The organism is Pseudomonas sp. ABa2 (assembly GCF_056676075.1).
Genome location: NZ_CM155239.1, coordinates 3006705 through 3064022, shown reverse-complemented (window position 1 = coordinate 3064022; position 57318 = coordinate 3006705). Strand labels below are relative to the sequence as shown.

Below are 57318 nucleotides of genomic sequence, written 5' to 3'. Positions count from 1 at the left end.
ACCTCCAGCACTGTGTCGAACAGCTGACGGTAATGCCCCCAGCCGGCGAAATCCTCGGCCAGCTGCGCCTGCACGGCGGCCGTGCGGCGGGCACCGGGGCTGTCGGCGCGGGGCTCGCAGGGGTTGAGCTCGGCCAGCAGCATGCGCATGGCCAGGCGCGCGTCGCCCTGGATCGCCAGGTGCGGGGCGAAGTTGCGTTGCAGCTGCTGGGCGTCGATATCCACGCGGATCAGCGCGCCGCCCAGTTTGAAGTTGCCGTCGAACACCACGTCGTAGTCGGTCTCGCCCAGCTCGGTGCCGATGGCCAGCACCACGTCGGCCTCCAGCGCCAGCTGGCGCACCGGCAGCAGCGACTGGTTGCTGCCCAGCAGCAGCGGATGATTCGGCGGCAGCAGACCCTTGGCGTTGATGGTCAGCGCGGTCGGCGCGTCCAGGCTGGCGGCCAGGGCGCGGGCCTCGGCCTGGGCGGCCACGCAGCCGCCGCCAAGCAGTAGCAGCGGGCGCTGGGCGTTCTTCAGCAGGGCGGCGGCGTCGCGGATCAGCGTGCGATTCGGTGCCGGGCGCTCGACCCGCGGGCTGGCCGCCAGGCGCATATGGCTGGCGTCGGCGGTGATGATGTCCAGCGGCAGCTCGATATGCACCGGCCGCGGACGCTCGCCCTCGAACACGGCGAAGGCGCGGGCCAGGACGCCGGGCAGCTCCTCGACGCTCATCAGGGTATGGCTGAAGGCGGTGACTCCGGCGCTCATGGCGCGCTGGTTGGGCAGCTCGTGCAGGTAGCCCTTGCCCAGGCCGAGGCGCGCGCGCTCGTTGACGCTGGAGATCACCAGCATGGGGATCGAATCGGCATAGGCCTGGCCCATGGCGGTGAGGATATTGGTCATCCCCGGGCCGGTGATGATGAAGCACACCCCCGGCTTGCCGGACACCCGCGCATAGCCGTCGGCCATAAAGCCGGCGCCTTGTTCGTGACGCGGGGTGATATGGCGAATGCCGCTGTGCGGCAGGCCCCGATAGAGCTCGACGGTGTGCACGCCGGGGATGCCGAACACGGTGTCGACGCCCCAGGCTTCCAGTTGCTTGACGAGAAATTCGCCGCAGGTGGTCATGTTGAGAATCCTTCAATGGCGCTGATCGCGCTATGCAGGGTGGACAGGGCGCGGCCTGGTCCACCGTCACTCGCCCAGAGGCGGACAAGCCGTTGGCATGTCCGCCCTGCGGGACTGTTAACCGACTATCCAGTGCGCCATCAGCGCGATGATCGGCAGGGTGATCAGGGTACGGATGATGAAGATCATGAACAGCTCGAGGATGTTCAGCGGCAGCTTGGCCTTGATGATCAGCACGCCGACTTCGGACATGTAGATCAGCTGGGTCAGCGACACGCAGGCCACCACGAAGCGGGTCAGTTCGCTCTCGATGCCCTTGCCCAGTACCGCCGGCAGGAACATGTCGGCGAAACCCACCAGCATGGCCGGCGCGGCCTTGGCGGCTTCCGGCAGTTGCAGCAGCTCGAGCAGCGGCACGATGGGCGCGGACAGCCAGTTGAAGATCGGGGTGAACTCGGCAATCGCCAGGGATACCGTGCCGATGGCCATCACCAGCGGCAGCAGGCCGAGCCAGATGTCCACCACGTTGTGCACGCCGACTTTGATCATCTGCGCCGGCGAGGGGTTGGCGTTGGCGCGTTTGACCGCCTGAACCAGGCCCCAGCGCAGCAGCGAGGTGCCGGCTGGCACGTCTTCCTTGATCTGCTTGCCGACGCCTGGCATGTACTCGTCCTTCTTCCACGACAGCGGCGGGATGCGCGGGGTGATGATGGCGGCGGCCAGGCCGGCGACCACCACGGTGAGGTAGAAGGGCACGAACAGGTGGTCGAGCTTCATGAAGCTGGTGATCAGCAGGCTGAAGGCGATCGAGGCGATGGAGAAGTTGGTGGCGATCACCGCCGCTTCCCGCGCGCTATAGAAGCCCTTCTGGTACTGCTGGGCGGTGATCAGCACGCCGACCGTGCCGGAGCCGAGCCAGCTGGCGATGGCGTCGATGGCCGAGCGCCCGGGCAGGCCGAAGATCTTGCGGAACACATTGCGCACCAGGGTGCCGCAGAACTCCATCAGGCCGTAGTCGGTGAGCAGCGGCAGGATCAAGCCGGCCACCAGGAAGAAGGTGATCAGTACCGGGGCCAGGTCCTTGAGCACCACGCCGCCGGTGTTGGCGTTCCAGATCCATTCCGGGCCGAACTGCCAGAAGGTCATGGCCGCGAACAGCGCGCCGAGCACGCGCAGGCCGAGCCATAGCGGGCTGAGGTTGAACATCTCGTTGAAGGCGTGGCGCTCGGTGAGCCACTTGGGCTTGAGCAGGCTGGCGAACAGGCCGACGGCGGCGGAGAACAGCAGCAGGCCGGTGGCGATGGCCGGCAGCCAGTCGCTCAAGCCGGCCTTCAGCGCATCGGCCATCACGCCCAGGCCGATGGTGACCTTTTCCTCGTAAACGATGGGCGTGAGGAACAGCAGCACGCCGAGCAGCGAGGGGATCAGGAAGATCAGCAGCTGGCGCAGGTTGTAGGAGGTATCGGCCGGTGGCTGGTCGTCCAGCAGTGGCATGGCGTCTTCACGATTCATCTGGGCACCCTAGTTGTTGTTGTATGGATGTACCGGGCGCCTCGCGGGGCACCCGGACGGAGCAATAAAAGCCGGCGGTCAGCGGCGCTGAACCCCCGGAAGCACACACAGCATTTCGTAGAGCAGGTTGGCGCCGAGCAGCGAGGTGTTGCCGGTGGTGTCGTAGGGTGGGGAGACCTCCACCAGATCGCCGCCGACCAGGTCCAGACCCTGGCAGCCGCGGATGATCTCCATCGCCTGGATGGTGGTCAGCCCGCCGATTTCCGGGGTGCCGGTGCCGGGCGCCCAGGCCGGGTCGATGCCATCGATGTCGAAACTCAGGTACACCGGGCCGCCGCCGACCTTCTCGCGCACCTCGGCCATCAAGGGCTCCAGCGACTGGTGCCAGCACTCCTCGGCCTGCACCACGCGAAAGCCCTGCTTGCGGCTCCAGTTGAAGTCCTCGGCGGTGTAGCCCTGGGCGCGCAGGCCGATCTGCACCACGCGGTCGCAGTCCAGCAGGCCTTCCTCGACGGCGCGGCGGAAGGTGGTGCCGTGGGCGATCTTCTCGCCGAACATCTCATCGTTCACATCGGCGTGGGCGTCGATATGCACCAGGCCGACCTTGCCGTGCTTCTTGTGGATGGCGCGCAGGATCGGCAGGGTGATGGTGTGGTCGCCGCCCAGGGTCAGCGGCTTGATGCCGTATTCGAGGATCTCGTCGTAGGACTCCTCGATGATGCGCACGGCTTCGGCCATGTTGAAGGTGTTGATCGCCACGTCGCCGATATCGGCCACGTTCAGCGAATCGAAGGGGGCGGCACCGGTGGCCATGTTGTAGGGGCGGATCATCACCGACTGGGCGCGAATCTCGCGGGGGCCGAAGCGGGTGCCGGAGCGCAGCGAGGTGCCGATATCCAGCGGCACGCCGACGAAGGCGACGTCGAGCGCACGTTTCTCTTCGATCTTCTGGATATGCGGCAGGCGCATCATGGTGGCGATGCCGCCGAAACGGGGCATTTCGTTGCCGCCCAGGGGCTGATGAAAAACCTTGTCCATGGGAAGGCCTCACGGTTGTTGTGGTTGTAGGAATCGTTGGTCGGATTCTTGGTCAGCGCCGCTCCGGGAAAAATCGGCAGGGGCAAAAACTTAGTTCAGAGATTTCTAAACTAATCGCTCGGCACTAGACTGTTCCACCTGCGCTCAGGCGCGTCGTTGACAGCTGCTAGGCTGAGTGCAACGGCGCGTCGGCCATATGGCGTATCGCGCTTATTTTGGAGCTCGCGGCGAGGAGGCCTGGATGCCGTTAACCGCTTACCGCACCCATCGTTCCCGATTGCGACTGTGCGCCTCTCTCGCCGTGGGGATGCTGCCGGTTGTGCTCGGCCTGATGTTTCTGTACGCGCAGGCCGGAATCGTGCTGCGCGACATCAGCCGCACCAGCGCCGCCGACGCCGTGCGCCAGATCGACCTGATGCTCGACAATGCCAGCCAGGCCGCCGGCGAGGTATTGCCGCAGGTCGGCAGACCCTGCGCGGAGGTCGAGCTGGTGCTGCGCGAGCAGGTCGCCACCGTGCCCTTCGTGCGCTCGGTCAACCTGCTGGATGGGGGACGGCTGTACTGCTCATCGCTGTTCGGCGCGTTCGAGGAGCCAGTCGATTCTGCCGCCTACGTGGCCGGTCGGCTGCGGCTGCTGGCGGGCAACCCGGTCACCCCGAATCATTCGTTGCTGGTTTATCGCGATGTCGCGGACGAGCGCGGCGCGCTGGTGGCGATCGACGGACGTTATCTGGCCAACGTGCTGCAGTCGGTGGATCGCGGCGCCTTCATGCAATTGCTGGTGGGTGAGCAGTGGATGCCGCGCAGCGGACTGGTGCGAGCGGGACGCCTGCCGGAATACCCCGTGGCTCGGATCGCGCTGAGCTCGACGCGCTATCCCTATCAGGTACGTGCGGCGTTTCCCGGAGGTGCGCGGCTGAGCTACATGGGCGAGCAATATCCGGTGCTGTACCTGCTGCTGGGGCTGCTCGGCGCGCTGGCCGGCGTGGGCAGCCACTGGCTGCTGGCACGCTCCAGCTCCCCCAGCATCGAGTTGCGTCGTGCGCTGCAGGCCGGAGAATTCATTCCCTATTTCCAGCCGCTGGTGCGCAGCGGTTCGCAGCAGTGGATAGGCGCCGAGGTGCTGATGCGCTGGCAGCACCCGCGCGAGGGGCTGGTGCGCCCGGATCTGTTCATTCCCTTGGCGGAAAGCTCCGGCCTGATCGTGCCGATGACTCGGGAACTGATGCGGCAGACGGCGGAGCTGCTGGCGCCGGTGGCGGATCGACTCGGCGGCGGGTTTCACATCGGCATCAACATCGCAGCCGCACATTGCCGTAGCCGCGAGCTGGTCGAGGACTGCCGCAACTTTCTCCAAGCCTTCGTACCGGGGCAGGTGGTACTGACCCTGGAGCTGACCGAGCGCGGATGCCTTCACCGATCAGCTGTTCGCCGACCTGCACGAGATGGGCGTGAAGATCGCACTGGATGACTTCGGCACCGGCCATTCCAGCCTGAGTTACCTGCACAAGCTCAAGGTGGACTACCTGAAGATCGACCAGAGTTTCGTCGCCATGATCGGCAAGGATGCCCTGTCGCTGCACATTCTCGACAGCGTGATCGACCTGTGCGCCAAGCTGCAGCTGGAGGTGATCGCCGAAGGGGTGGAGGACGAGCAGCAGCTGCGCTACCTGGGCAATCGTCGGGTGGACTATCTGCAGGGCTACCTGTTCGGTCGGCCCTTGCCGGCGGCCGAATTCCTCGCCTGCGCGCTGGACGATCCGGCTGCTTCCGTGCAGCTGCCAGGGTAGACTGCCTGGCATGACTCCTCTCACCTCGCTACCCGATCTCAAGCTGCTGCGCATCTTCGCCTGCGTGGTACGCCACCAGGGCTTCGCCGCCGCGCAGCAGGAGCTGAACCTGTCCACCTCGGCCATCAGCACCTATATGAGCCAGCTGGAGACGCAACTCGGCCTGGTGCTCTGTCATCGCGGTCGCGGCGGTTTCAGCCTGACCAGCAAGGGCGAGCTGTTCCACCAGGAGACCCTGCGCCTGCTCGGCGAACTGGAGGGGTTCGAACGCTACTCCGCCGCGCTCAAGGGCGAGCTGCGCGGCACCCTCAACCTCGGCGTGCTGGATTCCACGGTGAGCGATCCGGCGCTGCCGTTGGCCGAGGTGATCGGCGCCTACAGCCAGGAGCATCCCGGCGTACACCTGCACCTGTCTGTGATGAGCCCCTACGAGCTGCAGCTGGCGGTGCTCGACAACCGCCTGGATCTGGCCATCGGCGCCTTCTCCACGCGGATGAACGGCCTGGTCTATCAGCCGCTGTACCGCGAGCAGCACTGGCTGTACTGCAGCGAGCGGCATTCGCTGTACGAGCAGCGGCGCATCCCCGCCGAGGTGATCACCCAGCAGCGCATGGTCGGCCGCGGCTACTGGAGCCAGGCGGAGCTGGCGCGGCACGGCTTCAAACACAGCGCGGCGACGGTGGAGTCGATGGAGGCGCAGCTGATCCTGGTGCTGTCCGGCGCCTATATCGGCTACCTGCCGGAGCATTACGCGCAGCCCTGGGTCGAGCAACAGCGGCTCAAGGTGCTGCTGCCCACCACCTTCGGCTACCAGGCGCCGTTCTCGCTGATCCTGCGCCGCGGCCGCTCGCGCGAGCCGCTGATCCAGACCTTTCGCGACCTGCTCAAGACACAACTGAATCAGACCTGAAACAGGGTCGCCTGATTATCTTCATCGTGCTCAATGGTGGCGCCTGGCGCCGTGATTGCCCTGTGCTAGTACTTAATCACAGTTCTGTAACACCTCCACGACTCGAACAGGGATGCCTCGATGCGCCAGAATCTGCCGATCACCCAGCGGGAAAGGACCTTTCCCGCCGACGAACGCCTGATCTCCACCACCGACCTCAACAGCAAGATCACCTACTGCAACGATGCCTTCGTCGAGATCAGCGGCTTCACCCGCGAGGAACTGATCGGCCAGCCGCACAACCTGGTGCGTCACCCGGACATGCCGCCGGGGGTGTTCGGCCATATGTGGGACACCATCAAGCAGGGCAAGCCCTGGATGGGCATCGTCAAGAACCGCGCGAAAAACGGCGATTTCTACTGGGTCAGCGCCTATGTCACGCCAATCTACGAGAACGGCCGCATGGCCGGCTACGAGTCGGTGCGCTCGCTGCCGAGCGAGGCGCAGAAGCGCCGTGCCGAGGCGCTCTACGCGAGACTGCGCGCCGGCAAGCCGCCGGTGCCCAAGCTGGAATCCTGGACCTACGACCTGCTGCGCTCCTGGCCGCTGATCCTCGCCGGTCTGGTGATTCTCGGCGCGCACTGGCTGCTCAGCGGGCCCTGGCTGCTGGGCTTTATCTTCGCCGCCCTGTTCGCCCTGGGCTCCTACCAGCTGTACCGCACCCGCCAGCTGATCCGCCGCACCCTGGACGAACACCCCAAGGCCTTCACCAGCGCTCTGGTGGCGCTGACCTACAGCGACAACCGCGGTGCCCAGGCGTTGCTGGACATGGCCATGATCAGCGAGGAGGCGCGCCTGCAGACCGCCTTGACGCGCCTGGAGGATGCCGGGGTCAACGTCAAGAAGCGCGCCGCGCAGTCCGCCGAACTGTCGCGCTCCGGCGCCGCGCTGCTCGACCAGCAGCGCGCCGAGACGGACCAGTCGGCCACCGCCATCAACCAGATGGCGGCGACCATCCAGGAGGTGACGCACAACGTGCAGAGCACCTCGCACGCCGCCGAGGAGGCCGACCGTCTGGCCAAGGAAGGGCGCCAACTGGCGGTCGGCAGCCTGGACTCCATGCGCCACATGGCCCAGGCGGTGACCGATATCGGCCAGGCGGTCAACGAGCTGGCCAACTCCACCCAGTCCATCGGCAGCGTCGCCGACGTGATCACCTCGATCGCCGAGCAGACCAACCTGCTGGCGCTCAACGCCGCCATCGAGGCGGCGCGCGCCGGCGAGCAGGGCAGGGGCTTCGCGGTGGTGGCCGACGAGGTGCGCTCGCTGGCCTCGCGCACCCGCCAGTCCACCGAGCAGATCCACCAGATCATCGCCGACCTGCGTGCCGGCGCCGAGCGCGCGGTGGTCACCGCCGGCAAGGGCGAGGACATCTCGCGCGGCAGCATGCAGAGCGTGGAGTCGGTGCGCGATGCGCTGGAAGGCATCAGCGCGGCGGTGACGCGCATCACCGGCATGAGCCAGCAGATGGCGGCGGCGTCCGAGCAGCAGAGCCATGTCGCCGAGGACATCAGCCGGCAGATCACCCGCATCGCCCAGCTCTCCGACCACAGCGCCGGGCAGGCGCACCAGGGCGCGGAAATCAGCCGCGAGCTGGAGCAGATGGCCGACTACCTGCACAGCCTGGCGGAGCGTTTCAACCGCTGAAGCGGGATTGGGCGATGCCCTGGGGTGGAAAACCGCGAAGCGCTGTCCACCCCGGGCCCGCTTGCCGGAGTCGGCGTCTGGTAGCCTGGGTGCAACCCGCCGACTCTTCCCCGAATTGCATCCGGGCTACGCGCCTGTGCTGCCTGGCGCCGCGCTTGTGGCACACTGCGCGGCATGCCTCGTCCGACCTGCCCCCGCTGCCTGCGCCCGCTCGGCCATTGCCTGTGTGCGCTGATCCCCGCACTCGATAGCCGCACCCGCCTGCTGATCCTGCAGCACCCCAGCGAAACCGCGCACGCCCTGAATACTGCGCGGCTGGCCACCCTGGGCCTGCGCAACGCCGAGCTGCGGGTGGGCGAGACCTTCGAAGAATTGCCGCAGCTCCTGGCGCAACCGGGCTACCGCGCCTGCCTGCTGTTCCCTGGCGAGGAGGCCGTCGAACTGACCGCCCAAACGCAGGGCGAGCTGCCGCTGTTGCTGGTGGTGCCCGACGGTACCTGGCGCAAGGCGCGCAAGCTGCTGCACCTGAACCCGGCGCTGGCGAGCTTGCCGCGGGTCGCCCTGCCGGCCGGGGCGCAATCGCGCTACCGCCTGCGCAAGGCGCCGGCCGAGGGGGCGCTGTCGACCATCGAGGCGATCGCCACGGCGCTGGATGTGCTGGAGGCCCCGTGCAGCTTCGCGGCGCTGCTGCGGCCGTTCGAAGCGCTGATCGAGGGGCAGATCGCGGCGATGGGCGAGGAGACCTTTCGCCGCAATCACGGGCAGGGCGGCCGCCAGCCGTAGGCGCTGCGTGGCGGGAACCCAGCAGGCACTCGCTGCCTGCAGGAGCGGGCTTGCCAGCCATACGTCACGACCCCGGAAATCGCAAGGCATCGCCGGCAAGGACTGGGCGGGCTCTACGGGGTTCCGGGCGTAGCTGTGATCAACGCTCGCGCATGGCCTCGGAGCGGGCCTTGAGCACCGGCTTGAGCAGGTAGGCCAGCACGCTCTTCTCGCCGGTGATGATGTCCACCGTGGCGACCATGCCGGGGATGATCAGCAGCGGATTGTCCTCGCTGCCCAGGTGGCTCTTGTCGGTGCGCACCTGGATCAGGTAGAAGCTGTTGCCTTCCTCGTCGGTGATGGTGTCGGCGCTGATCAGCTCCAGGTTGGCCTTGAGCCCGCCGTAGATGGTGTAGTCGTAGGCGCTGAACTTGACCATGGCCTTCTGCCCGGGATGCAGGAAGGCCACGTCCTGCGGGCGCACCTTGGCCTCGATCAGCAGGCTGTCGTCCAGTGGCACGATCTCCAGCATGTCGTTGCCCGGCTGCACCACGCCGCCGATGGTGTTGACCTTGAGCTGCTTGATCACCCCGCGTACCGGCGACACGACGGTAGTGCGAGTGACCTTGTCCTGGATGGCGACGCTGGTGGCGGTGATCTTCTGCAGTTCGGTGCGCAGCTCGTTGAGCTCCTTGAACGCCTCGGCGCGAAAGCTCAGCTCGGACTCCTCCATCTTGCTCCTGATCTCGCTCATAGCCGCCTCGGCGCGGGGAATGGCCAGGTTGGTCGCCTCCAGCGAGCCGCGCACCTCGACCACGCTGCGGCGCAGGCGCAGCACCTCGACCTCGGAAATCGCCCCGGAGGCCACCAGCGGCTGCGACATGTTCAGCTCCTGCTGCAACAGGCCGAGGCTGGAGCGGTACTGTTGGGCCTTGGAGCGGAACTCGGCCAGCTCCTGCTCCTTCTGCCGCAGCTGTTCGCCGAGGGTGCGCTGCTCGCTTTTCAGGCGCTGCTGGCGCGAGTGATACAGCGCCAGCTGGTCTTCGGCCAGCTGCGGTGCATCGCGGGTGATCTCCTCGGGCAGCTGCGGTTCGCGGCCCTCGGCCTCGGCGCTGAGGCGTTCGAGGCGGGCGATCAGCGCCAGGCGGTCGGCTTCCGTCTCGCCGCGGTTGGAGAGGAAGCGGGTGTCGTCCAGGCGCAGCAGCACGTCGCCCTTGTTCACCACCTGGCCTTCGCGCACGAAGATCTCGCTGACGATACCGCCTTCGAGGTTCTGGATCACTTGCACCTTGCTCGAGGGAATCGCCTTGCCCTCGCCGGTGGTGACCTCCTCGAGCACCGCGAAATGCGCCCAGAGCAGCGCGGTGAGCAGGCAGGCGCTGACTGCCCAGACGGTGGCGCGGGTCAGCCAGGGCGAATCCTCGAGGATGGCGCCTTCCACCTCGGGCATGAACTCGGTGTCCTGGCGCCGCTGGCGCAGGCTGCCGAAATAGTCGCGCAGGCTGTGTTCCATGCTCGCCTCCTAGCTCGGCGAGGGGCCGACGCGGCCCTTGCGCAGTGCTTCGATCACCGCGTCCTTCGGTCCGTCGGCGACCACGTGGCCGTTGTCCAGCACGGCCAGGCGGTCGACCAGGCTGAGCATCGAAGCGCGGTGGGTGATGAGGATCAGGGTCTTGCCCTGCACCCATTTGTGCAGACGCTGGCGCAGCAGGTCCTCGCTGGTGTTGTCCATGGCGCTGGTGGGTTCGTCGAGCACCAGGATCGGCGGGTCGAGCAGCAGCGCGCGGGCCAGCAGCACGGCCTGGCGCTGTCCGCCGGAGAGCAGCTGGCCGCGCTCGCCCACCGGGCGGTCGAAGCCTTGCGGGTGCTGCCGGGCCAGGTCGATCACCCCGGTCAGTTCGGCCACTTCGAGCATGCGCGCGTCACTGACGTAGCGTGCACCGAGGGTCAGGTTGTCGCGCAGGCTGCCGGCCAGCAGCGGCAGGTCGTGGGCGACGTAGCCGATCTGGTGGCGCAGGTCGGCGACGTCGAGCTGGCGCAGGTCGAGGTTGTCCAGCAGGATCTGCCCCTCGTCGGCGCTGTAGAAGGCCATGATCAGGCGCGCCAGGGTGCTCTTGCCCGAGCCGCTGCGGCCGATGATGCCGAGGTGTTCGCCGGCGGCCAGGTGCAGGCTGACGTTGCTCAACGCCGGGGCGCTCTGCCCCGGGTAGCGGAAGCTGACCTGGCGGATGTCCAGCGCGCCCTTGAGCTGGGTGCGCTCCAGCGGCCGCTGCTTGTCCTGGCGCTCCTGCGGCAGGGCCATCAGCGCGTCGGTGCTGGTCATGGTCAGGCGCGCCTGCTGGTAGCGGGTGATCAGCCCGGCGATCTGCCCCAGCGGGGCGAGGATGCGGCTGCCGAGCATGTAGCAGGCGACCAGGGCGCCGACGCTGAGGTTGCCGGCGATGATCGCGTAGACCCCGGCGACTATGGTGGCCATGCCGGCGAACTGCTGGAGGAACAGGGTGCCGTTGGTGGCTAGCGCCGAGAGAAAGCGCGCGTGGCTGTCCAGGCGGGTGAGGGCGCCGTGGGTCTTCTCCCACTGGTGCTGGCGTTCGCTCTCGGCGCCGCAGGCCTTGAGGGTTTCCAGGCCGCCGAGGGTCTCGATCAGCAACGCCTGGCGCTGCGAGGCCAGTTGCAGGCTCTTCTCCACGGTGTCGCGCAGGCGCATCTGGATGATGAAGGCGAACAGCGCGGTGAGCGGGAAGGCCAGCAGCGGGATCAGCACCAGCCAGTCGCCGATCAGCCAGATCACCAGGATCATCAGGAAGGAGAAGGGCAGGTCGATCAGGCTGGTCAGGGTCACCGCGGTGAGAAAGTCGCGCAGGCCCTGGAAGTCGTGGATGCTCTGGGCGAAGCCGCCGACGCTGGCCGGGCGGGCCTTCATCGCCATGCCGGTGATGCGCTCGAACAGGGTGGCCGAGAGCACCACGTCGGTCTTCTTGCCGGCGGTATCGAGCAGGTGCGCGCGCAGCACCTTGAGCAGCAACTCGAAGCCGGTGCCGATGAGCAGGCCGACGGCCAGCACCCAGAGCGTGGCGGTGGCCTGGTTGGGCACCACGCGGTCGTAGGTCTGCATGACGAACAGCGGCACCATCAGGCCCAGCAGGTTGATCAGCAGGCTGGCCAGCAGCGCATCGGCGTAGAGCCAGCGCGACAGCTTGAGGGTGTCGCGGAACCAGGCTTCGAGGCGCGGCACCAGCGGCGTGCGTGCTTCCTCCAGCTCGTGCCGCGGGCGGGCGAAGAAGGCCTGGCCGCTGTACTCGGCGGCCAGTTGCTCGCGTGCGACCCACTGTTCGCCGCCATCGGCCTCGCACGGCAGGATCTGCGCCTGGCCGTTCGCTCCCCATTGGCGCAGCACGGCGCTGCGGCCATCCTTGAGCAGCAGCAGCACCGGCAGGTTGAGTGCGGAGATGCTGGCCAGGTCGCGAAACAGCAGGCGCCCCTGCAGCCCGGCACGCGCGGCGGCGCGCGGCAGCAGATCGGCGGTCAGGCGCTGCTCGGGCAGGGGCAGGCCGGCGCTCAGGCTGCCGCGACTGACCGAGCAGCCGTGCAGCCGGCAGAGGATCAACAGGCCGTCGAGCAGCGGGTCGTCGTGGCTGAGCCGCGGATCGCTGGCAGGCCCTGGCCGTTCCATGGTGGTCAAGTTCTACTACTCCTGCGCCGGGACTACTTCATTTCCGGCAGACGCGCCTCGCTCTTCACCTCGGTGAGGGCTACAGCTTCTGCCGGGACTACGACCTGTTGCTGACGCAGCAGATCACCCATTGCGGCAATCACCCGGTACATTGAGAACTCCTCGCCGAAGCGCACCTCGCTGTAGCGGCGGTTGGCGGTGAACAGTTCGTTCTCGCTGTCGAGCAGGTCGAGCAGGGTGCGTTGGCCCAGGCTGAACTGCTGCTGGTAGGCCTCGCGCACCCGCGCCGTGTAGTCCGCGTAGTCGCGGGCCTTGGGCGTTTGCAGGCGGGCGTTTTCCATGGCGTTCCAGGCCAGCGAGAGGTTCTCGTTGAGCACCCGCAAGGCGTTGTTGCGGATGTCCATGGACTCGTTGATCTGGTGCGCGGCCGATTGCAGGCGGGCCTTGTCGCGCATGCCGTTGAATAGGTTGTAGTTCATCACCACGGCGGCGCGCCAGGTGTTGTAGTGTCCTTCGTCGCCTTGCACGTTGTCGTCGGCGGTGGTCGCCAGCTCCAGGTCTAGACGCGGGTAGAAGGGCGCCTTGGCCACTTCATACTGCTTCTCGGCGGCGTTCACGTCGGCTTGCGCCGACTTCAGGAAGGGGTTGTTGTCCATCACCGTCTGCCGCGCGGCCAGCAGGTCGGCCGGCATGTTGCCGCGGATGGTGGCGGGCGATTCGAGCTGATCGGGCAGGCGGCCGACGGCGCTGAAAAAGTTGGCTTCGGCGTCGGCCAGGTTGACCTGCTCGGTGTAGAGGTTGTTCTGCGCCAGGGCCAGACGGGCCTCGGACTGATCGAGGTCGGCGGTGCTGCCGACGCCCTGCTGGCTGCGCAGGCCGATCTGGTCGTGGATGCGCTGGTGGGCCTGCAGGTTGTTGCGGGCCAGTTCGACCATCTCGCGGCGCATCAGCACATCCAGGTACACCTCCACCGTGCGCAGGGCCAGGCTCTCGGACGTGCCGAGCAGGCGATAGGCGCGGGAGTTGACCACCGCCTCGGTGCGGGCCACCTCGTTGGGCGTGTTGAAACCGTCGAACAGCATCTGCCGCAGGCGCAGCTCGGCATCGCGGTAATTCAGGGTTTCCTTGTTGTGATCGCCCAGCGCGCGGGTGCTGGGGCTGTCGGTCTGTTCGCGGCCGTAGCCGACCAGCAGGTCGACGGTCGGCAGATAGCCGCCCTTGGCGAACTTCACATCCTCATCCGACGAAAGGCGACTGTTGGCAGCCGCATGAATTTCCGGGTGGTTGTCCAGGGTGCTCTGGATCGCTTCCGACAGATTCATGGCTTGCGCCTGGCTGCAGGCAACCGCCAATAGCATGGCGCTCCATAGGGGGTTGAGTGTGCGCATTGGCGTATCTCCTTAAGAATGTTCTTATCCTGTCGCCAGAAAAATGGCTTTTTTGCCTGATAAACCGTTTCAGGCTTGTAACATCACAGCTAAGAACAACTTTTGGAGAAGCTAAGAAGAATTTTTCACAAGCCTTATGCGGAAAAAGTCTTATGTTCTCTGTGAAAAGCAGCACATTGTTTGACCCTAGAAGCTGCGTATTTCGTGCCTTTCTATGGCTTGCGTGGCTAAAACAGACGGTCAAGCACCGACAGGGCGGGGATTCATCTGATGGAGTAGTTCGACGCGGGCTGTAGTGACATTTTTTTGTCAGTAGCGTTTTAGGGTTTTGCGCCGTTCCATTTCAGTCAGCTGATTTGATCTCACCTCACGCTCGAAAAGGTGTCCTGGCCCCTTTGGCAATACGTGTCGACGGTGGTCGGCAGCTGTAGTGAGGATGGAATCATGGCTACTCTAATTGGTGTCGTCAGTCAGGTTGTCGGCGAGGTTTTTGCGGTAGCGAGCGATGGATCGCGCCGGCCACTCAGTGAAGGCGATCGGGTCTATGCGGGCGAGCAGCTCCTGACCGGCGCCTCTGGCGCCATCGCGGTAGCCCTGAGCAACGGTCAGCAACTGACCCTGGGGCGCGACAGCAGTTTGACGCTCGACGAGCAGATGCTCGCCTCCAGTCCTACCTCGCAGGCTCCCACGGCCGATGCAGCGCCTCCCGCTCCCAGCGACAGCGACCTGACCGACGTCGAGCAACTGCAGGCGGCGATCGAGGCCGGCGTCGACCCGACCCTCGAAGGCGAAGCCACCGCCGCCGGCCCTGGTGCGGGTGGCGGTGCAGGCGGCGCCGGTGGCGGTCACTCCTTCGTGCTGCTCAGTGAAGTCGGCGGCGCGCTCGACCCGGTAATAGGTTTCCCCACCGAAGGGCTCAGCACCGGCCCCGAATTCCCCGATGGCGAGCCGATTGTCGATCCGGATATCGCGCCTCAACTGGTCGAGGGGCTGCCCGTGGCCGGTGAGGCCAGCAATGCGGTTGACGAGGAGGGGCTACCGGGTGGGATTGCCGGTGGCCCGAACGATCTGGCCGGCGAAGACACGGTGGTCACCGGCACCCTGGGCTACAGCTTCGGCCCCAATGGCATCGGCAGCTTCGCCTGGAGCAGCGAAGGGCTGGCGGCGCTGGGGATCAGCTCGCAGGGTGTTTCGCTGACTTACAGCGTCAGCGCCGATGGCCTGACCCTCAGCGCCTTTGCCGGCGAAACCCTGGTATTCACCCTGCAGCTCACCGACCTGGCGGCCGGCACCTACCAGTTCAGCCTGTTCGCTCCGCTCGACCATGCCGCACCGGAACCCGGCGGCAGCGACGAGAACGACCTGTTCTTCCTGTTCGGCTACAGCATCACCGATGGTGCCGGCAACACGGCGGTGGGCAGCCTGACGCTGGGCGTCGACGACGACACCCCGGAACTGCAGGGCGTACCGGGCGAACGCCCGAGCGTTGGCGGCCTGGTGCACGAAGACGCGCTGAGCAACGGCAACCCGGAAGGTGGCGGCCAGACCCTTACGCTCAGCGGCGGGCCCGGCGCTCTGGATGCGCTGGTCAATTTCGGTGCCGATGGCCGCGGCAGTTTCTCCCTCAACGGCAGCGCCGAAGCGCTCGACAGCCTGATCGCCCTGGGCCTGACCTCGGGCGGCGTGGCGCTGACCTATTCGGTTTCCGCCGACGGCACGACTCTGGTTGCCACGGCGGGCGGTAATCCGGTTTTCACCCTGGTAGTGAACCCGGACGGCAGCTACCTGTTCACCCTGCAGGGGCCGCTGGATCATCCGGAGGCCGACGGCGTCGACTCGGAAACCCTGGGTGACAACAGCCTGGCGCTGGATTTCTCCGGAATTCTGCAAGCGACCGATTTTGATGGCGACGCCGTGGCGGGTGGTTTCGACGCCGGCAGCTTCGTCATCGACGTCGAAGACGACGTGCCGGTACTGGTCGGCGCACCGGGCGAACGGCCCACCGTGGGCGGTCTGGTGCATGAAGATGCGCTGAGCAACGGCAACTCCGAAGGCGGCGGCCAGACCCTGACGCTCAGCGGCGGGCCCGGCGCTCTGGATGCGCTGGTCAACTTCGGTGCCGATGGCCCTGGCGGCTTCCAGCTGAGCACCGACCCGGGTGCGCTGATCGGCCTGCAGGACCTGAACCTGACCTCAGGCGGCGTCGAGCTGTTCTACGCCGTCTCGGCCGACGGCAGCACCCTGACCGCGACCGCCGGCGAGGGCGGCGCCCCGGTGTTTACCCTGCTGGTCAATCCGGACGGCAGCTACCTGTTCACCCTGCAGGGCCCGCTGGATCATCCGGAGGCCGATGGCGTCGACTCGGAAACCCTGGGTGACAACAGCCTGGCGCTGGACTTCTCCGGCCTGCTGGTGGCCACCGACGGCGATGGCGACCCGCTGGCTGCCGGTTTCGACGCTGGCAGCTTCGTCATCGACGTCGAAGACGACGTGCCGACCCTCAATGAGCCCAACCCGCAGCAACCGGCGGTGGGCGGCACCGTTCACGAGGATCTGCTGAGCAATCCGCATACCGGCAATGCCGAAGGCGGCAGCCAGACACTGAGCATCAGCACCGCGGGCGGTGCGGGCAGCCTGGCCGCTTTGGTGGCCTTCGGCGCCGACGGCCCGGGTAGTTTCGGTCTGGTGAATGAGGTGACGGCCGAAGCCCTGTTGGGCGCCGGTGGCCAGAACCTGACCTCGGGCGGCGAGCCGCTGGTGTACGAGGTGACCGAGGCCTACGACCTCGATGGCAACCTGCTCAGCACCACCCTGACGGCGACCGCAGCCGGCGGCTACCCGGTATTCACCCTGGTGGTGCAGGCCAACGGTGATTTCAGCTTCGAGCTGCAAGGCCCCATCGATCATCCCGAGGCGGATGGTGACGACGGCGAATTGTTCGTCTCGGCTGTCGGTATGGGTATCGACTTTACCCAGTTGATCACCGCGACCGATGGCGACGGCGACCCGCTGAACGGACTGGCCGAGGCGCAAGGGTTGTTCGTCATCAATATCGAAGACGACGTGCCGACCCTCAATGAGCCCAACCCGCAGCAACCGGCGGTGGGCGGAACCGTTCACGAGGATCTGCTGAGCAATCCGCATACCGGCAATGCCGAAGGCGGCAGCCAGACACTGAGCATCAGCACCGCGGGCGGTGCGGGCAGCCTGGCCGCTTTGGTGGCCTTCGGCGCCGACGGCCCGGGTAGTTTCGGTCTGGTGAATGAGGTGACGGCCGAAGCCCTGTTGGGTGCCAGTGGCCAGAACCTGACCTCGGGCGGCGAGCCGCTGGTGTACGAGGTGACCGAGGCCTACGACCCCGATGGCAACCTGCTCAGCACCACCCTGACGGCAACCGCAGCCGGCGGCTACCCGGTATTCACCCTGGTGGTGCAGGCCAATGGCGATTTCAGCTTCGAGCTGCAAGGGCCCATCGATCACCCGGTTCAGGATGGCGATGATGACGAGTTGTGGACGTCTGCAGAGGGCTTTGGCATCGACTTTACCCAGTTGATCACCGCCACCGATGGTGATGGCGACCCGCTGCAGATGCCGGCAGGGGCTGGTGGGCTGTTCGTCGTCAATGTCGAGGACGATGTGCCTGCGCTGGTGGAAGGCGGCCTCGATCACTGCCTGACCCTGACATACAAGGGCGGCGATGCCAGCTTCCTCAACAGCTACGGCTACTACATCAAGGGGGCCGACGGCACGCCCGTCAGCGGCGTGCTGGTGTGGGGCAACACCACCTTCCTGGAGATCGGCGCCTCCATTAGCCTGCACGGGCTGGACCCCGACTCCATCGGCTTCTTCATCATTCCCAACGGCGCCTTCAACGGTGTGCCCGACGGCACCGAGGTCAGCTTCCAGTTCGTCGATGGCCAGTGGCAGACCGTTGCCGACGGCCTGCCACTCAATGGCGCTGGCGGCGCCCAGGTGCTGTTCGACAACCCTGCGCTCAACCCGGCGAGCAAGACCCATGTGCAGGACAATGTCGCGCCCGGCAACCAGAACTGGGAGGACGTCAACAACGGCGACAGCGACAACGACTACAACGACGTGAATATCCAGGCCACTTGGACGATCAAGACCCCGGCGCCGGTGGGCGGCACGGTGCATGAGGACAAGTTGACCAACCCCCATCAGGGCAACCCCGATGCGGGCAGCCAGACACTGGTGGTCAGCACCGCGCTGGGCGCGACCAGCCTGGCTGCGCTGGTGGCCTTCGGCGCCGATGGTCCTGGCGACTTCAGCCTGGTCGATTCGGGCGCTGCCGCGGACTTGTTGAACGCCCAGGGCCTGACCTCCGGTGGCGAGCCACTGATTTACCTGGTGACCGAGCAGTTCGACGGCGCCGGCAACCTGGTCAGCACCACGCTGACGGCTACGGCAGCGGGCGGCTATCCGGTGTTCAGCCTGGTGGTGGAGGCCGACGGCGACTTCACCTTCACCCTGCAGGGGCCGATCGACCATCCGTTGCAAAATGGTGACGACAACGAGCTGTGGTCGTCGGGCGGGGCCTTTGGCATCGACTTTACCCAGTTGCTGAAAATCACCGATGGCGACGGTGACCCCCTGGAGATTCCGCAGGGTGCCGGCGGCCTGTTCGTGATCAACGTGCAGGACGATGTGCCCACGCTGAACATTGACCTCGTAGGCCCCGATGCCGCCAGGCAGTTGTCGATGAATCTGGACGAAACCGTCGGTGCCGAGCGTGCCGCTCCGGGCGAGACGGCCGATGGCAACACCGACGATCCGGTCGCGCCTGACGATTACCTGGGGCGTGTCACCACCAACGTCGGCAATGGCGGGTTGGTAAGCCTGTTCAGCGTCACCGGCAGTGCTGGCGCCGATGGCGAATCCAGCTTGAGCGGCAGCCTGAGCTTTGTCGGCATCGCCTCGGGTGCTTCGCTGACGACCAACCTGTTTTCCACCAGCGGCAGCGCCATCCACCTGGAAATGGATGGTGCGGATGTGATCGGCGTCGACGCCGACGGCGATGTAGTGTTCCGTTTGGCAATCGTCGATACCGGCAGTGGTGCGCAACTGCAGACCACGCTGTATGAGTCCATCAGGCATGGGGACAATACGGCGTTCGACGAGCAGCTGGATCTGTTGCTGACCGGCCAGGGCGCGAGCCTGGGGCTGCAGTACAGCGTGACCCGGGTCGATGGCGATGGTGACTCGGTCACAGCGACGAAAAAGATAGTGTTGGCCGATGGCCAGGGCTCGATCCTGGGCTTTGACGACGACGGTCCAATCGCCAAGCTCGCCCTGAACGGCCAGGTCAAACTGACCCTGGACGAGTCGCTCGGCGTCGATCCGCTGGATGGTAATGCGGCGACGGACGATGACGTGTCCGGCAACCCGTTCCCGGGGGGCTACGGCACGCCGATTGGCTTGACCAGCGGCAACCTGGTCAACGTGGTCACCGCCGATGTCGGCTCCGACGACGAAGGCGCGACGGTACAACTGAGCCTGAGCGTGGTGGATGCCAACTCCGGGCTGATGACCACCAGCGGCCAGCCGATCACCCTGCACCAGGAAAGCGACGGCAGCATCACCGGCCGGGTAGGCGGTGCCAGCGGCACCGTGATCTTCGCGGTGAGCATCGATGCGGCCGGCAAGGTCACGGTGGCGCAGTACGACTCGCTGAAACACCCGACCTCACCGAACGACTATGACGAATCGGTCGACCTGGCTGGCAAGATCGAGGCGGTGTTGAAGGTCACCGATGGCGACAACGACGTGGCCACCTCCAAGGTGGGCATCGGCGGGAAGATCGTCTTCGAGGACGACGGCCCCAGCGCCAAACTCGCCCTGAACGGCCAGGTCAAACTGACCCTGGACGAGTCGCTCGGTGTCGACCCGCTGGACGGCAATGCAGCGACGGACGATGACGTGTCCGGCAACCCGTTCCCGGGGGCTACGGCACGCCGATTGGCTTGACCAGCGGCAACCTGGTCAACGTGGTCACCGCCGATGTCGGCTCCGATGACGAAGGCGCGACGGTACAACTGAGCCTGAGCGTGGTGGATGCCAACTCCGGGCTGATGACCACCAGCGGCCAGCCGATCACCCTGCACCAGGAAAGCGACGGCAGCATCACCGGCCGGGTAGGCGGTGCCAGCGGCACCGTGATCTTCGCGGTGAGCATCGATGCGGCCGGTAAGGTCACGGTGGCGCAGTACGACTCGCTGAAACACCCGACCTCACCGAACGACTATGACGAATCGGTCGACCTGGCTGGCAAGATCGAGGCGGTGTTGAAGGTCACCGATGGCGACAACGACGTGGCCACCTCCAAGGTGGGCATCGGCGGGAAGATCGTCTTCGAGGACGACGGCCCCAGCGCCAAACTCGCCCTGAACGGCCAGGTCAAACTGACCCTGGACGAGTCGCTCGGTGTCGACCCGCTGGACGGCAATGCGGCGACGGACGATGACGTGTCCGGCAACCCGTTCCCGGGGGCTACGGCACGCCGATTGGCTTGACCAGCGGCAACCTGGTCAATGTGGTCACCGCCGATGTCGGCTCCGATGACGAAGGCGCGACGGTGCAACTGAGCCTGAGCGTGGTGGATGCCAACTCCGGGCTGATGACCACCAGCGGCCAGCCGATCACCCTGCACCAGGAAAGCGACGGCAGCATCACCGGCCGGGTAGGCGGTGCCAGCGGCACCGTGATCTTCGCGGTGAGCATCGATGCGGCCGGCAAGGTCACGGTGGCGCAGTACGACTCGCTGAAACACCCGACCTCACCGAACGACTATGACGAATCGGTCGACCTGGCTGGCAAGATCGAGGCGGTGTTGAAGGTCACCGATGGCGACAACGACGTGGCCACCTCCAAGGTGGGCATCGGCGGGAAGATCGTCTTCGAGGACGACGGCCCCAGCGCCAAACTCGCCCTGAACGGCCAGGTCAAACTGACCCTGGACGAGTCGCTCGGTGTCGACCCGCTGGACGGCAATGCAGCGACGGACGATGACGTGTCCGGCAACCCGTTCCCGGGGGCTACGGCACGCCGATTGGCTTGACCAGCGGCAACCTGGTCAACGTGGTCACCGCCGATGTCGGCTCCGATGACGAAGGCGCGACGGTACAACTGAGCCTGAGCGTGGTGGATGCCAACTCCGGGCTGATGACCACCAGCGGCCAGCCGATCACCCTGCACCAGGAAAGCGACGGCAGCATCACCGGCCGGGTAGGCGGTGCCAGCGGCACCGTGATCTTCGCGGTGAGCATCGATGCGGCCGGTAAGGTCACGGTGGCGCAGTACGACTCGCTGAAACACCCGACCTCACCGAACGACTATGACGAATCGGTCGGCCTGGCTGGCAAGATCGAGGCGGTGTTGAAGGTCACCGATGGCGACAACGACGTGGCCACCTCCAAGGTGGGCATCGGCGGGAAGATCGTCTTCGAGGACGACGGCCCCAGCGCCAAACTCGCCCTGAACGGCCAGGTCAAACTGACCCTGGACGAGTCGCTCGGTGTCGACCCGCTGGACGGCAATGCGGCGACGGACGATGACGTGTCCGGCAACCCGTTCCCGGGGGGCTACGGCACGCCGATTGGCTTGACCAGCGGCAACCTGGTCAATGTGGTCACCGCCGATGTCGGCTCCGACGACGAAGGCGCGACGGTGCAACTGAGCCTGAGCGTGGTGGATGCCAACTCCGGGCTGATGACCACCAGCGGCCAGCCGATCACCCTGCACCAGGAAAGCGACGGCAGCATCACCGGTCGGGTAGGCGGTGCCAGCGGCACCGTGATCTTCGCGGTGAGCATCGATGCGGCAGGCAAGGTCACGGTGGCGCAGTACGACTCGCTGAAACACCCGACCTCGCCGAACGACTATGACGAATCGGTCGACCTGGCTGGCAAGATCGAAGCGGTGCTGAAGGTCACCGATGGCGACAACGACGTGGCCACCTCCAAGGTGGGCATCGGCGGGAAGATCGTCTTCGAGGACGACGGCCCCAGCGTCACGCCGCCGGACTGCGCCGAAATCGAGGAGGTCGATGGGTTTAGCACCCAGGGCGTCATCCAGGCCGACTATGGCAGCGACGGCGGTGGTTTCGATCTCTCCGCCAATGCCGGCCCGACCGCTGACGGGCTGTTCTACACCGTGGTCAAGCAGGGCGGGGTATCCACGCTGACCGCTACGGTCGGCGATGCCAGTGGCGAGGTGTTCTTCGTCCTCACCGTCTACGACGACCCCAATGCGCTTGGCAATGGCAACAACTACGAGCTGACCATCGTCAATGCGCGCCCGGTGACCACCGCGGACTTCGATCTGCAGGCCATCGAGGCCGGCCAGCCGCAGCCGTCTTTCTTGGTACAGAGCGGCGAGGGCTTGTCGGTCACGCTAACCGGCAACGGCCTGGTCAATCCCTCCAATCAGGGCGTCGGCGTCGGCGGCAACAACCTGATCGACGTGGGCGAACAGTTGCACATGGCCTTCAGTGCCACGGTCTACTCGGCCGTGGTGGATGTGCAGAAGTTGTCGTCCGGCGATCAGTTGTACTGGCAGGCCTACGACGGCAGCAACAACCTGGTGGCCGCCGGTACGTACAACGGCCAGGGTTCGGAGAGTTCGCAGTTCGGCTTCAATCTGGCCGATTCGGTGTTTACCACCGGCACTGCGGCCGCGCTGTCCGGCGGCTTCATCAAGCTGACCTTCGGCTCCAACGCTGGCGACTATCGCATCCAGGAAATCACGCTGGAACAGCAGTTCCTGCCGCCTGATCTGGATCTTTCGTTCCAGGTCGATGTCGTCGATGGCGATAACGACGTGGTCAGCACCCAGCTGGACGTCTGCTTTGTCGACGACGTGCCCTCCGGCGGCTATGTCTTCGACCTGGTCGACGAAGAGGGCCTGGCCGGCGGCATCATCGGCGGCGTCGAGGACGACGACGGCGCCGCGACAACGGCCAGCGGCAGCCTCGGCTACGACTACGGCAACGATGGTTTCGGCAGCTTCACCTGGCTGCCCGACGGGCTGCCCACCATCACCTCCGGCGGCCAGGCCGTCGAATACCAGGTCAGCCCCAATGGTCAGGTGCTGACCGCGCAGATCGTGGGTGGCGGGCAGCCGGTCTTTACCGTCACGCTCACCAACCCGGCCACCGGGGCCTTCCAGTTCCAGCTGTTCAAGCCGCTGGATCATGCTGCGCCTGTCTCCGGAAGCGTGGAGAACAACCTGAACTTCCAGTTCGACTACGAGATGGTCGATGGCAATGGTTCGACGGCGCAGGGCGTCTTGGAAATTTCCGTGGACGACGATTCGCCGCTGGCGCAGGACCTCAGTCAGAGCCGCGAGGCATCGGGCGACGTCAACACCAACCTGCTGATCGTGCTGGATGTGTCCGGCAGCATGAATGACCCGGCTGACTTTGGTGGGCTGTCGCGCCTGGAGGCCTCGAAGTTGGCGGTGCTCGAGCTGCTTGAGCAGTACGAGGCAATGGGCGAGGTGAAGGTGCGGTTGGTGACGTTCGCCAATTCCGCCTCCGCCTTCGGCACCCTGTGGCTGACGGTGGATCAGGCCAAGGCCGCGGTGATCGGTTTCCCGGAATCGCCCGACAGTGCTACGACCAACTACGATGCGGCGCTGAGCACTGCGATTTCCGCTTGGGCTTCGGCAGGCAAACTGACGCTGCTCGATAATCCGGGCGAGCCATTGCAGAACGTCTCGTACTTCCTCTCCGACGGTATCCCCAATCAGCCGAGCGGCAGTGCGGGTATCAATGCCAGCGAGGAAGCCACCTGGGTCAACTTCCTCAATACCAACAAGGTCAAGTCCTATGCCCTGGGCATGGGGCCGGCGGCAGAGGTCAACGACAACCCGCCCGGCAATTTCAGCAACAACGACCAGCTTGACCCGATTGCCTACGACGGCACGAGCGCCAGCAACGCCAACGCCATTGCCGTGAACGATTTCGCCGATCTGGAGAGCGTGCTGGTGCAGACCGCGCAGTCGACGCCGATCAGCGGTAGCCTCACCGATGGCGTCAATGGCTTCGGCGCCGATGGCGGGCGGGTCAAGTCGGTGGTGGTCAATGGCGTGACCTACACCTTCAATGTCGGTCCCAACCCCACTATAACCGGCTCGGACGGCAGCACGGTCAATGGCATGATGCTGAGCCTGGCGCTGGCTGCCGGTGCCATGTTGACGGTCAACATGGCCAGCGGCGAATACACCTATGTCTCCGCGGCGAATGTCGGCAGTGGCATGAGCCAGCAGGTCGGCTTTGTTCTGGTCGACAAAGATGGCGACCTCAGCAGCCTGGCGACCTTGACCATCACGGTCGATCCGGCCGATGGCCCGATGGTGGCGCGCGATGACTTCGTGGTTTCGCGCAGCGGCAGTTTCGATATCCCGGACTGGGCCTTGCTGGCCAACGACAGCGGCCCCAACAGCTCGATCCAGGCCATCACCAGCATCGTCTCGGCGGCAGGCCTGACGGCAACGCGGGCCAGTGCCTCGACCTCGATTTCGGGGGCGAACGACGGCGAGTCCTTCGTCTACCAAAGCCAGGCCGGCGGCCAGAGTGCCAATGCCAAGGTCACGGTCGTCGATGTGGACGGCAGCGGCCCGCTGAACGGGGGCTTCCTCGACGAGATACTCATCGACGGCAACAGCGGCAGTACCCTCAATGGCAACAGCGGCGACGATATCCTCATCGGCAATGGCGGTGATGACACGCTCAATGGCGGCGAGGGTAACGACATCCTGGTCGGCGGTGCCGGCGGTGACGAGCTGAATGGCGGGAGCGGCAACGACACCGCCAGCTACATCGATGCATCCAGCGGGGTCAGCGTCACGCTCAACAACTCGGGCAATGCCAGTGGCGGCAGTAACGTCGGCGGGGGCGCCGCGGGAGATGTGCTGAGCAGCATCGAGAACCTCATCGGTTCCCAGCATGGCGACATGCTGGCTGGGGGTGGGCAGAACAACGTCCTCAGCGGGTTGCTGGGCAATGACGGCCTTTATGGTGGCGGTGGCAACGATGTGCTGATCGGCGGCCGCGGCAATGACACCATGAGCGGCGGCTCGGCAAGCAACAGCGATGGCAAGGACACCTTCCTCTGGCTCAACGGCGATGCCGATGGTGGCACCGATACCCTGCTCAACTTCACCCGCAACTTCAACGGTGCGAGCAATGGCGATCGGCTGGATCTTTCCGACCTGCTGATCGGGGAGCACGGCACTGTCGGCGATATCGGCAACCTGTTGAACTATCTGGAGATCACCTCCAGCGCCCTTGGCGGGGTCGGTGGCGCTGCTCTGGATACCACGATCAAGGTCAGCACCAGCGGAACCGGCGACTTCACCAATCCGGACCAGACCATCGTGCTGCAGGACGTCAATCTGCTCGGCGCGAGCGGCGTCGGCGGCTACGGTGCCGGTGGCGACACCGGTAGCGTGATCCTGGCCATGCTTAACGACGGCACGTTAAATGTAGATACCGTCTGACCTTCGCTTATATGATCGACCCGCTACCTTTGCAGGTAGCGGGTTTTTTTTGGCCAGGAGAGAGCAGGCATGGTCTATGTACAGCGCGACGCCGCGGGGCGGTTGCTGCGGGTCGAATACGAGCCCTTCGAGGGAATGACGGAAAACCTGGCGGTCGAGAGCGACGAGCTGCAGACCTGGTTGGCGGCCAAGGAAGAGGTCAAGGCGCGTCTGGACAGCCTCAAACAGTCCGACCTGGAGCTGGTGCGCGTGCTGGAAGACGTGGTCAGCGTGCTGGTCGAGCGCGGCGTGATCCGCTACACCGACCTGCCCGAAGCGGCGCGGCAGAAGCTCGACCAGCGTGCCATCGCGCGAGCCGAGATCGAGGGCCTGAGCGGCCTGCTCGGCGACGACGAACACAATCTGGTGTGAGTCTGGCCCGGATGCAGCCCGAGAATATCGGGGAGCCCCGCTGACCTCCCCGGATTGCGTCCGGGCCGTGAGTCCCTACCTTCGCCACCCGGCGCTGACGGATAGCCTGGGCGCCTATTGCCAGGGCGCCGGCGCACCGATCAGGCGGCCCATGGCGCCATGCACGCCGAGCTCCTCGAGCACGCGCAATTCCCCCTCGGTTTCCACCATCTCGGCGATCAGCGGCAAATCGATGCTGTTGGTGGCGCGGAAGATCGCCTCGATGAACAGGCGCTTGTCGCTTTCCTGGTCGATGGCGCGGATGTAGGTGCCGTCGATCTTCAGGTAGGCCAGGCCGAGGTGGGTGAGGTTGCCGATCAGGCTGAAGCGGCCGCCGAAGTGCTGCAGGCCCAGGCTGAAGCCGGCCTCGCGCACGCTCTGGCTCAGGGCTTCCAGCTCTGCCGGCGGTGGCAGGTGACGCTCGTCCACCTCCAGGGTCATCAGCTGCGCCGCCTCGGGGTGGCTCTTGAGCATGGCCAGCAGCTTGGCCTTGCTCGGCGCATCGCGCAGGGTCGCGGCGGACAGGCTCAGGGCCAGCGGCTCGGGGTGTAGCGCCAGGTGGGCGAAGCTGTGTTCGAGCATCGCCAGGTCGAAGCGCGCGGCCCAGCCCAGGCGCTCGATCCAGGGCAGGAAGCGCCCGGCGGCGATGGCCTCGCCCTGCGGGTCGAGCAGGCGCGCCAGCACCTTGCGTTGCAGCAGGCGCTCGCGCGCGGCGCACTCGACCACCGGCTGGAAATATAGCTGCAGCTTGCCCTTGTTCAGCGCATCGTCGATCCAGCTGCGCCAGTCGTGCAGGCCCTGGCCGCTCTGCGCGGTGAAGTCGTCGAGGCGTTCCCAGCATTTGTCCGCATTGCTCTGCGCCTGGGCCAGCGCCTGGTCGGCGCGGCCGAGCACCGTGCCGGGTTCCTCGCCCGGGCGAAACGCGGCGATACCGATATGCGCGACCGGATCGCAATCGCTGGCACCGGTCTGGCGCAGGTTTTCCAGGCCCTGGCTGAGTTCGATGGCCAACTGGTCGGCGTCCTCGCCGCTCAGACCTGGGGCGAGCAGGGTGAATTCGCCGCCCCGGCTGCGCGCGGCCAGCCACTCGCTGCGCCCCGGAGCCTCCAGCAGGCGCTTGAGCAGCTCGCCGAGGGCGCCGATCAGGGCGTCGGTGCGCTGGCCGCCGAGACGCTGGTTGAGGCCGCCGAGGTCGTTGACTCGCAGCAGCAGCAGGTAGCCGTCGGCGTGCTGCTCGCTGACCACCAGCTGATTGCTCAGGCGGATGTCGAACTGGCGGCGGTTGGCCAGGCCGGTGAGGCTGTCCTGGTAGGCCTCCTCGCGCAGCTTCTCGCTGCGCGCGGCTTCTTCGGCGAACAGCGTCTTGAGCTTGTCGACCATCTGGTTCATCGCCAGCACCACCCGCTTGAGTTCCGGGGTGCGCGGCACGCGGGGCAGGGTGAGGAACTCGCGGCGGGTGATGGCCTGCGCCTGCTGCACCATGTTGTCCAGCGGGCGCAGCTGGGTGCGCAGCAGCCAGCCGCCGAGCACCGCGCTGACCAGGCCGCACAGCAGCAGCCAGAGCAGGCTGCCCAGCGCGCTGTCCCACAGCTTGGCCAGGGCGAACTGCGGATGGCTGAGCACCTCGACCCGCGCGGCCTGCTCCCAGCCGCGCATGATCAGCGCATCGCCGCCCTGCGGGCGCAGGTCGACCAGCTCGACGAACCAGCGCGGCACGTTCTCCGGGGTGACGGTGGTGCGCCGTTCCACCACCAGGCTGTCGTCGGCGATGCGCACCACGCGGATGCTGGCGAAGTAGCCGCTGTCGAAGATCGAGCTGACCATCAGCTCGATCATCGCCGGGTCGTCCACGTGCGGCGTCATCGACAGGCCCAGCGCCGTGGCGGCGTCCTGGGCGTGCGAGCGCAGCTGGCTGATCAGCTGTTCGCGCGAGCTCTCCACCCCGGCGATGAAGCTGCCGGTGAAGGCCACCACCAGGAACAGGCAGATGGCGAGAAACAGCTGCTTGAGTAGGGACATGGATCTTTCCTCCTAGCCATCGCCGATGGCGAAGCCCTCCGCACGCATTTTTTTCAGGATGTCCTGCCAGCGCGAGAGCTTCTTGGTGTCGCTCTTGCGGGTATTGGAACCGGCGAGGTAGAGGCCTTCGGCGTTGAAGGCGTAGACCGGCAGCAGGTCCTTGCGCTGCGAGGCAGGGCGGATGTCGTTGATCAGGTTGTCCAGCACTAGCGGCTCGGCGGTGGGGCTGGCGTAGTAGGTCAGCACCATGTGCGCCTGGTTGTAGTTCAGTGCCTTGACGTAGGTGATGCGCAGCTTCTCGCTGGGAATGCCGAGGCGACGCAGGGTGAAGTACTTGGCGATGGAGTAGTCCTCGCAATCGCCGGCGCCCTTGACCAGCATCTCGACAGGGGTGGCCCAGTAGTCGTTCTGCTGCCACAGGCGGATGTCGTCGGTGAAGCGGATGGTGCGGTTGAAGAAGCGGTTGACCTCGCCGAGCTTGTCCGCCTCGGACAGTGCGGCGCTGCTCTTGATCAGCGCGTCCCAGTCGAGGATGCGCTGCTTGGCGGCGCCGAGGCTGCCGTAGCGGTTCTCGGCGTTGCGCAGAACCAGGGCGAAGTCCCAGTTGGCCAGGGCCAGGCCGGCCAACAGCCCGCCGCCGACCCAGAGGATCAGCAGACGCCGTTGCCATCCCTGAATGCGCTGCCGTGGCCGCATGGGGCTGCATCTCCGCTTCGATCGGCTGAAGTCTAGGCGACGCGCTGGCGATTTGCCCCGTGGCCGGGACGAAATTCAGACTGCAGCCCGGATGCAATCCGGGGGAACGGCCTCCCGGATTGCATCCGGGCTACGCCGGGGCGCAGGGGCGTGAGAACAGCCTGGCGTCAGGGATTGGGCAGGGTTTTCTGCTTGAGGATATACAGGCTGACCAGCACCGCGCTGGTGAGCATGAAGGTGCGTGCCCAGGGCAGGGGCACCAGGTAGCAGGACAGGGCGATGCTCGCCCACATCAGCACCAGCGCGTAGACCTTGCCCTTGAGCGGAATGCCCTGGCCGTCGAGGTAGTCGCGAATCCAGGGCCCCAGACGCGGGTGGGTGACCAGCCAGATGTAGAAACGCCGCGAGCTGCGCACGAAGCAGGCGGCGGCCAGCAGCAGGAAGGGGGTGGTCGGCAGCACCGGCAGGAAGATGCCGATCACCCCCAGCGCCACGCACAGCCAGCCCAGTGCCAGCAGCAGGTAGCGAAGACCGCGGTGACGGCTTTCCTGGATTTCGCGAGGCATCTTCGGGCCCGGACGGACGCCGGCCGGGGCGCCTGGCCCCGGCCCGCGGGATCAGTGCTGGCGGGGCTTGAGCAGCGCGGGTTTTTCCTCCGGCGCCTGGCACAGCAGGAAGAGTGCGGTGAGCAGCTCGGGAATCTGGTCGATCATGCTGTCGACCAGGTCGCGGTCGCGGGCGATCTCGGCGAACTCCGCTTGCTCGTCGAACAGACCGGAACCGACCATGATCGGCAGCAGCAGCTCGCTGACCTCGTCTTCGGCGTCCTCGAACCACACCGCCTCGCGCAGGAACACGCCTTCCATGAAGCCGATGCACCAGCCGCGCAGGTCGGAGTCGTCCGGGTCCTCGCCCAGGTCCAGCTCGCAGGGCAGCTCCGGCTCTTCCTCGCCGGCCAGTTGGCGGGCGATATGCGCCTTGAGGTGAATCAGGGTGTTCTCGATCTCCTCGCGCTCGGCCTCGCTGCGGTAGTGCGGCGGTTCGGCGAACAGGGCGTCGATCCACTCGCGCTCGGGCACCTGGTCCGGGCAGATCGCCAGGGCGGTCAGGTAGCCATGAGCGGCCACGTAGTCCAACGCCTCTTCGTGCAGCTCATCGGCATCGAGAAAGGCTTGCAGGCGGGACAGTTGCTCGGCGAAGGACATCGTGGGGCTACCTTGAAGGAGTAAACGAGGCTGGATTCTAGTCCACCGCCGCCCCAGCGGCCATAGCGGCGGGCCTGGCGAGGGCAAAAGCCCGGCTTCGGACAGGCTGGCGCCCTGTTGCCGGCAATCCTGCGGCATAATGCGCGGCTCGATTCGGAGGCCTTCATGCTCGACCACGCCCAGCGCATCCTCAAAGACGTATTCGGTTACGACGCCTTCCGCGGCAATCAGGCCGCGATCATCGAGCGCGTGGCCGGCGGCGGCGATGCCCTGGTGCTGATGCCCACCGGCGGCGGCAAGTCGCTGTGCTACCAGGTGCCGGGGCTGTTGCGCGACGGCCTGGCGGTGATCGTCTCGCCGCTGATCGCGCTGATGGACGATCAGGTCGCCACCCTCGACGAGCTGGGCGTGGCCGCGGTGGCGCTGAACTCCACGCTGAGCAATGACGAGCAGCGCGAGATCGCCGAGCGCATCCGCCGCGGCGAGATCAAGATGCTCTACCTGGCGCCCGAGCGCCTGGTGCAGCCGCGCATGCTGAGCTTCCTGCAGGGCCTGGAGATCGCCCTGTTCGCCATCGACGAGGCGCACTGCGTGTCGCAATGGGGCCACGATTTCCGCCCCGAGTACCTGCAGCTCGGCCAGCTCGCCGAGCTGTTCCCGCAGGTGCCGCGCATCGCCCTGACCGCCACCGCGGACAAGCGCACCCGCGAGGAAATCGTCCAGCGCCTGCACCTGCAGAACGCCGAGCGCTTTCTGTCGAGCTTCGACCGGCCGAACATCTTCTACCGCATCCTGCCCAAGGATCAGCCGCGCAAGCAGCTGCTGGGCTTTCTCGCCGCGCGCAAGGGCGATGCCGGCATCGTCTACTGCCTGTCGCGCAAGAAGGTCGAGGAGGTCGCCGACTTTCTCAGCAGCCAGGGCTTTCCGGCGCTGCCCTATCACGCCGGCCTGCCCAACGAGTTGCGCGCCTATCACCAGAAGCGCTTTCTCAACGAGGAAGGCTTGATCATGGTGGCGACCATCGCCTTCGGCATGGGCATCGACAAGCCCAACGTGCGCTTCGTCTGCCACCTCGACCTGCCCAAGTCGCTGGAGGCCTACTACCAGGAAACCGGCCGCGCCGGCCGCGACGGTCTGCCCGCCGATGCCTGGATGGCCTACGGCCTGCAGGACGTGATCTTCCTCAAGCAGATGCTCAACAACTCCGAGGGCGACGATCGCCACAAGCGCATCGAGCAGCACAAGCTCGACGCCATGCTCGCCCTGTGCGAGGAAACCCGCTGCCGTCGCCAGGTGCTGCTGGGCTATTTCGACGAGGAACTGGCGCAGCCCTGCGGCCATTGCGACAACTGCATCGACGGCGTCGAGACCTGGGACGCCACCGAGCCGGCGCGCCAGGCGCTGTCGGCCATCTACCGCAGCGGTCAGCGTTACGGCGTCGGTCATCTGGTGGACATCCTGCTCGGCCGCGATAACGACAAGATCCGCGCCGTCGGCCACCAGCACCTGACGGTATTCGGCGTCGGCAAGGCGCTCTCCGAGGTCGAGTGGCGCACCCTGTTCCGCCAGCTGGTCGCCCGCGGCCTGGCCGACGTCGACCTGGAGGGCTTCGGCGGCCTGCGTCTGAGCGAGGCCTGCAGGCCGCTGTTGCGCGGCGAGGTCGGTTTGCAGCTGCGCCGCGAACCCAAGCCGGCGCAGACCGCCAAGGCCTCCAGCAGCGCCGCCAGCCAGTTGGTGCGCAGTCACGAACGGGAGATGTGGGAGGCGCTGCGCAGCTTGCGGCGCAAACTGGCCGAGGAGCACAGCGTGCCGCCCTACGTGATCTTCCCCGATGCCACCTTGCTGGAGATGCTGCGCAGCCAGCCCGGCTCGCTGAGCGAGATGGCCCAGGTCAGCGGCGTCGGCGCACGCAAGCTGGAGCGCTATGGCCAGGCCTTCCTCGAAGTGCTGGGCGGCGCCGCGCAGGAGGCGCCGGTGGCCGACCTGCGTTATGAGTTGGTCAGCCTGGCCCGCGCCGGCATGACCCCGACGCAGATCGCCGGCCAACTCGGCTGCAGCGAGAAGAACGTCTACAGCCTGCTGGCCGAGGCCATCGGCCAGCAGCAGCTGTCGCTGGAGCAGGCGCTGGATCTGCCGGAAGAGCTGCTCGGCGAGATCCAGGAGGCCTTCCTCGACGGCGAGGGCGAGCTGCCGGCGGTGAGCGAGATCGCCCCGCTGTTCGCCGGGCGGGTCGAGGAGACGGTGCTCTACTGCGTACGCGCCGCGCTGCAGGCCGAGTTCGAGGTCTGACGCACGATTGTCGTGATTCTGGCGGCAACTCGATGACACGGCTAAGGTGTGGGGCAAGCCGCCAACAGACGAGGTAACGGTGCCCAGCTATCACGCCTGGCTCGACGACGTCCGCCCCAGCCCCTATGCCGACCAGCTCAGCCTGGGGTTCCGCTGGCTGCGTTTTTCCCGCGTACTGGAGCGCGAATACCGCAGCCATTTGCTGGACGAGAGCTTCGAGCTCAAGCGCATCGCGCTGAGCACGGCGATGGTCATCTGGCTGGCGCTCAGCGTGCTGGACCTGATGCTGGTGCAGCCGCCCCATTTGGGTTGGATTCTGGCCGTGCGCGTGCTGGTGCTGGTCATTCTGGTGGCCTGCGCCGCCCTGATCCTTCAGCGCCGCCACATCCGTCTGCTATTACCGCTGAGCATGACCTGCATCCTCGCCCTGGGCATTGGTGCTGCGGTAATCGTTGGCATCGCCCACCACGCCGACCCCAGCTACCCGTACGAGGGGCTGCTGCTGGTGAGCATGGCGGCGTATTTTCTGGTCGGCCTGCGTCTGAGCGAGGCGCTCGGTTGTGCCCTGGCGGTACTGCTGGTCTACATCGGCGCCGAGTGGCTGGCCGGCCTGCCGCTACCGCGGTTGATCAACAACGTGCTGTTCCTGCTGTTCGGCAACCTGATCGGGGCGGTGGGCTGCTATCTGCTCGAATACAAGTCGCGCGAGTACTTTCTCATCAGCCGGCTGATGCGTCTGCTGGCCGACCGCGACAGTCTCACCGGCCTGCACAACCGGCGCAGCTTCAATCGCCAGTTCGAGCGCCTGTGGCGTCAGGCGCAGCGCGATGGGCAGTCGCTGGCACTGCTGCTGTGCGATATCGACCACTTCAAGGCCTACAACGACCACTACGGCCACCAGGCCGGCGACACCGCGCTGCAGCGCGTCGGCGCCCTGATCGAGCAGGCCGCGCGGCGTCCGCTGGACATGGGCGTGCGCCTGGGCGGCGAGGAATTCGCCCTGCTGTTGTTCGACATCGGTGCCGAGGAGGCCAAGCGCCGTGCCGAGGCGCTGCGCCTGGCGCTGGTGGAGCTGAATATCGCCCATCAGGGTTCGGGCAGCGCCAGCATGCTGAGCATGTCCATCGGCGTCGCCTGCCTCAGTCCCAGCGTCGGCGGCGAGCTGAACCAGCTCTACGAGCATGCCGACCGCGCGCTCTACGAGGCCAAGGCCTTCGGCCGCAATCAGGTGGTGGCCTGATCCGCGGCCGAGACTCGTGGCCGCATTTCAGTCGCATCCTGAAACGCTCGGCCACAATCCGGGCTTGCCCTGCGCTCGCGGTTATGGCTAGCTAGCTAATAATTAGTTTTTGACCTTTGTACGAGCCCGCTCCCCCATGTCTTACCCCGATCAACACCGTTTCGCCATGCAAGTCGCTCAATTGTCCCGCGCCTGGCGCTCCGAACTCGACCGTCGTCTGGTCGGCCTCGGCCTGTCCCAGGCGCGCTGGCTGGTGCTGTTGCACCTGGCCCGTTTCACCGAGATGCCGACCCAGCGCGAGTTGGCGCAGAGCGTCGGCGTGGAAGGGCCGACCCTGGCGCGCCTGCTCGACAGCCTGGAGGCCCAGGGGCTGGTGACCCGCGTCGCGGTGCCCGAGGATCGCCGGGCCAAGAAGATCGCCCTGCAGCCCAAGGCGCAGCCGCTGATCGAGAAGATCGAGGCGATTTCCACCCAGCTGCGCCAGGAGGTCTTCGCCGGCATCGACGAAGAGGACCTGCGCCGCTGCCAGCAGGTGCATGCCCGAGTGCTGGGCAACCTGCTGAAGTAGTGCTCCTGCAGTGTCAATTTTTCGGCCGCATTGCGGTCGATTGTCGCTGCTTGCCTGGTTTTTGACTTTCTGTCCTTGATGGCAATGTGCTTCGTCGGCAAACTGGCGCCCAAGCCGCTACTTTGTGAATTAGTAGCCATACTGCAACACGAGCCGGGTTCGACAGGGACAGTGTCGCCCCGACCTCGGCCTACCGTTCAGGGCGCCAGCCTCCCGGCCATCGGGACGCTCATACAGGAAGTGGAGGAGGCGGCGTTCGAGCCTGCATAACCCTGGAGGTCACATGGCTCGGGTGCGTCAGTTGATGTTGGGTTTGGCGTCGGGTTCCGCCCTTTATTCGGGCATGGCGCCGGCGCTGGGACTGGGCGAGATCACCCTGCACTCGGCGCTCAATCAGCCGCTGGAGGCGGAGATCGAGCTGCTGGCGGTCGGCGATCTCGGCGCCGAGGATCTGCGCGTCGCCCTGGCGCCGGACGAGGTGTTCAGTCGCTCGGGCGTCGAGCGTTTCTACTTTCTCAACGACCTGCGTTTCACCCCGCTGTTGCGCGGCTCGCGCAGCGTGATCCGGGTGGTGTCGAGTCGGCCGGTGCGCGAACCCTATCTGAATTTCATCGTCGAGGTGGCCCGTCCTGGCGGGCAGCTGCTGCGCGAGTACACCGTGCTGCTCGATCCGCCGGGCTCTGCCGCCTACACCGCGCAGGCTGCCCCCAGCCCAGCCACTGCCGCGCCAGCACCCAGTGCGGCGCAGCCGGCGGCCGCTCCAGTGCGGCGCAGCGAACCGCCCAGCGCCGCCCGGGGCCATCGCCAGGCGGTGGTGCGCGGCGACAGCCTGTGGTCGATCGCCGCGCGTCTGCGCGAGCAGGGCAGCCCGCTGTCGCAGCAGGCGCTGATGGACGGCATCCACGCGCTCAACCCGAGCGCCTTCGCCGGCGGCGATGCCAACCGGCTGCTGGCCGGCGTCGAACTGCTGCTGCCCGATGCCGCGCGCCCGAGCACGACCGCCGCCGCTGCAGCACCGGTCGAGCCCCCGGCAATGGCCGTCGAGGCTTCCGCCGCTGCGCCGCTGGCTGCCGCGCCGACCGAGAGCCTGCAGCAAGTGCTGGAAAAGCAGCGTCAGGTCGACCAGGAACTGGCCAGTCAGGCCGCGGAGAACCTGCAGTTGCAGCAGGGCCTGGCGCAACTGCAGCTGCAGTTGCAGCAGCTGCAGGAGCAGTTGGCGCTCAAGGATGCGCAGCTGGCCGAGTTGATCGAGCAGGACGCTGCCGTCGCGCCCGCTGCAGAGCCGGGCGCCGTGCTCGCCAGCGCACCGCCGCAGGCGGCGCAGGAGCCGCCGCTGGCCGCCGAACGTGGCTGGTTCGCCACCCTGCTGGCTGGCGGTGCGGTGCTGCTGTTACTGCTCGGCGCCCTGGTCTGGGCCGCGCGGCGGCGCGACAAGGCTGCGCCGGTGGTGCAGGTCGAGCCGCCGGCACAGCACCCTGTGGCGCCGCTGCAGCCGGCGCCGGTCGCAGTCGCCAGGCCGGCCGTGGCGCCTACTCCGGCGCCGACTCCGCAGCAGCGCCCGGCGGCACCGGTCGACCCGCTGGAGGCAGCCAACGTCTATATCGCCTACGGCCGTTTCAGCGAGGCCCGTGGCGAGCTGAGCAAGGCCCTGGCGCAGGCGCCGCAACGCAGCGACTTGCGTTTGCGCCTGCTGGAGGTGCTGGCCGAGCTGGGCGACGGCGCCGCCTTCGAACGCGAGGAAGCGGTGCTGCGTGCCGAGGGCTTTGATGCGGCGCGGCTGGATGCGCTCAAGGCTCGCCACCCGGCCCTGCAGCAGGCGCCGCAGCCTGCCCGTAGCCAGCCCCTGGTGGTGCCGCCGGCCGCCGAACCCGACTTCCAGCTCAATCTCGACGACCTGCCGCTGGATGCCGACTGGGACATGGTCAGCCCCTTCGAGGCCGCCCGCGGCAAGACCAAGGCGGCCGCCGCGGCGGAGTTCGATGCGGGGTTCTCCAGCAATCTGCAGGAACTGCCGGAGGTGTTCGAGCTGGACGAGGAGGTGCATAACGTCAGCGCCTTCGGCGAGATGGAGATGGTGGTGGGCGGCGAGGACGAGTTGCTCGACGAGCATTTCCTCGATGCCTTCGCCGGCGAGGCCGATGCCACCGCGGCGCTGCAGGGCGATATCGAGCAGCTGGCCGGCAACCCCGAGCACATGGCCAAGCTCAACCAGGCGCTGGCCTATATCGAGCAGGGCAACCTGAGCAGCGCCTGCGACATTCTCAACGAGGTTATCGACCAGGGCGACGACCGGCAGAAACAGGCCGCGCGCCAGTTGTTGGCGGAAATCGCCTGATCCGCTCGACTCGCTGCGCCGACAGGGCCGCGCTTGCTGCGCGGCCCTGTCTTTTATGGGGGTGGTCGTCGAGGCTCGGATGCAATCCGGGACAGCCCAGCTCGGGTGCCTGGTTACCCCGGGCGAGGAGAACGGCCCCGTAGGAGCCGACTGGCTCCTGCCGTCAGAAGCTCTTGCCCAGGTTCAGGTACAGCGCCTTTTCCCGCTCGTCGTTGAAACCGTAACTGAAGTTCACCGGGCCCAGCGGCGTATCCAGGCCGAGGAAGATGCTGGCGGCGTTGATATAGCCGCTGTCGAAGGCGTTGTCGTTGTTCCAGGCGCGGCCGCGCTCCAGTGACATGCCCAGGTACAGGGGCAGATCCAGCGGCAGCAGCGAGCGCTGGGTCAGGCGGCGGTAGTAGATCAGCCGCGCCAGCGCCACGTTCTGCCCGCTCAGGGCGTCCTGGCGGAAGCCGGACAGCTCCTGGGCGCCGCCGAGGATAAAGCCGGAGGTGACCACGTCGGCCTCCTCCAGGGTGCGCCCGTAGCGCCCGCCGAGCACCCAGGTATTGGCCTCGACGCTGAATACCTTGTTCAGCTCCAGCTGCCACTGACGGTACTCCTCGTCCGAGCCCAGGCCGCTGTCGTACTGGCGCAGCAGCAGGCCGATGTCTTCGCCGGTGGTCGGGAAATCGACGTTGTCCAGGGTGTCGAAGGAGTACATCAGTTCGTAGTAGCCCTCGCTGAAGCTGAAGCTGGGCAGGTCGCGCTCGCCGACGCGCACGTCGGCCTCGCCCCAGGCCTGGCCGAGGCCGAAGCGGATCTCGCCGTTGTTGGCGATCTGCCGGCCGAGGTTGAGGCCGTAGCCGTAGCGCTCCAGGCGGTATTCGGCGATGGGGTCGTTGTCCAGGATCGCCTCGATATTGCGCGCCTCGCCGAACAGGTAGGGGGCGACGAAGTAGCGCGAGCCGGCGTCCAGCGGCTGGTAGAACTCGCTGTACAGTTCCTGGCGGTCGCCCAGTTGCACGCGGGTCAGCCACTCGGCGCCCAGCTGGTTGATGCCGTTGACGCGGTAGCTGGCGCCGATGTTGAAGGCGCTGTCGCCGCGCATGTCGTCGGACAGGTTCAGGCCCAGGCGCAGGTAGTCGGTGCCGCTGCGCTTGCCGCGCGCGTCGATCACCAGCGCGCTGCCGCGTTCGTCCAGCGGCGTCACGCGGTACTGCACGCGCTCGAAGTAGTCCAGGCCGTACAGGGTGCCCATGTCCTTCTGCAGGCGGTCCATGTCCAGCGGCTCGCCCAGCGGCTGGCGGATGTGCCGGCGGATCACCGCGTCGCCGACCTTGGAATCGTTCTCCACGCGGATCTCGCGGATCACCGGGGTGCGCTGCTCGCGCGAGCGCGCCATGGCCAGCGCCGGGTTGCCGCCGCCGCTCTGCTGCAGGCGGGCCAGGCGCTCGGCCTGGATCTGCGTGGCGCGGTAGCCGGCGTCGATCATCTGCTCGGCGCGGGCGAAGTCGGTGACGCCGAAGCCGGCCAGCGGCGGCTGGATCAGCACGTCGTCGGCCGCCAGGGTGGCCAGCTGCGCCTCGGAGTTCTTGCGCGTCATCAGGGTGATCGACTGGTTCATCACGTCGACCACGGTGGTCAGCTGCTCCACGGGTTTGAGCGGGGTGCCGAGGTCGACCACTATCACCCGCTCGACGCCCATCTGCCGCGCCACGTCCACCGGGATGTTGTTGACCATGCCGCCGTCCACCAGCAGGCGGCCGTCCAGCTCCACCGGGGCGAACACCGCCGGGATCGACATGCTGGCGCGCATCGCCTGGGGCAGGTGGCCGCGGCGCAGGATCACCTGTTCGCCGTTGGCGATATCGGTGGCCACGGCATGGAAGGGGATCGGCAGGCGGTCGAAGTCGCGGGTGTCGCTGCGGTGCACCAGCAGGCTCTCCAGCAGCAGCGCCAGGTTCTGCCCCTGGATCACCCCCAGCGGCAGGCCCAGGCTGCCGTCGTCGCGGAAACTGAGTTTCTGCTTGATCAGGAAATCGCGGTCGTCCTGCTTGCGGCGAAAGGGCACGTCCTCGCGCGGCGGCGAGTCGGACAGCGCCTGCTGCCAGTCCAGTTCCAGCGCCAGGCGCTGCAGTTCCTCCACCGAGTAGCCGGCGGCGTACAGCCCGCCGACTATGGCGCCCATGCTGGTGCCGGCGATGGCGTCGACGCGGATGTTCTGCTCCTCCAGTGCCTTGAGCACGCCGATATGTGCCAGGCCGCGGGCGGCGCCGCCGGACAGCACCAGGCCGACGCGTTCGGCGGCGAGGGCGGGCAGGCTGGACAGGGCGAGCAGGCAGAGCAGCGAACGGAGCAGGCGGCGCATGGCGGTTTCCGGCGAGGGCAGGGCGAAAGGCCGCTATTATAGGCGCCAAGCCCTATCCCAGAGCCGCTGCCATGTCCGATCGCAAGCCCGAAATCGTCATCACTTATTGCACCCAGTGCCAATGGTTGCTGCGCGCCGCCTGGCTGGCCCAGGAGCTGCTCAGCACCTTCGCCGACGAGCTGGGCAAGGTCAGCCTGGAGCCAGGCAGCGGCGGGGTGTTTCGCATCAGCTGCGATGGCGTGCAGATCTGGGAGCGCAAGGCCGACGGCGGCTTTCCCGAGGCCAAGGTGCTCAAGCAGCGGGTGCGCGACCAGATCGACCCGGGCCGCGACCTGGGGCATAACGACCGGTAACCCTAGGGGGCGCCGTGCGCACCATGACTCCTGGGGCGTGTAGGTCGGGAGGCGCCCGTCACCCTCAACGCGCCATACGCGCCGAAACGAAAATGGCGCTGACGATCAGCGCGCCGCCGGCCAGCATACGCAGGGTCGGCTGCTCGCTGAACAGCCACCAGGCGAAGAGGATGCCGTAGACCGGCTCCAGGGCGAAGATCACCGCCGTGGTGCGTGCCTTGAGTACGCGCAGGCTGGCGACGAACAGGCTGTGCGCCAGGCCGGTGCAGAAGATGCCGAGCATCGCCAGCCACAGCCAGTCCATCGGCCGCACGCTGGGCAGCAGCGGCCAGGCCAGCGGCATGAAGCAGACGAACACCGTGATGTTCTGGTACAGCGCCGCCTGCACCGGGTCGAGGCCGCGGGTGCTGGCGCGGTTGAGCAGCGACAGCAAAGCGAACAGGAAGCCGGACAGCACCGCCCACAGCAGACCGCCGGTGGCGCTGCTGGCGAGGCTGAATTCCGGGGTCACCAGGACCAGCCCGAGGCAGACCACGGCGACCATGGCGAACTCGATGGGGCGGGTGCGCTCGCGAAACAGCAGCCCCTCCAGCAGCACGGTGAAGGCCGGGAAACTGGCGAAGCCGAGCGTGGCGATGGCCACCCCGGAGACCTTCACCGCCTCGAAGAAGGTCACCCAGTGCCCGCCCAGCAGCAGGCCGCCGAGGCCCAGCAGGGCGAACTGGCGCAGGCTCGGGCGTACCGCGCTGCGGCTGCGCCAGAGCAGGGCGGCCAGGCCCAGGGCGAGGATGGCGAAGATTGCCCGGCCGCCGGCGATCATGTTCGGCGTGGTCGCCGCCAGTTTGCCGAAGATGCCCGACAGGCCGAACAGCAGGGCACCGAGGTGAATCGCCAGCAGGGCGTTACGTTCCTTCATGCCAGGCGCGCGCCGTTGGGCAGCGGCTTGTCGAAGCCGGCCAGGACCACGCGGTTGTCGCTGTCATAGACCCCGGTCACTAGCACCTCGGAGCGCACCCCGGCGATGCGCTTGGGGGCGAAATTGCACACGCACAGCACCTGGCGGCCGAGCAGTTCGGCGCAACTGTAATGCGCGGTGAGTTGGGCGCTGGACGTCTTGATGCCCAGTTCGCCGAGATCCACCTCCAGCACATAGGCGGGTTTCACGGCTTTGTCGTTGGGGTGCGCCGAACGGATGGTGCCGACGCGCAGCTCCACCTTCTCGAAATCCTGCCAGTCGATATGTTGCATGGGTCACTCCTGGTTACTGACGCGCAGTCTAGGCGCCTCGCGCAGGGCTGTCTGTCGCAGGAATTGCGGGTTTTGTCGTCGGACTCTCGTAGGTTGGCGTTGAGCGCAGCGAGGCCCAACAGGGAGCGCCTGGCGCTGCGCTCGGCGCTCGCATGGCGTTCTGCGCGGCGATCGCCGTTGGGCTTCGGCGCTGCGCCCTCAACCCAACCTACGCGCTGCGCGCCTCAACCCAACCTACGCGTTGCGGCGCAATTGCCGCGGGGTCATGCCCAGGTGGCGGGAGAGCGCGGCGGTAAAGGCGCTCTGCGAGGCGTAGCCGACCCGCGCGGCCACCTCGCCGACGGCCAGGTCGCTGCCGCGCAGCAGGCGTTCGGCCAGTTGCAGGCGCTTGTCACGGATATGTTCCATCGGCGTGCGCCCGGTTTCGGCCAGGAAGCGGGCGTGGAAGCGTGCCACCGACAGCCCGGCCAGGCGCGCCAGGTCGGCGACCTGCAGCGGGTGCGCGGCGTGCTGCTCGATATGCCGGTCCAGCGCCGCCAGCGGCAGGCCGCCCGGGCGCGCCTCAGGGCTGGCGCAGGCCAGGCTGCCGAGCAGCAGGGCGGCGCCCTGATTGGCGATCACCACATCGTTGATCGGGCTGCTGGCGAGCCAGCCGAGCAACTGGCCCTGAACCGGATCGAGCTGTAGCGCTCGCGGACTGTCCAGCAGGCGCTGGATGTCGCTCGCATGGTGGCCGAGCTGGCGTTCGAGCCAGTCGTTGGCCGGCAGGTCCAGCACCAGGCACTGGCTGCCCTGCGGGCTGCCGCAGGCGTGGCGGGCGCCGGCTGGCACCACCGCCAGTTGGTGGCGCCGTACCCGGCTGCCCTGGCCGTCCACCTCGAACTGCAGCTCGCCGGCCAGGCCGAACACCAGCTGGGCATGGTCGTGGCTATGGCACAGCAGTTCATGGCTGTAGTGACGCAGGGACAGGATCGGGGGCATGGCGGCTTCCTCGGCAACGCCGGCAGTGTACCGCCTGTCCGGGGCTGGCGCCTCGTCATCGAACGGTCTTTTGCCTGTCACAAGCCTTTCACCGCCAGCGCTCAAGCTCGTCGAAACCCAGCCGGAGCCCGCCCATGACCAGCGCCCAGCTCGCCAAGCCCAGCCGCAAGCAACGTGTCCGCACCCTGTGGATCTCCGACGTGCACCTCGGCACCCGCGACTGCCAGGCCGAGCACCTGGCGGCCTTCCTCAAGCGTTATTCGGCCGACCGCATCTACCTGGTCGGCGACATCATCGACGGCTGGAAGCTGCGCGGCGGTATCTACTGGCCGCAGGCGCACACCAACGTGATCCGCCGCCTGCTGACCATGAGCAAGCGCGGCACCGAGGTGATCTACGTCACCGGCAACCACGACGAATTCCTGCGCCGCTACTCCAGCCTGATGCTGGGCAATATCCAGCTGGTCGACGAGGCCGAGCACGTCACCGTCGACGGCCGTCGTCTGCTGGTGATCCACGGCGACCAGTTCGACGTGATCACCCGCTACCACCGCTGGCTGGCCTTTCTCGGCGACTCGGCCTACGAGTTCACCCTGACCCTCAACCGCTGGCTCAACCATTGGCGCAGCCGCTGGGGCTACGGCTACTGGTCGCTGTCGGCCTACCTCAAGCACAAGGTCAAGACCGCGGTGAACTTCATCAGCGACTTCGAGGAGGCCATCGCCCACGAATGCGTCAAGCGCGGCCTGCAGGGCGTGGTCTGCGGCCATATCCACCACGCCGAGATTCGCCAGGTCGGTGGCGTGGAGTACATGAACTGCGGCGACTGGGTGGAGTCCTGCACCGCGCTGATCGAGCACTGGGACGGACAGATCGAGCTGTACCGCCTGGCCGAGGCGCAGGCGCGTCTGGCCGGCGAGGAGCAGGCCGCCGCCGTGCTCGAGAGCGGCGCATGAGGATACTGATCGTCTCCGACGCCTGGGCGCCGCAGGTCAACGGCGTGGTCACCAGCCTGCAGGCCCTGGTGCGCGAGCTGCGCGGCCTGGGCCATCAGGTCAAGCTGCTGTCGCCGGCGGACTTTCGCGCCGTGCCCTGTCCGACCTACCCGGAGATTCCGCTGGTGTGGAACCTGTGGCGGGTCGGCGCGGCGATCCGCGACTTCCGTCCGGACTGCGTCCACCTGGCCACCGAGGGGCCGCTGGGGTGGACGGCGCGGCGCTGGCTGGTCAGGCGTGGCCTGGCCTTTTCCACGGCCATCCACACCCGTTTTCCCGAATACGTCAGCACCCGCTGGCCGTGGATCGCGCCGCGCTGGGGCTATGCCTTCCTGCGCGCCTTCCATCGCCCCAGCCAGGCGGTGCTGGTGACCACCGAGCGGCTGCGCGAGGAGTTCACCGGCTGGCGCCTGCAGCGTCTGCAGCTGTGGCGCAAGGGCGTCGATAGCGAACTGTTTCGCGTCGACGGCGAGCGCCCGCGGCCGCCGCGGCCGATCTTTCTCTACGTCGGGCGCATCGCCCCGGAGAAGAACCTCGAGGCCTTTCTCGATCTGGACCTGCCCGGCGAGAAGCGCGTGGTCGGCGACGGCCCGCAGCGCGAGGCGTTGCAGGCGCGCTATCCGCAGGTGCGCTTTCTCGGCTATCGCCATGGCCGGCAACTGGCCGAGGCCTACCAGGATGCGGCGGTGCTGGTGTTCCCGTCGCGCACCGATACCTACGGCCTGGTGATGCTGGAGGCGCTGGCCTGCGGCACGCCGGTGGCTGCCTATCCGGTGGCCGGGCCGCTGGATGTACTGCTGCAAGGGCAGAGCGGGGTGATGGACGAGGATTTGCGCAGCGCCTGCCTGGCGGCGCTGGAGCTGCACCGAGGGCGTTGCGCGGAGCTGGCTGCGGCGCAGTCCTGGCGGGCCTCGGCGCTGGAGTTTCTGGCGTTGCAGCCTTCTGTCGACGGCGAACCGGTGTTGGGTGAGGTACTGGCGGACGGCCGTTAGCCGGCTCGCTCGGTGCGCACGGCGCCCCCTGCACGAGCGTGCGCCAAGCTACAGAATGACCTTGTCGCGCAGCTTCTCGGCGGCCTGGTTGAGCGCCTGGATCACCCGCTCCTTGTCGAAGTTCTGGATGCCGTTGGTGTCCAGGTACATGGAGAAGCCCGGCAGTTCGTGCTCGACGTAGCTGGAGGTGGCGCCCAGGTCGCGGCGGAAGTCCACCACCTGGTAGATCTGCACCGGGCGGGTGAAGCCCTTGACCGCGATCTGGCCCTTGTCGCGGCACATGATCACGTCCTTGACCAGCGAATAGGTCTCGTGGGAGATGAGGATCTCGCCGGATTCGGCGGCACTTTCCAGGCGGCTGGCGAGGTTCACGTCGCGGCCGATGATGGTGTAGTCCATGCGCGTGTCGGCGCCGAAGTTGCCCACCGTGCAGTAGCCGGTATTGAGCCCCATGCGGATTTCCAGCGGCTTGGTGATGCCCTGGGCGCGCCATTGCTGACGCAGCACCTTCATGTGCTTGCGCATGGCGATGGCCATGGACACCGCCGCCACCGCGTCCTTCTTGGCGCCCTGGCTGCTGGGGTCGCCGAAGAAGATCATCACCGCATCGCCGATGAACTTGTCGATGGTGCCGCCGTACTTCAGGCAGATCTTCGACATCTCGTTGAGGTAGGTGTTGAGCAGGTCGGTCAGCGCCTCGGCTTCCAGCTCCTCGGACAGCTCGGTGAAGCCCTTGATATCGGAGAAGAACACCGTGAGCTTCTTGCGCTGGGTCTCCAGGCGCACGCTCTTCTTGCCGGTGAAGATCGACTCCCACACCTGCGGCGACAGGTATTTGGCCAGATTGCGCGCCAGTCTCGCGGCCTTTTCCTGCTCGCGCTTGATCTCGCTGCGCACCTGGGCCAGGCGCAGGCCCTGCTGGTTGACGAAGTAGGCGGTGATGCAGATGTACAGGGTGGCGAAGAGGATGCTGACCAGCGCCACCAGGGTCGGGGTGTCGGTATTGAGATGAACTTCCACCAGCGCGGCGCACAGCGCCAGGCTGCTGCCGGCCACCAGCAGGGCCAGGCCCAGGTAGCGCAGGCCGCCGATGACCAGGGCGCTGAAGCTCAGGGTGAGCAGGAACATCAGGCTGGGCACGCTGGAAAAACCCAGCAGCACCGCGGCCGCGCCGGCATGCAGGGCGTCGATGAACAGCAGGGCGAGGTCGGTCTGCCCGGGGTGGTCGCGTTTGAAGCGGCGGCTGAGGTTGTGCGCCAGGTGCGGGTAGAGCAGGGCGTAGGGCACCATCCACAGGATGTCGTAGGCGAAGTGGCCGACGACGGTGCCGGCGGCGATGCTGGCGGCCGTGGCGATATAGGCCAGTACGCGCGAATAGTATTCGCGCAACGGCGGCGTCGGCAGCCCGTTGACACGGCTGGGGGTGGCTGACTTCATCTGCTGAAACTATCCCTGCTGGATTTCTGGCGTCTCTTGCTGGACGCCTGGAGTGGTCTGCAAGACCTGAGCCAGGAGCTCGGTGGGCGAGGATCATAACCAAGGGGGGGCGGTCAGCCAAGCGCGACCGCCGAGTGGCGCCAAAGTAACGGCAGGCGGTTGCTGGGAAGCTCCGTAGGGTGCGCGGTGCGCACCGCTTACAGGAAGGCCGGTGCGTGCGGCGCACCCCAAGAGGTGGCTGAAACCGTGCGGCTAGAAGCGGATGCGGCCGGTAAAGGCATCCTTGAGCATCACCCAGTCGCCCATCAGGCTGTACAGCGGGTACTGGAAGGTGGCCGGGCGGTTCTTCTCGAAGACGAAGTGGCCGACCCAGGCGAAGCCGTAGCCGGCCAGCGGCATGGCCAGCAGCCACAGCCACTGCTGGGTGGCCAGGGCATAGGCGAGGATTGCCAGCACCAGCAGGCTGCCGACGTAGTGCAGGCGGCGGCAGGTGGGGTTGCTGTGTTCCCGCAGGTAGTAGGGGTAGAACTCGGCGAAGCTCTGGTAGCGTTCGGTGGTCTGGGCGGTCATGGCGCACCTCCTGTTATTGTCGGCGTCAGTCTCTCGGGCATGCCAGGCAGGCACCCCCACATCATGAAGAACCACACAGCATGCCCACCGCCCTCATCCGGCGCTTCGCGCCAGCTTCTCCCGCAGGCAGAAGGGTATAAGGAAGGTGTCGCTGTGCACTATCACATTAATTCGGCTGTCTCCCTGGGCCACTGACATAAGGTGCCAGTTTAGTATCCTTGCGCCGCCAAGCCGGGCGTTGACGGCCTGATCCAACCTACAAGAACAAGAGCATGAGCGAGAGAACCACATCCTCCAGCTGGGCCCTGGCCATAGTGCAGGCGCTGGAGCTGGGCGGCGTCGACTGCGCCAGGCTGTTTGCCGAGCTGGGCCTGGATTACGCGGCGTTGAGCGACCCCGACGCACGCTTTCCGCAGGACGCCATGACCCGCCTGTGGCAGCGCGCGGTGGCGTTGTCCGGCAACCCGGCGATCGGCCTGAACATGGCGCAGGTGGTGCGTCCGGCCTCCTTCCACGTGGTCGGCTACGCGCTGATGTCCAGCCGCAACCTGCGCGACGGCTTCACCCGCCTGGTGCGCTACCAGCGCATCATCGGCGAGGGCGCCGACCTGAGCTTCCTGCCTCAGCCCGACGGCTATGCGCTGACCCTGGCGATCCACGGCGACCGCCTGCCGCCGGCGCGGCAGAGCGCCGAGGCGTCGCTGGCCTACTGCCTGGCGTTCTGCCGCTGGATGACCGGCAAGCCGATCCGTCCGCGCGAGATCCGCCTGCAGGGGCCGCCGCCCGCCGATCTGGCGCCCTACCAGCAGGTGTTCCAGGCGCCGCTACGGTTCAATGCCGAGCACTACGGGCTGATCTTCGAGCGCGGCGATCTGGAGGCGCCGCTGCCCAGCGCCAACGAGCCGCTGGCGCAGTTGCACGACCGGTTCGCCGGCGACTACCTGGCGCGTTTCTGCGGCAGCCGCGTCACCCACCAGGCGCGCCAGGTGCTGTGCCGCCTGCTGCCGCAGGGCGAGCCGCGCCGCGAGGTGGTGGCGCAGGCCCTGCACCTGTCGCAGCGCACCCTGCAGCGGCGCCTGCAGGAGGAGGGCACCAGCTACCAGCAGCTGCTCGACGACACCCGCCGCGAGCTGGCCGAACAGTACCTGGCACAGCCCAACCTGACCTTGCTGGAGGTCGCCTACCTGCTCGGCTTCGCCGACCCGAGCAATTTCTTCCGCGCCTTCCGCCGCTGGTTCGAGGAAACCCCGGGCGAGTACCGCGCGCGGCTGTGAAGGGGATTTCAGCTCGGCCAGGCAATCCGTTGCCTGCGCGCCTCGGCCCTGGGCGGGAGCCGCGGATCCGAACGGCTTGTTCTCAGTGGCGCCAGAAGGCGGGCAGCAGCAGCACCAGCACGGTGAGGATTTCCAGGCGGCCCAGCAGCATGCCCAGGGTCAGCAGCCACTTGGCCAGATCCGGCAGGCTGGCGTAGTTGCCGGCCGGGCCGACCACTTCGCCCATCCCCGGGCCGACCCCGGAGACCATGGCCGCAGCGCCGGTCAGGGCGGTGATCCAGTCGACCCCGCACATGGCCACCGCCAGGGCCAGGCCGGCGATGGTGATGGTGTAGAAGAAGGCGAAGGCGAGGATCGAGCGGACGATGTCCTCGTCCAGGCGGTGGCGGTTGTACTGCTGCTTGATCACCGCGCGCGGGTGGATCAGCTGCTTGAGGTTGGCCTTGAGCAGGATGTAGGCGACCTGGAAGCGGAAGATCTTCAGGCCGCCGGCGGTGGAACCGGAGCAGCCGCCGACGAAGCCCAGGTAGAAGAACATCATGCTGGCGAAGGGGCCCCACAGGTGATAGTCACCGACGGCGAAGCCGGTGGTGGTCATGATCGAGGTGATGTTCACCGCCACATGGCGCAGCGCGTCGAGCCAGTGCAGATCGGTGGAGAGCCATTTCCAGCCGGTCAGCACCAGCCAGCTGCCCAGCAGCAGCACGAGAAAGCCGCGTACCTGCGCATCGCGCGTCAGGGCCCGGTAGTTTCCGCGCAGGGTGGCGACATAGAGCACGAAGGGCAGGCTGCCGAGCACCATCACCAGCACCGCGACCCAGTGCACCGCCGGCTGCTGCCATTTGCCCAGCGAGGCGTCGGAGGTGGAGAAACCGCCGGTGGCGATGGCCGACATGGCATGGTTGATGGCGTCGAACAGGTTCATGCCGGCCAGCCAGAAGGCCAGCACGGCGAAGCTGCTGAGACCGACATAGGCCAGCACCATGTACTTGGCGACCATGTGCGAGCGCGGCATGACCTTGTCCGAACGGTCCGAGGACTCGGTCTGGAACAGGCGCATGCCACCGATGCGCAGCATCGGCAGGATCGCCACGGCCATGGCGATGAAGCCGATGCCGCCGAGCCAGTGCAGCAGCGAACGCCAGATCAGGGTGCCCGGCGACATGTCGTCCAGGCCGCTGAACACCGTGGCGCCGGTGGCGGTGATGCCGGACATGCTCTCGAAGTAGGCGTCGGTGATGCTGGCGCGTTCGGCGAAGAGGAACGGCAGGGCGGCGAAGATCGACACCATCACCCAGCTCGACACAGTCAGCATGTACATGTCGCGCGGGCGCAGCTGGGTCTGCTGCGGGCGCCCCTGGGCGACCATGGCCACGCCGACCAGCGCGGTGATCAGGCTGGACCAGAGGAAGGCATTGATGCCCTGCGGCTGCTCGAACGCCAGCAGGGTGCCGATCGGCACCAGCATGCTGACCGCCAGGGTGATCAGGAAGATGCCGTTGATGAAGGCGAGGATACGCAGGCTGGACAGGGACATCGGCTCAGTGCTTCCAGAAACTGCGGGTGACCAGCACCAGCACGGTGAGGATTTCCAGGCGGCCCAGCAGCATGCCCAGGGTCAGCAGCCACTTGGCCGAGTCTGGCAGGCTGGCGAAGTTGCCGGCCGGGCCGATGGTCGGACCGAGGCCCGGGCCGACGTTGCACACTGCGGTGGCGGCGCCGGTCAGCGCGGTGACCCAGTCCAGGCCGACCAGGGTCAGGGCCAGGGCCAGCACGCCGATGGTGATGGTGAAGAAGAAGGAGAAGGTGATCAGCGAGCGGACGATCTCCTCGTCCAGGTTGTGGTTGTTGTACTGCTGCTTGATCACCGCGCGCGGGTGCACCAGCTGCATCAGGTTGGCCTTGAGCAGCACGTAGGCGACCTGGAAGCGGAAGACCTTCAGACCGCCGGAGGTGGAGCCCGAGCAGCCGCCGACGAAGGTCAGGTAGAAGAACAGCAGCACGGCGAAGCCGCCCCAGGTGGTGTAGTCGCCCAAGGCGTAGCCGGTGGTGGTGACCACCGAGGTGACGTTGACCGCGACGATGCGCACGGCGTCCAGCCAGCTGTGCTCGGAGTGCAGCCACAGCCAGGTGCCGAACACCAGCCAGGTCAGCAGCAGGAAGCCGAGGAAGCCGCGTACCTGATGGTCGCGCAGCAGCGCCTGGCGGTTGCCGCGCACGAAGGCGACGTAGAGCATGAAGGGCAGGCCGCCGAGGATCATCAGCAGCACGGAGGTCCAGTGCACCGCCGGTTGTGGCCAGTTGGCCAGGGACGAGTCGGAGGTGGAATAGCCGCCGGTGGAGATCGAGGTCATCGCGTGGTTGATCGCCTCGAAGGGGTTCATGCCGGCTGCCCAGTAGGCCAGGAAGCCGAGCCCGGTGAGGGCCAGGTAGACCAGCAGCAGGTACTTGGCGGCCATGTGCGAGCGCGGCATCACCTTCTCGCCCCAGTCCGAGGACTCGGTCTGGAACAGGCGCATGCCGCCGACCCGCAGCAGCGGCAGGATGGCCACGGCCATGCCGATGAAGCCGATGCCGCCGAGCCATTGCAGCATCGAACGCCAGATAAGGATGCCCGGCGACATGTCGTCCAGGCCGACCAGCACGGTGGAACCGGTGGTGGTAACGCCGCTCATGGTCTCGAAGAAGGCGTCGGTGTAGCTGATATGGGCAATGAGCATCATCGGCAGGGCGGCGAAGCAGCACACCACGCTCCAGCTGCCGGTGGTCAGCAGGTACATGTCGCGCGGGCGCAGTTGGGCGTTCTGCGGGCGCCCGGGAATCACCAGGGCCAGGCCGGCGACCAGGGTGATCAGGCTCGACCAGAGAAAGGCGTCGAGGTCTTCGGGCTGTTCGAAGATCAGCAGGGTGAGCATGGGAATGACCATGCTCACCGCCAGAGTAATGAGAAAGATGCCGATGATGAAACCGATGATGCGCAGCGTCGGCAAGGCCATGGAGTGGGCTCTGGGAGGTTGCAAAAGGCGCCATTCTACCCGCGGACGGGCGGCTGTAAACCGCCGCGGACGGGGCTTTACAAGCGCATGGCGGAGAATAGAATAGCCGCCAGTTGCCGGCGTCCGCCGGTTTCCGAGTCCTCCTCAAATGTCCGACGCTAATCCCTGCCTCACGTGCGGTGCCTGCTGCGCGTTTTTTCGTGTGTCCTTCTTCTGGGGCGAGTGCCAATCGGCCGGCGGTAGCGTGCCGGACGAGCAGGTCATCCAGATCAGCCCGCACTACGTCGCCATGCGCGGCACCGAAAGCAAACCGGCGCGCTGCACCCAGCTGCTCGGCGAGGTCGGCTGCGGCGTGCGCTGCACCCTGTACGAACAGCGCTCGAGCAGTTGCCGCGAGTTTGACGCGTCCTGGGAGAACGGCGTGCACAACCCGCGCTGCGACGAGGCGCGCCAGGCCCACGGCCTGCCGCCGCTGACGCCGCCGATCCAGCCGGTGGTGTCGCCCGATCGCGTGGCCTGAGCCGGCGTCGCGCGGCGCGGGCCTGCTAGAATGCCGCCTCTTTGATTCTCGGAGGTGGCCGATGGAGGCTCTCGACGCTCTGCTCAACCGTGTTTCCGTTCCCCGTCTGGTCGACCCGGCGCCGAGCGCGGCGCAGCGCGAGCTGTTGTTTCGCGCGGCCCTGCGCGCGCCGGATCATGGCCAGCTGCGGCCCTGGCGCTTTCTCACCGTCGAAGGCGAGGTCCGCGGGCGCATGGGTGAGCTGTTCGCCGAGGCGCTGCTGGCCGGCGACGCGCAGGCGCCCGCCGAGGCGCTGAGCAAGGCACGCGGCATGCCGTTGCGGGCGCCGCTGCTGGTGGTGGTGATCGCCCGGTTGCAGGCGCATGCCAAGGTGCCGGCGCAGGAGCAGCTGATCGCCGCCGGTTGCGCCGCCCACGGCATATTGCTCGCCGCCCATGCCCAGGGCATCGGCGCGGTCTGGCGCACCGGCGACCTGGCCTACAACGCCCAGGTGGCCAAGGGCCTGGGGCTGGGTGCGGACGAGCGGATCGTCGCCTACCTCTATCTCGGCACCCCGGAACGCGAGCTGCGCCGGCCGCCGGAACTGGCGGTCGAGGATTTCGTCAGCGCCTGGAACGGCTGAGAGCGTCCCCGTCCGGCGAGCCTGGCACCAGCCCGGTCGCATCCGGACTACGGGCGATTCTGAGGTTGCAGCGGCAGGCTGAGCGTGGCGACGAAACCGCCCTCCGGGTGGTTGGCCAGCAGCAGTTCGCCGCCATGGCGCTGCGCGGCGCGGCGGGCGATGGCCAGGCCCAGGCCATGGCCGGCGCCGTTCTGCCCCGGCGCGCGAAAGAACGGCTCGCCCAGGCGCTGCAGATGATCGGTCGCCACCCCGGGGCCGTGGTCGCGCACGCTGAGCAGCAGGCGCTCGCCCTGGCGCCGGACATCGATCTCGATGGGTTGCCCGCTCGGGTTGAAGCGCAGGGCATTGCGTAGCAGGTTGTCCAGCGCCCGTTCCAGCAGATCCGGCCAGCCGTGCAGCGCAGCGCTGTGCTCGAGGTGGATCTGCAGGCGCTGCTCGGGTGCGATTAGGCTCGCGTCCTCTTGCAGCTTGCCGAGCATTGCGGCGAGGTCGACGGGTTGTGCGGCGCCGAGGTCGGCATCCAGGCGGGCGAGGGCGAGAATCTCGCTGATCAGCGCCTCCAGGCGGTCGCACTCCTGGTTCAGGCGCGGCCACAGCTTGTCGCGCTCGGCCGCCTCGGCGCGTTCGGCCAGGGCCAGGGCGATGCGCAGGCGCGCCAGCGGCGAACGCAATTCGTGGGAGACGTCGCGCAGCAGCTGGCGCTGGCTGCCGATCAGCCCCTGCAGGCGCTCGCCCATGCGGTTGAAGTCCTTGGCCAGCAGGCCCAGTTCGTCGCGACGGGTGGCCAGGCGCGCCAGGCTGTTCTGCTGGTAGGCGGTCTGCCCGAGGTCGTGCACGGCGCCGCGCAGACGATCCAGCGGGCGGGTGATCGACAGCGTCAGCAGCAGGCTGAACAGGGTCAGCACCACCAGGGCGATGCCCAGGGCGCTGAGCGGCCAGAACAGGCTGCCGCGGTGCCAGGCGGCCAGTTCCGGGTGGGGGATGCGGTAGATGAACAGGTAGCTGTCGCCGCTCTCCGGGCTGGTGTACTCGGCGGTCAGGCGACGCCAGGGCAGGCGGCGGGCCTCGCCGTGGCGGGCTTCGAAGGCGGCGGCGCGAGGCGGGAAGGTGCCCTTGACCAGCGGCTGGCCGCTCTCGCCGATTACCTGGGTGTTGATGCGATATTTTTGCTTGCGCTGTTCGAGGAACTGCTGGGCGGCGTGCGGGCCTTGCTGCTCATAGCGCTTCACCCACTTGCGGTCGAGGTCGTCGAGGCCCGGGTGCAGGCTGAGAACCCAGGCGTCCTGGTTCAGCGCGCGGCCGAGCAGCATGGACAACCCAGCGACCAGGGCGATGGCCAGCCAGAAACTGGCGAAGATGCGCCAGAACAGTGAACGCACGGTGATTCCTCATGCGAAAGCCCGCCGCTTCGGGGAAGCGGCGGGCCGTGGGTTGAGTCGGCTCAGTTGCCCTGGCCTTCCTTCTCGGCCTTCCAGGCCTTGAACTCGGCCATTTCGGCGCGGCGCGCCTCCATCTTCTTCTGGTGTTCGTCGAAGGCCTTCTGCTGCTCGGGATTGAGCAGGTCGCGCAGGGCCTTGTGCTGGTCGGCGCGGGCCTTCTCCAGCTCCTTGTGCATGGCCTGCTTGTCGGCCTCCGGCAACTTGTCCAGGTAGCGCTGAGTGATCTCGCGCTTGCTCTTCATCTGTTCGCCCATCAGCTTGCGAAATTCCTGGCGTTGCTCCTGGCTCAGGTTGAGCTCCTTGAACATGCCGTGGCCGCGGTCGTGATGGCGCGGGCCGCCTTCGTACATGGGCATGGCCATCGCCAGGGTCGGCAGGGTGGCGGCGAGCAGCAGGGCGGTGAGGGTCTTGCGCATGGTGGTTCTCCTTGTCTCGAAACCGGTCGTTACCGGATGGGCTCAGTATGCGGCGGTCAAGGTCAAGGGCGGTCAGGCCTGGGTAAGGCTTGGGTAAAGGCATTGTTGCGTGGGCTTTACCGGGGCGTGGTGGTATCGAGTGGCGCTGCAGGTGCCGGGTGGAGCCGCGGGCGGCGCCCTGTTGGGCTTCGCTGCGCTCAGCGCCAACCTACGGCGCGTAGTAGTAGCCACGGCTGCGCAGGGCGAGGATACGCGGGCGGCCGTCCGGGTGCGGGCCGAGCTTCTTGCGCAGGTTGCTGACGTGCATGTCCAGGCTGCGGTCGTAGAGGGTCAGCTTGCGGCCCAGGGCCAGTTGCGCCAGCGCCTGCTTGTCCAGCGGCTCGCCGGGTTGGCGCAGCAGGGCTTCGAGCAGGCGGCTCTCGGAGACGGTCAGCGGTACGTCGTGCGCGCCGATGCTGACCACGCCGCGGTTGGGGCTGAAGCTCAGGTCGCCCAGCTCCAGCTGGCTGCTGGTCGGCGCCGGTGCGCTACGCCGCAGCACCGCGCGCAGGCGGGCGGTCAGCTCGCGCGGATCGCAGGGCTTGGCCAGGTAGTCGTCGGCGCCCAGTTCCAGGCCGAGGATGCGATCGAGCGGCTCGCCGCGGGCCGAGAGCATCAGCACCGGCAGTTCCGGATGTTCGCCGCGCAGCTGCTTGAGCAGCTCCAGGCCGCTGCCGTCGGGCAGCATCACATCCAGCACCACGGCATCCGGCGCCTGCTCGACGAGGGCCTGGCGGGCGCTGCCGGCCTCATGGCAGGCGGTGACCTGGAAGCCTTCCTGGGTCAGCCAGCTGGCCAGCAGCTCGCACAGCTCCTGGTCGTCGTCGATCAGCAGTAAGCGGCTCATGGCGCTCAGTTGATCCACTCGCGGCGGGTCTTGCGGCGGCCGCGCAGCAGGGCGCCGACCAGCACGGAAAGCAGGCTGAGCCCGGCGCCGAGGGCGAACCAGGTCTGCTCCTCGCTGAGCAGGCCGGGCTGCTGCCGGGCCTGGCTCTCCTTGAGCTGCAGGCGCAGGCGCTGGTTTTCCTGGCGCAGCCGTTGCAACTGCGCGGCGCTGTTGGCCTGCTGTTCGCTACGCAGTTGTTCGCTCTGCGCCAGACGCTGTTCCAGGGTATCGGCCTGCGCCTCGGCCGAGGTGGCCGCGGCGAGCGGCTGGGGAGACGTTTCCTCGGCTTGCGCCAGGGCGCAGGTCAGCAGCAGGGTGGCCAGCACGGACAGCGGGATCGGGCGCATCGCGATTCCTTGTAAGCGAAAGCAGCGTGGGAGGGATCAGGGCAGCACTTTCTTGAACGGCTTGACCACCACGCTGGCGTACACGCCGGCGGCGCGGTAGGGGTCGGCGTCGGCCCAGCTCTGCGCGGCGGCGAGGGAGTCGAACTCGGCGACGATCAGGCTGCCGCTGAAACCGGCCGGGCCCGGGTCGTTGCTGTCGATCGCCGGGTGCGGGCCGGCCAGCAGCAGGCGGCCTTCCTGCTTGAGCGTCTCGAGGCGGGCGAGGTGGGCGGGGCGAGCGGCCAGACGGTTGTCCAGGGAGTTTTCGACGTCGGTGGCGATGATGGCGTAGAGCATCTCAGTCCTTAGATGGGGTCGATCATGGAGCGGGGCAGGCTTTTTACTGCGCGGCGGCAGCCAGAAGTCGCATGTGCCGGCATAATAACAAACATCAATCTCAACGAAAGCGCCGCCATGACTGTCGATCTGCACTGCCACAGCACCGCCTCCGACGGCGTCCTGGCCCCCGCCATGCTGGTGAGCCGGGCCTTCGAGCGTGGCGTGCGGCTGCTGGCACTGACCGATCACGACACCCTGGAGGGGCTGGACGAGGCGCGCCGCGCCGCCGAGGCCCTGGACATGCAGCTGGTCAACGGCATCGAGCTGTCCTGCACCTGGGGCGGCGCCACCATCCACGTGCTGGGCTACGCCTTCGCCAGCGACGCTCCGGCTTTGCGTGCGGCCATCGAGGCGTTGCACCACGGGCGCTGGCAGCGCGCCGAGGAAATCGACCGGCGCCTGGCGGCCAAGGGCATGCCCGGGGCGTTGCAGGGCGCGCGGGCGGTGCAGCAGGAGTTGGGCGACAGCGGCAATGCGCCGGCGCGGCCGCACTTCGCCGAGTTCCTGGTGCGCGCCGGGCATGTGCGCGACCGCGCCGAGGCCTTTCGCAAGTGGCTCGGTTCGGGCAAGTTGGGCGACGTCAAGCAGCACTGGCCGGCGCTGGAGGACGCGGTCGGCACGCTGCGCGCGGCCAAAGCCTGGATCAGCCTGGCGCATCCGTGGCAATACGACTTTACTCGCAGTAAGCGTCGGCGTTTGGTCGCCGACTTCGTTGCGGCAGGCGGGCATGCCCTGGAAGTGGTCAATGGCATGCAGCCGGCCGAGCAGGTCGGCGGCTTGGCGATTCTGGCGCGCGAATTCGGCTTGATGGCCAGCGTCGGCAGCGACTTCCATGCGCCGGGCGACTGGTCCGAACTGGGCATGTACCGCCCGTTGCCCGACGACCTGACGGCGCTCTGGAAGCGCTTCGAACATGCACAGCCACCCGCTGTCACTTCATGAGCAGGGAGCAAACGTGAGTCAGTTTTTCCAGGTTCACCCGGAGAATCCCCAGGCGCGCCTGATCAAACAGGCGGTGGAGATCATCCGCGGCGGCGGCGTGGTGGTCTATCCGACCGATTCGTCCTATGCGCTGGGTTGCGCCATCGGCGACAAGAACGCGGTGGAGCGCATCCGCCGTCTGCGCCAGCTCGACGACAAGCACAACTTCACCCTGGTGTGCCGCGACCTGTCGCAGATCGGCCTGTTCGCCAAGGTCGATACCGCTGCCTTCCGCCTGCTGAAGAACCACACCCCGGGGCCCTACACCTTCATCCTCAATGCCACCCGCGAAGTGCCGCGCATGCTGCTGCACCCCAAGCGGCGCACCATCGGTCTGCGCGTGCCCGGCCACCCCATCGCCCTGGCGCTACTGGAGCAGCTAGGCGAACCGCTGATGAGCGTCAGCCTGATCCTGCCGGGCGACGACCTGCCGCTGTCCGATCCCTACGAGATGCGCCAGATCCTCGAGCACCAGGTCGAGCTGATCATCGACGGCGGCTTCGGTGGCCTGGAGGCCTCCACCGTGGTCAACCTGGCCGACGACGAGCCGGAAATCGTCCGCGTCGGCTGTGGCGATCCCTCGCCTTTTCTCAAGCCCTAGAGAATCAGCGCCACCAGTATCGCCACCAGCAAGATGATGATGAAGTCGGTGCCGCTCAGCGCGCCGGCCACCGGCAGGCTGTCGAGGCGTTGCGACAGGCTGGCGATTTCCGCCGGGGTCATGGCGTCGACCCGTTCGCGGGCCAGTTGCGGCGGTACGTCCATGGCCTGCAGGGCTTGCTGCACGTCGCTGCGGGCGAGCAGGGCGTCGAGCTTGGCGCGTTCGGCGGCGAGGTTCTGTTCGCTGAGGATTTCCTCGGTACCGATCATCTGCGCCTGGGCCGGCAGGGCCAAGGCGAACAGGCAGGCGAACAGCAGGCTGGCGCAGAGGGAGAGGGCATTGTTGTTCATGGTGTGCTCCCGGTGGGTTGTCGTGGGCCCCGGCGCGGCGAGCCGGCGCCGGCATCAATGTTTGGACTGGGCGTGGCGGACGGCGTTCCCGTCGGGGTTTTTCCGTTCGGCGCCTGGCTGCCCTATACTTCGCCGCCTTGTCTGTTCGTTTAGGTAAACCGGTTTGAGCCTTATCGACTCCGAGCGGCGCGTGCTGTCGGGCATGCGCCCCAGCGGCCGTCTACACCTCGGGCACTACCATGGCGTGCTGAAAAACTGGGTCAAGCTGCAGCACGAGTACGACTGCTTCTTCTGCATCGTCGACTGGCATGCGCTGACCACCGACTATGCCGAGGTCGGCCAGCTGTCGCAGCACGTCATGGACATGGCGGTGGACTGGCTGGCGGCGGGCGTCAGCCCTAGCTCGGCCACCCTGTTCATCCAGTCGCAGGTGCCCGAGCACGCCGAGCTGCACCTGCTGCTGTCGATGATCTGTCCGCTGAGCTGGCTGGAACGGGTGCCGTCCTACAAGGAGCAGCAGGAGCGCCAGGCCGGCAAGGACCTGTCCACCTACGGCTTTCTCGGCTACCCGCTGCTGCAGGCGGCGGACATCCTGCTGTACCGCGCCGGCGTGGTGCCGGTGGGAGCGGACCAACTGCCGCATATCGAGTTCGCCCGCGAAGTGGCGCGGCGTTTCAACCACCTGTACGGCAGCGAGCCGGATTTCGAACTCAAGGCCGAGGCCGCCATCGGCAAGCTCGGCAAGAAAGCCGGCAAGCTCTACAGCAGCCTGCGCAAGGCCTACCAGGAGCAGGGTGACGGCGAGGCGCTGGAGACCGCGCGGGCGCTGCTCAAGGAGCAGAGCAACATCACCCTGGGCGATCAGGAACGTCTGTTCGGCTATCTGGAGGGCAGCGCCAAGGTGATCCTCGCCGAACCCCAGCCGCTGCTCGCCGAGCTCGCGCGCATCCCCGGGCTGGACGGGCAGAAGATGGCCAAGTCCAGCGGCAACGCGATCTTCCTGCGCGACGGCGACGCCGAGATCGAGGAAAAACTGCGGCGCATGCCCACCGACCCGGCACGGGTGCACCGCGATGATCCGGGCGAGCCGCAGCGCTGCCCGGTGTGGCCGCTGCACCAGCTGTATTCCAGCGACGAGCAGCTGCATTGGGTGGTCAATGGCTGCCGCAGCGCCGCCATCGGCTGCCTGGACTGCAAGGGCGCGCTGTGCACGGCGCTGCAGAGTGAACTGGCGCCGCTGCAGCAGCGCGCCATCGATTACGAGGACAGCCCCGACCTGGTGCGCAGCATTCTCGCCGAGGGTGCCGAGCGCGCCCGCGACGAGGCCCGCGACACCCTGGCCGAGGTGCGCCTGGC

At 67.0% G+C, this 57318-nt stretch carries 44 protein-coding genes and 3 pseudogenes (2 of these 47 running past the window's edge); 23 read left to right on the top strand and 24 right to left on the bottom strand.

The features are described from left to right. From AC1G9C_RS14760 to speB, 3 genes are all read right to left on the bottom strand, one after another. Window positions 1-1109, bottom strand: partial view of a 5-guanidino-2-oxopentanoate decarboxylase gene (locus AC1G9C_RS14760; RefSeq protein ID WP_480407969.1) — the 5' portion only. Its footprint begins 493 nt before the window's first position; the window shows 1109 of its 1602 coding nt (coding positions 1-1109); the start codon lies at window positions 1107-1109; its stop codon lies off the left edge, out of view. A gap of 117 nt (window positions 1110-1226) precedes the next feature. After that, entirely contained in the window at window positions 1227-2621 is a 1395-nt protein-coding gene (locus AC1G9C_RS14755; RefSeq protein WP_480407968.1) for a YjiH family protein, read from the bottom strand. Window positions 2622-2699: 78 nt separating this feature from the next. Continuing rightward, entirely contained in the window at window positions 2700-3659 is a 960-nt protein-coding gene (gene speB / locus AC1G9C_RS14750) for an agmatinase (protein WP_480407967.1), read from the bottom strand. A 241-nt stretch (window positions 3660-3900) separates the two neighbouring features. Here speB and AC1G9C_RS14745 point away from each other — a divergent pair. From AC1G9C_RS14745 to AC1G9C_RS14725, 5 genes and pseudogenes are all read left to right on the top strand, one after another. Further along, a pseudogene (locus tag AC1G9C_RS14745) lies at window positions 3901-5449 on the top strand (EAL domain-containing protein). Window positions 5450-5459: 10 nt separating this feature from the next. Next, window positions 5460-6359, top strand: a complete 900-nt coding sequence (locus tag AC1G9C_RS14740; protein ID WP_021442112.1) for a LysR family transcriptional regulator — start codon at window positions 5460-5462, stop codon at window positions 6357-6359. 120 nt (window positions 6360-6479) lie between these two features. After that, window positions 6480-6758 (top strand): annotated as a pseudogene (locus tag AC1G9C_RS14735) (PAS domain-containing protein); the annotation flags it as partial. 312 nt (window positions 6759-7070) lie between these two features. Then, window positions 7071-8045, top strand: a pseudogene (locus AC1G9C_RS14730) (methyl-accepting chemotaxis protein); the annotation flags it as partial. Window positions 8046-8219: 174 nt separating this feature from the next. Further along, complete coding sequence (locus AC1G9C_RS14725) at window positions 8220-8828, top strand: tRNA-uridine aminocarboxypropyltransferase (protein ID WP_480407966.1); 609 nt, start codon at window positions 8220-8222, stop codon at window positions 8826-8828. 139 nt (window positions 8829-8967) lie between these two features. On the opposite strand, the gene AC1G9C_RS14720 is transcribed toward AC1G9C_RS14725, so the two are convergent. From AC1G9C_RS14720 to AC1G9C_RS14710, 3 genes are read right to left on the bottom strand one after another with little or no spacing between them, the layout of a single operon-like run. Continuing rightward, the gene (locus AC1G9C_RS14720; protein WP_480407965.1) at window positions 8968-10320 is read right to left on the bottom strand and encodes an HlyD family type I secretion periplasmic adaptor subunit; all 1353 of its coding nucleotides are present in this window, start codon (window positions 10318-10320) and stop codon (window positions 8968-8970) included. 9 nt (window positions 10321-10329) lie between these two features. Then, on the bottom strand, window positions 10330-12480 hold the full coding sequence (locus AC1G9C_RS14715; RefSeq protein WP_480410415.1) for a type I secretion system permease/ATPase: 2151 nt from the start codon (window positions 12478-12480) through the stop codon (window positions 10330-10332). Between the two features lie 32 nt (window positions 12481-12512). Continuing rightward, window positions 12513-13868 carry a TolC family outer membrane protein gene (locus tag AC1G9C_RS14710; protein WP_457787474.1) on the bottom strand — a complete coding sequence of 452 codons (1356 nt, stop codon included), beginning with the start codon at window positions 13866-13868 and terminating at the stop codon, window positions 12513-12515. Window positions 13869-14312: 444 nt separating this feature from the next. Between AC1G9C_RS14710 and AC1G9C_RS14705 the strand changes: the two genes are divergently transcribed. From AC1G9C_RS14705 to AC1G9C_RS14685, 5 genes are all read left to right on the top strand, one after another. Next, window positions 14313-19853 (top strand): retention module-containing protein, encoded by a 5541-nt coding sequence (locus tag AC1G9C_RS14705; protein WP_480407964.1) that lies wholly within the window; start codon window positions 14313-14315, stop codon window positions 19851-19853. Then, on the top strand, window positions 19850-20398 hold the full coding sequence (locus tag AC1G9C_RS14700; protein WP_480407963.1) for a DUF5801 repeats-in-toxin domain-containing protein: 549 nt from the start codon (window positions 19850-19852) through the stop codon (window positions 20396-20398). Before AC1G9C_RS14705 ends, AC1G9C_RS14700 begins: the two co-directional genes overlap by 4 nt. Further along, window positions 20395-20943 carry a DUF5801 repeats-in-toxin domain-containing protein gene (locus tag AC1G9C_RS14695; RefSeq protein WP_480407963.1) on the top strand — a complete coding sequence of 183 codons (549 nt, stop codon included), beginning with the start codon at window positions 20395-20397 and terminating at the stop codon, window positions 20941-20943. The genes AC1G9C_RS14700 and AC1G9C_RS14695 overlap by 4 nt, the downstream gene beginning before the upstream one ends. Continuing rightward, window positions 20940-25385 carry a DUF5801 repeats-in-toxin domain-containing protein gene (locus AC1G9C_RS14690; protein WP_480407962.1) on the top strand — a complete coding sequence of 1482 codons (4446 nt, stop codon included), beginning with the start codon at window positions 20940-20942 and terminating at the stop codon, window positions 25383-25385. Before AC1G9C_RS14695 ends, AC1G9C_RS14690 begins: the two co-directional genes overlap by 4 nt. Window positions 25386-25454: 69 nt before the next feature. After that, window positions 25455-25796, top strand: a complete 342-nt coding sequence (locus AC1G9C_RS14685) for a tryptophan synthase subunit beta (protein ID WP_084341476.1) — start codon at window positions 25455-25457, stop codon at window positions 25794-25796. Window positions 25797-25910: 114 nt separating this feature from the next. Here the strand turns inward: AC1G9C_RS14685 and lapD are convergent, their stop codons facing one another. The 4 genes from lapD to AC1G9C_RS14665 form a co-directional block, all read right to left on the bottom strand. Beyond that, window positions 25911-27854, bottom strand: coding sequence for a cyclic di-GMP receptor LapD (lapD, locus tag AC1G9C_RS14680; RefSeq protein WP_480407961.1), 1944 nt, complete (start codon window positions 27852-27854; stop codon window positions 25911-25913). 12 nt (window positions 27855-27866) lie between these two features. Beyond that, window positions 27867-28550 carry a cysteine protease LapG gene (lapG, locus tag AC1G9C_RS14675; protein WP_457787471.1) on the bottom strand — a complete coding sequence of 228 codons (684 nt, stop codon included), beginning with the start codon at window positions 28548-28550 and terminating at the stop codon, window positions 27867-27869. A 167-nt stretch (window positions 28551-28717) separates the two neighbouring features. After that, window positions 28718-29116, bottom strand: a complete 399-nt coding sequence (locus AC1G9C_RS14670) for a YbaN family protein (protein WP_397496882.1) — start codon at window positions 29114-29116, stop codon at window positions 28718-28720. Window positions 29117-29167: 51 nt separating this feature from the next. Beyond that, window positions 29168-29755, bottom strand: a complete 588-nt coding sequence (locus tag AC1G9C_RS14665) for a UPF0149 family protein (RefSeq protein WP_021442245.1) — start codon at window positions 29753-29755, stop codon at window positions 29168-29170. A 165-nt stretch (window positions 29756-29920) separates the two neighbouring features. Here AC1G9C_RS14665 and recQ point away from each other — a divergent pair, with 165 nt between their 5' ends. The 4 genes from recQ (at window position 29921) to AC1G9C_RS14645 (ending at window position 36187) form a co-directional block, all read left to right on the top strand. Further along, entirely contained in the window at window positions 29921-32044 is a 2124-nt protein-coding gene (gene recQ / locus AC1G9C_RS14660) for a DNA helicase RecQ (protein WP_480407960.1), read from the top strand. Window positions 32045-32123: 79 nt separating this feature from the next. Further along, window positions 32124-33284, top strand: coding sequence for a GGDEF domain-containing protein (locus AC1G9C_RS14655; RefSeq protein WP_480407959.1), 1161 nt, complete (start codon window positions 32124-32126; stop codon window positions 33282-33284). A 136-nt stretch (window positions 33285-33420) separates the two neighbouring features. Beyond that, window positions 33421-33852, top strand: coding sequence for a MarR family transcriptional regulator (locus AC1G9C_RS14650; RefSeq protein ID WP_021442248.1), 432 nt, complete (start codon window positions 33421-33423; stop codon window positions 33850-33852). Window positions 33853-34135: 283 nt separating this feature from the next. Beyond that, complete coding sequence (locus tag AC1G9C_RS14645; RefSeq protein WP_480407958.1) at window positions 34136-36187, top strand: motility hub landmark protein FimV; 2052 nt, start codon at window positions 34136-34138, stop codon at window positions 36185-36187. A 163-nt stretch (window positions 36188-36350) separates the two neighbouring features. Here AC1G9C_RS14645 and AC1G9C_RS14640 read toward each other — a convergent pair whose 3' ends face one another. After that, window positions 36351-38537, bottom strand: coding sequence for a patatin-like phospholipase family protein (locus AC1G9C_RS14640; RefSeq protein WP_480407957.1), 2187 nt, complete (start codon window positions 38535-38537; stop codon window positions 36351-36353). A gap of 71 nt (window positions 38538-38608) precedes the next feature. Here AC1G9C_RS14640 and AC1G9C_RS14635 point away from each other — a divergent pair, with 71 nt between their 5' ends. After that, complete coding sequence (locus AC1G9C_RS14635) at window positions 38609-38890, top strand: Rdx family protein (protein WP_397488530.1); 282 nt, start codon at window positions 38609-38611, stop codon at window positions 38888-38890. A gap of 64 nt (window positions 38891-38954) precedes the next feature. Here AC1G9C_RS14635 and AC1G9C_RS14630 read toward each other — a convergent pair whose 3' ends face one another. From AC1G9C_RS14630 to AC1G9C_RS14620, 3 genes are all read right to left on the bottom strand, one after another. Next, on the bottom strand, window positions 38955-39806 hold the full coding sequence (locus tag AC1G9C_RS14630; protein WP_480407956.1) for a DMT family transporter: 852 nt from the start codon (window positions 39804-39806) through the stop codon (window positions 38955-38957). Then, complete coding sequence (locus AC1G9C_RS14625) at window positions 39803-40138, bottom strand: tRNA-binding protein (protein ID WP_480407955.1); 336 nt, start codon at window positions 40136-40138, stop codon at window positions 39803-39805. The genes AC1G9C_RS14630 and AC1G9C_RS14625 overlap by 4 nt, the downstream gene beginning before the upstream one ends. A gap of 234 nt (window positions 40139-40372) precedes the next feature. Next, on the bottom strand, window positions 40373-41119 hold the full coding sequence (locus AC1G9C_RS14620; RefSeq protein ID WP_480407954.1) for a helix-turn-helix transcriptional regulator: 747 nt from the start codon (window positions 41117-41119) through the stop codon (window positions 40373-40375). A gap of 134 nt (window positions 41120-41253) precedes the next feature. Between AC1G9C_RS14620 and AC1G9C_RS14615 the strand changes: the two genes are divergently transcribed. After that, a complete protein-coding gene (locus AC1G9C_RS14615) occupies window positions 41254-42075 on the top strand; it encodes a UDP-2,3-diacylglucosamine diphosphatase (RefSeq protein WP_021442696.1) in 822 nt (273 codons plus the stop codon). Further along, entirely contained in the window at window positions 42072-43106 is a 1035-nt protein-coding gene (locus tag AC1G9C_RS14610; protein ID WP_457787464.1) for a glycosyltransferase family 4 protein, read from the top strand. The genes AC1G9C_RS14615 and AC1G9C_RS14610 overlap by 4 nt, the downstream gene beginning before the upstream one ends. A gap of 48 nt (window positions 43107-43154) precedes the next feature. On the opposite strand, the gene AC1G9C_RS14605 is transcribed toward AC1G9C_RS14610, so the two are convergent. Together AC1G9C_RS14605 and AC1G9C_RS14600 are read right to left on the bottom strand one after the other, a co-directional pair. Continuing rightward, on the bottom strand, window positions 43155-44543 hold the full coding sequence (locus AC1G9C_RS14605; RefSeq protein WP_021442694.1) for an adenylate/guanylate cyclase domain-containing protein: 1389 nt from the start codon (window positions 44541-44543) through the stop codon (window positions 43155-43157). A gap of 252 nt (window positions 44544-44795) precedes the next feature. Then, a complete protein-coding gene (locus AC1G9C_RS14600; RefSeq protein WP_457787463.1) occupies window positions 44796-45113 on the bottom strand; it encodes an Mpo1-like protein in 318 nt (105 codons plus the stop codon). Window positions 45114-45385: 272 nt separating this feature from the next. On the opposite strand from AC1G9C_RS14600, the gene AC1G9C_RS14595 reads away from it, so the two are divergent. Then, on the top strand, window positions 45386-46387 hold the full coding sequence (locus tag AC1G9C_RS14595; protein ID WP_480407953.1) for an AraC family transcriptional regulator: 1002 nt from the start codon (window positions 45386-45388) through the stop codon (window positions 46385-46387). An 82-nt stretch (window positions 46388-46469) separates the two neighbouring features. Here the strand turns inward: AC1G9C_RS14595 and AC1G9C_RS14590 are convergent, their stop codons facing one another. Then, window positions 46470-47924 carry a TrkH family potassium uptake protein gene (locus AC1G9C_RS14590; protein WP_021442691.1) on the bottom strand — a complete coding sequence of 485 codons (1455 nt, stop codon included), beginning with the start codon at window positions 47922-47924 and terminating at the stop codon, window positions 46470-46472. Between the two features lie 4 nt (window positions 47925-47928). Further along, a complete protein-coding gene (locus tag AC1G9C_RS14585; protein WP_480407952.1) occupies window positions 47929-49383 on the bottom strand; it encodes a TrkH family potassium uptake protein in 1455 nt (484 codons plus the stop codon). A gap of 148 nt (window positions 49384-49531) precedes the next feature. Here AC1G9C_RS14585 and AC1G9C_RS14580 point away from each other — a divergent pair, with 148 nt between their 5' ends. Both AC1G9C_RS14580 and AC1G9C_RS14575 read left to right on the top strand, forming a co-directional pair. Continuing rightward, on the top strand, window positions 49532-49903 hold the full coding sequence (locus AC1G9C_RS14580; protein ID WP_122108531.1) for a YkgJ family cysteine cluster protein: 372 nt from the start codon (window positions 49532-49534) through the stop codon (window positions 49901-49903). A gap of 61 nt (window positions 49904-49964) precedes the next feature. Continuing rightward, window positions 49965-50525, top strand: coding sequence for a nitroreductase family protein (locus tag AC1G9C_RS14575; protein ID WP_480407951.1), 561 nt, complete (start codon window positions 49965-49967; stop codon window positions 50523-50525). Window positions 50526-50572: 47 nt separating this feature from the next. Here AC1G9C_RS14575 and AC1G9C_RS14570 read toward each other — a convergent pair whose 3' ends face one another. From AC1G9C_RS14570 to AC1G9C_RS14550, 5 genes are all read right to left on the bottom strand, one after another. Next, complete coding sequence (locus tag AC1G9C_RS14570) at window positions 50573-51904, bottom strand: sensor histidine kinase (RefSeq protein ID WP_480407950.1); 1332 nt, start codon at window positions 51902-51904, stop codon at window positions 50573-50575. Between the two features lie 62 nt (window positions 51905-51966). Further along, complete coding sequence (locus AC1G9C_RS14565; protein WP_480407949.1) at window positions 51967-52380, bottom strand: Spy/CpxP family protein refolding chaperone; 414 nt, start codon at window positions 52378-52380, stop codon at window positions 51967-51969. Window positions 52381-52588: 208 nt separating this feature from the next. Further along, a complete protein-coding gene (locus AC1G9C_RS14560) occupies window positions 52589-53266 on the bottom strand; it encodes a response regulator transcription factor (RefSeq protein ID WP_021442456.1) in 678 nt (225 codons plus the stop codon). A gap of 5 nt (window positions 53267-53271) precedes the next feature. After that, the gene (locus AC1G9C_RS14555) at window positions 53272-53652 is read right to left on the bottom strand and encodes a translation initiation factor 2 (IF-2, GTPase) (protein WP_480407948.1); all 381 of its coding nucleotides are present in this window, start codon (window positions 53650-53652) and stop codon (window positions 53272-53274) included. A 36-nt stretch (window positions 53653-53688) separates the two neighbouring features. Then, window positions 53689-53988 (bottom strand): YciI family protein, encoded by a 300-nt coding sequence (locus AC1G9C_RS14550; RefSeq protein WP_457787459.1) that lies wholly within the window; start codon window positions 53986-53988, stop codon window positions 53689-53691. 117 nt (window positions 53989-54105) lie between these two features. Between AC1G9C_RS14550 and AC1G9C_RS14545 the strand changes: the two genes are divergently transcribed. Beyond that, window positions 54106-54972: a PHP domain-containing protein gene (locus tag AC1G9C_RS14545; RefSeq protein ID WP_397496869.1), complete on the top strand. Its 867-nt coding sequence runs from the start codon at window positions 54106-54108 to the stop codon at window positions 54970-54972. Window positions 54973-54985: 13 nt separating this feature from the next. After that, window positions 54986-55612, top strand: a complete 627-nt coding sequence (locus tag AC1G9C_RS14540; RefSeq protein WP_021442452.1) for an L-threonylcarbamoyladenylate synthase — start codon at window positions 54986-54988, stop codon at window positions 55610-55612. Here the strand turns inward: AC1G9C_RS14540 and AC1G9C_RS14535 are convergent. Next, complete coding sequence (locus AC1G9C_RS14535; protein ID WP_021442451.1) at window positions 55609-55962, bottom strand: PA2779 family protein; 354 nt, start codon at window positions 55960-55962, stop codon at window positions 55609-55611. The two genes, AC1G9C_RS14540 and AC1G9C_RS14535, sit on opposite strands and share 4 nt — an antisense overlap. A 202-nt stretch (window positions 55963-56164) precedes the next feature. Here AC1G9C_RS14535 and AC1G9C_RS14530 point away from each other — a divergent pair, with 202 nt between their 5' ends. Then, a protein-coding gene (locus tag AC1G9C_RS14530) for a tryptophan--tRNA ligase (protein ID WP_480410414.1) crosses the window boundary here: on the top strand, window positions 56165-57318 show its 5' portion. The gene runs 22 nt beyond the window's last position; 1154 of the gene's 1176 nt are visible here — the first part of the coding sequence; its start codon is at window positions 56165-56167; its stop codon lies off the right edge, out of view.

Excerpts from the sequence above, each read along its gene's own strand:
- AC1G9C_RS14585 (WP_480407952.1), bottom strand. The coding sequence starts at position 49,383 with ATGGCCTTGCCGACGCTGCGCATCATCGGTTTCATCATCGGCATCTTT.
- AC1G9C_RS14580 (WP_122108531.1), top strand. The coding sequence starts at position 49,532 with ATGTCCGACGCTAATCCCTGCCTCACGTGCGGTGCCTGCTGCGCGTTT.
- AC1G9C_RS14740 (WP_021442112.1), top strand. The coding sequence starts at position 5,460 with ATGACTCCTCTCACCTCGCTACCCGATCTCAAGCTGCTGCGCATCTTC.
- AC1G9C_RS14710 (WP_457787474.1), bottom strand. The coding sequence starts at position 13,868 with ATGCGCACACTCAACCCCCTATGGAGCGCCATGCTATTGGCGGTTGCC.
- AC1G9C_RS14670 (WP_397496882.1), bottom strand. The coding sequence starts at position 29,116 with ATGCCTCGCGAAATCCAGGAAAGCCGTCACCGCGGTCTTCGCTACCTG.
- AC1G9C_RS14640 (WP_480407957.1), bottom strand. The coding sequence starts at position 38,537 with ATGCGCCGCCTGCTCCGTTCGCTGCTCTGCCTGCTCGCCCTGTCCAGC.
- speB (WP_480407967.1), bottom strand. The coding sequence starts at position 3,659 with ATGGACAAGGTTTTTCATCAGCCCCTGGGCGGCAACGAAATGCCCCGT.
- AC1G9C_RS14595 (WP_480407953.1), top strand. The coding sequence starts at position 45,386 with ATGAGCGAGAGAACCACATCCTCCAGCTGGGCCCTGGCCATAGTGCAG.
- AC1G9C_RS14635 (WP_397488530.1), top strand. The coding sequence starts at position 38,609 with ATGTCCGATCGCAAGCCCGAAATCGTCATCACTTATTGCACCCAGTGC.
- AC1G9C_RS14620 (WP_480407954.1), bottom strand. The coding sequence starts at position 41,119 with ATGCCCCCGATCCTGTCCCTGCGTCACTACAGCCATGAACTGCTGTGC.
- lapD (WP_480407961.1), bottom strand. The coding sequence starts at position 27,854 with ATGTCCCTACTCAAGCAGCTGTTTCTCGCCATCTGCCTGTTCCTGGTG.
- lapG (WP_457787471.1), bottom strand. The coding sequence starts at position 28,550 with ATGCGGCCACGGCAGCGCATTCAGGGATGGCAACGGCGTCTGCTGATC.
- AC1G9C_RS14535 (WP_021442451.1), bottom strand. The coding sequence starts at position 55,962 with ATGAACAACAATGCCCTCTCCCTCTGCGCCAGCCTGCTGTTCGCCTGC.
- AC1G9C_RS14625 (WP_480407955.1), bottom strand. The coding sequence starts at position 40,138 with ATGCAACATATCGACTGGCAGGATTTCGAGAAGGTGGAGCTGCGCGTC.
- AC1G9C_RS14560 (WP_021442456.1), bottom strand. The coding sequence starts at position 53,266 with ATGAGCCGCTTACTGCTGATCGACGACGACCAGGAGCTGTGCGAGCTG.
- AC1G9C_RS14550 (WP_457787459.1), bottom strand. The coding sequence starts at position 53,988 with ATGCTCTACGCCATCATCGCCACCGACGTCGAAAACTCCCTGGACAAC.
- AC1G9C_RS14720 (WP_480407965.1), bottom strand. The coding sequence starts at position 10,320 with ATGGAACACAGCCTGCGCGACTATTTCGGCAGCCTGCGCCAGCGGCGC.
- AC1G9C_RS14755 (WP_480407968.1), bottom strand. The coding sequence starts at position 2,621 with ATGAATCGTGAAGACGCCATGCCACTGCTGGACGACCAGCCACCGGCC.
- AC1G9C_RS14590 (WP_021442691.1), bottom strand. The coding sequence starts at position 47,924 with ATGTCCCTGTCCAGCCTGCGTATCCTCGCCTTCATCAACGGCATCTTC.
- AC1G9C_RS14615 (WP_021442696.1), top strand. The coding sequence starts at position 41,254 with ATGACCAGCGCCCAGCTCGCCAAGCCCAGCCGCAAGCAACGTGTCCGC.
- AC1G9C_RS14630 (WP_480407956.1), bottom strand. The coding sequence starts at position 39,806 with ATGAAGGAACGTAACGCCCTGCTGGCGATTCACCTCGGTGCCCTGCTG.
- AC1G9C_RS14565 (WP_480407949.1), bottom strand. The coding sequence starts at position 52,380 with ATGCGCAAGACCCTCACCGCCCTGCTGCTCGCCGCCACCCTGCCGACC.
- AC1G9C_RS14555 (WP_480407948.1), bottom strand. The coding sequence starts at position 53,652 with ATGCGCCCGATCCCGCTGTCCGTGCTGGCCACCCTGCTGCTGACCTGC.
- AC1G9C_RS14645 (WP_480407958.1), top strand. The coding sequence starts at position 34,136 with ATGGCTCGGGTGCGTCAGTTGATGTTGGGTTTGGCGTCGGGTTCCGCC.
- AC1G9C_RS14545 (WP_397496869.1), top strand. The coding sequence starts at position 54,106 with ATGACTGTCGATCTGCACTGCCACAGCACCGCCTCCGACGGCGTCCTG.
- AC1G9C_RS14605 (WP_021442694.1), bottom strand. The coding sequence starts at position 44,543 with ATGAAGTCAGCCACCCCCAGCCGTGTCAACGGGCTGCCGACGCCGCCG.
- recQ (WP_480407960.1), top strand. The coding sequence starts at position 29,921 with ATGCTCGACCACGCCCAGCGCATCCTCAAAGACGTATTCGGTTACGAC.
- AC1G9C_RS14715 (WP_480410415.1), bottom strand. The coding sequence starts at position 12,480 with ATGGAACGGCCAGGGCCTGCCAGCGATCCGCGGCTCAGCCACGACGAC.
- AC1G9C_RS14650 (WP_021442248.1), top strand. The coding sequence starts at position 33,421 with ATGTCTTACCCCGATCAACACCGTTTCGCCATGCAAGTCGCTCAATTG.
- AC1G9C_RS14600 (WP_457787463.1), bottom strand. The coding sequence starts at position 45,113 with ATGACCGCCCAGACCACCGAACGCTACCAGAGCTTCGCCGAGTTCTAC.
- AC1G9C_RS14705 (WP_480407964.1), top strand. The coding sequence starts at position 14,313 with ATGGCTACTCTAATTGGTGTCGTCAGTCAGGTTGTCGGCGAGGTTTTT.
- AC1G9C_RS14685 (WP_084341476.1), top strand. The coding sequence starts at position 25,455 with ATGGTCTATGTACAGCGCGACGCCGCGGGGCGGTTGCTGCGGGTCGAA.
- AC1G9C_RS14725 (WP_480407966.1), top strand. The coding sequence starts at position 8,220 with ATGCCTCGTCCGACCTGCCCCCGCTGCCTGCGCCCGCTCGGCCATTGC.
- AC1G9C_RS14665 (WP_021442245.1), bottom strand. The coding sequence starts at position 29,755 with ATGTCCTTCGCCGAGCAACTGTCCCGCCTGCAAGCCTTTCTCGATGCC.
- AC1G9C_RS14575 (WP_480407951.1), top strand. The coding sequence starts at position 49,965 with ATGGAGGCTCTCGACGCTCTGCTCAACCGTGTTTCCGTTCCCCGTCTG.
- AC1G9C_RS14610 (WP_457787464.1), top strand. The coding sequence starts at position 42,072 with ATGAGGATACTGATCGTCTCCGACGCCTGGGCGCCGCAGGTCAACGGC.